At 72.4% G+C, this 57,671-nt stretch carries 47 protein-coding genes, 1 pseudogene and 1 riboswitch (1 of these 49 running past the window's edge); of the genes and pseudogenes, 31 read left to right on the top strand and 17 right to left on the bottom strand.

Going from position 1 to position 57,671, the window contains the following annotated elements; translation table 11 throughout:
* The 3 genes from M4J07_RS04485 to M4J07_RS04475 form a co-directional block, all read left to right on the top strand.
* Positions 1-1,194, top strand: partial view of an aspartate aminotransferase family protein gene (locus M4J07_RS04485; RefSeq protein WP_255967406.1) — the 3' portion only. It extends 192 nt beyond the left edge of the window; only the last 1,194 of its 1,386 coding nucleotides appear in the window; its start codon lies off the left edge, out of view; it ends in the stop codon at positions 1,192-1,194.
* 95 nt (positions 1,195-1,289) lie between these two features.
* Positions 1,290-1,916: a helix-turn-helix domain-containing protein gene (locus M4J07_RS04480; protein WP_255967404.1), complete on the top strand. Its 627-nt coding sequence runs from the start codon at positions 1,290-1,292 to the stop codon at positions 1,914-1,916.
* A 1-nt stretch (position 1,917) separates the two neighbouring features.
* Positions 1,918-2,103 (top strand): DUF6126 family protein, encoded by a 186-nt coding sequence (locus tag M4J07_RS04475; protein WP_255967402.1) that lies wholly within the window; start codon positions 1,918-1,920, stop codon positions 2,101-2,103.
* Positions 2,104-2,116: 13 nt separating this feature from the next.
* On the opposite strand, the gene M4J07_RS04470 is transcribed toward M4J07_RS04475, so the two are convergent.
* Positions 2,117-2,917, bottom strand: coding sequence for a tyrosine-protein phosphatase (locus M4J07_RS04470; protein WP_255967400.1), 801 nt, complete (start codon positions 2,915-2,917; stop codon positions 2,117-2,119).
* 382 nt (positions 2,918-3,299) lie between these two features.
* A riboswitch (cyclic di-AMP (ydaO/yuaA leader) is annotated at positions 3,300-3,471 on the top strand.
* A gap of 3 nt (positions 3,472-3,474) precedes the next feature.
* On the opposite strand from M4J07_RS04470, the gene M4J07_RS04465 reads away from it, so the two are divergent.
* The 3 genes from M4J07_RS04465 to M4J07_RS04455 all read left to right on the top strand — a co-directional run bounded on the left by M4J07_RS04465 (position 3,475) and on the right by M4J07_RS04455 (position 6,078).
* Positions 3,475-4,227, top strand: coding sequence for a M23 family metallopeptidase (locus tag M4J07_RS04465; RefSeq protein WP_255967399.1), 753 nt, complete (start codon positions 3,475-3,477; stop codon positions 4,225-4,227).
* Between the two features lie 128 nt (positions 4,228-4,355).
* A complete protein-coding gene (locus M4J07_RS04460; protein ID WP_255967398.1) occupies positions 4,356-5,189 on the top strand; it encodes an SGNH/GDSL hydrolase family protein in 834 nt (277 codons plus the stop codon).
* A 133-nt stretch (positions 5,190-5,322) separates the two neighbouring features.
* Complete coding sequence (locus M4J07_RS04455; RefSeq protein ID WP_255967397.1) at positions 5,323-6,078, top strand: SIMPL domain-containing protein; 756 nt, start codon at positions 5,323-5,325, stop codon at positions 6,076-6,078.
* Between the two features lie 97 nt (positions 6,079-6,175).
* Here the strand turns inward: M4J07_RS04455 and M4J07_RS04450 are convergent, their stop codons facing one another.
* Positions 6,176-6,796 (bottom strand): TetR/AcrR family transcriptional regulator, encoded by a 621-nt coding sequence (locus tag M4J07_RS04450; RefSeq protein WP_255967396.1) that lies wholly within the window; start codon positions 6,794-6,796, stop codon positions 6,176-6,178.
* A gap of 254 nt (positions 6,797-7,050) precedes the next feature.
* Here M4J07_RS04450 and M4J07_RS04445 point away from each other — a divergent pair, with 254 nt between their 5' ends.
* A complete protein-coding gene (locus tag M4J07_RS04445) occupies positions 7,051-8,640 on the top strand; it encodes an APC family permease (protein ID WP_255967395.1) in 1,590 nt (529 codons plus the stop codon).
* On the opposite strand, the gene M4J07_RS04440 is transcribed toward M4J07_RS04445, so the two are convergent.
* Positions 8,609-9,034 (bottom strand): hypothetical protein, encoded by a 426-nt coding sequence (locus M4J07_RS04440; protein ID WP_255967394.1) that lies wholly within the window; start codon positions 9,032-9,034, stop codon positions 8,609-8,611. The genes M4J07_RS04445 and M4J07_RS04440 overlap by 32 nt on opposite strands.
* Before the next feature lie 131 nt (positions 9,035-9,165).
* Between M4J07_RS04440 and M4J07_RS04435 the strand changes: the two genes are divergently transcribed.
* Positions 9,166-10,008: a helix-turn-helix domain-containing protein gene (locus M4J07_RS04435; RefSeq protein WP_255967393.1), complete on the top strand. Its 843-nt coding sequence runs from the start codon at positions 9,166-9,168 to the stop codon at positions 10,006-10,008.
* Here the strand turns inward: M4J07_RS04435 and M4J07_RS04430 are convergent.
* The 4 genes from M4J07_RS04430 to M4J07_RS04415 are packed head-to-tail and all read right to left on the bottom strand — an operon-like array spanning position 9,941 to position 16,054.
* Positions 9,941-12,055: an acetate--CoA ligase family protein gene (locus tag M4J07_RS04430; protein WP_255967392.1), complete on the bottom strand. Its 2,115-nt coding sequence runs from the start codon at positions 12,053-12,055 to the stop codon at positions 9,941-9,943. The genes M4J07_RS04435 and M4J07_RS04430 overlap by 68 nt on opposite strands.
* Entirely contained in the window at positions 12,052-13,239 is a 1,188-nt protein-coding gene (locus M4J07_RS04425; RefSeq protein WP_255967391.1) for a glutamate dehydrogenase, read from the bottom strand. The genes M4J07_RS04430 and M4J07_RS04425 overlap by 4 nt, the downstream gene beginning before the upstream one ends.
* Entirely contained in the window at positions 13,236-14,900 is a 1,665-nt protein-coding gene (locus M4J07_RS04420) for a thiamine pyrophosphate-dependent enzyme (RefSeq protein ID WP_255967390.1), read from the bottom strand. Before M4J07_RS04420 ends, M4J07_RS04425 begins: the two co-directional genes overlap by 4 nt.
* A complete protein-coding gene (locus M4J07_RS04415; RefSeq protein ID WP_255967388.1) occupies positions 14,897-16,054 on the bottom strand; it encodes an acyl-CoA dehydrogenase family protein in 1,158 nt (385 codons plus the stop codon). Before M4J07_RS04415 ends, M4J07_RS04420 begins: the two co-directional genes overlap by 4 nt.
* A gap of 180 nt (positions 16,055-16,234) precedes the next feature.
* On the opposite strand from M4J07_RS04415, the gene M4J07_RS04410 reads away from it, so the two are divergent.
* Positions 16,235-17,407, top strand: a complete 1,173-nt coding sequence (locus M4J07_RS04410; protein ID WP_255967386.1) for an MBL fold metallo-hydrolase — start codon at positions 16,235-16,237, stop codon at positions 17,405-17,407.
* A gap of 129 nt (positions 17,408-17,536) precedes the next feature.
* On the opposite strand, the gene M4J07_RS04405 is transcribed toward M4J07_RS04410, so the two are convergent.
* Positions 17,537-18,553 (bottom strand): AraC family transcriptional regulator, encoded by a 1,017-nt coding sequence (locus M4J07_RS04405; RefSeq protein ID WP_255967384.1) that lies wholly within the window; start codon positions 18,551-18,553, stop codon positions 17,537-17,539.
* 89 nt (positions 18,554-18,642) lie between these two features.
* On the opposite strand from M4J07_RS04405, the gene M4J07_RS04400 reads away from it, so the two are divergent.
* Positions 18,643-21,141 carry an alpha/beta fold hydrolase gene (locus M4J07_RS04400; protein WP_255967382.1) on the top strand — a complete coding sequence of 833 codons (2,499 nt, stop codon included), beginning with the start codon at positions 18,643-18,645 and terminating at the stop codon, positions 21,139-21,141.
* A gap of 25 nt (positions 21,142-21,166) precedes the next feature.
* Here the strand turns inward: M4J07_RS04400 and M4J07_RS04395 are convergent, their stop codons facing one another.
* Positions 21,167-21,619 (bottom strand): VOC family protein, encoded by a 453-nt coding sequence (locus M4J07_RS04395; RefSeq protein WP_255967380.1) that lies wholly within the window; start codon positions 21,617-21,619, stop codon positions 21,167-21,169.
* A gap of 248 nt (positions 21,620-21,867) precedes the next feature.
* Between M4J07_RS04395 and M4J07_RS04390 the strand changes: the two are divergent.
* The 5 genes and pseudogenes from M4J07_RS04390 to M4J07_RS04370 all read left to right on the top strand — a co-directional run bounded on the left by M4J07_RS04390 (position 21,868) and on the right by M4J07_RS04370 (position 25,527).
* A pseudogene (locus M4J07_RS04390) lies at positions 21,868-23,443 on the top strand (ATP-binding protein).
* A gap of 120 nt (positions 23,444-23,563) precedes the next feature.
* A complete protein-coding gene (locus tag M4J07_RS04385; protein ID WP_255967378.1) occupies positions 23,564-23,998 on the top strand; it encodes a roadblock/LC7 domain-containing protein in 435 nt (144 codons plus the stop codon).
* A 2-nt stretch (positions 23,999-24,000) separates the two neighbouring features.
* Complete coding sequence (locus M4J07_RS04380) at positions 24,001-24,372, top strand: DUF742 domain-containing protein (RefSeq protein ID WP_255967376.1); 372 nt, start codon at positions 24,001-24,003, stop codon at positions 24,370-24,372.
* Complete coding sequence (locus M4J07_RS04375) at positions 24,350-24,949, top strand: GTP-binding protein (protein ID WP_255967374.1); 600 nt, start codon at positions 24,350-24,352, stop codon at positions 24,947-24,949. The genes M4J07_RS04380 and M4J07_RS04375 overlap by 23 nt, the downstream gene beginning before the upstream one ends.
* Positions 24,946-25,527 carry a GAF domain-containing protein gene (locus M4J07_RS04370; RefSeq protein WP_255967372.1) on the top strand — a complete coding sequence of 194 codons (582 nt, stop codon included), beginning with the start codon at positions 24,946-24,948 and terminating at the stop codon, positions 25,525-25,527. The genes M4J07_RS04375 and M4J07_RS04370 overlap by 4 nt, the downstream gene beginning before the upstream one ends.
* A 13-nt stretch (positions 25,528-25,540) precedes the next feature.
* On the opposite strand, the gene M4J07_RS04365 is transcribed toward M4J07_RS04370, so the two are convergent.
* The 5 genes from M4J07_RS04365 to M4J07_RS04345 form a co-directional block, all read right to left on the bottom strand.
* Entirely contained in the window at positions 25,541-27,454 is a 1,914-nt protein-coding gene (locus M4J07_RS04365) for a DUF2264 domain-containing protein (RefSeq protein WP_255967370.1), read from the bottom strand.
* Between the two features lie 32 nt (positions 27,455-27,486).
* Positions 27,487-29,901 (bottom strand): polysaccharide lyase 8 family protein, encoded by a 2,415-nt coding sequence (locus M4J07_RS04360; protein ID WP_255967368.1) that lies wholly within the window; start codon positions 29,899-29,901, stop codon positions 27,487-27,489.
* Between the two features lie 21 nt (positions 29,902-29,922).
* Positions 29,923-31,365 carry a M60 family metallopeptidase gene (locus tag M4J07_RS04355; RefSeq protein ID WP_255967367.1) on the bottom strand — a complete coding sequence of 481 codons (1,443 nt, stop codon included), beginning with the start codon at positions 31,363-31,365 and terminating at the stop codon, positions 29,923-29,925.
* A gap of 111 nt (positions 31,366-31,476) precedes the next feature.
* Positions 31,477-32,601, bottom strand: a complete 1,125-nt coding sequence (locus tag M4J07_RS04350) for a LacI family DNA-binding transcriptional regulator (protein ID WP_255967365.1) — start codon at positions 32,599-32,601, stop codon at positions 31,477-31,479.
* 95 nt (positions 32,602-32,696) lie between these two features.
* Positions 32,697-33,767: a hydroxyacid dehydrogenase gene (locus tag M4J07_RS04345; protein ID WP_374214989.1), complete on the bottom strand. Its 1,071-nt coding sequence runs from the start codon at positions 33,765-33,767 to the stop codon at positions 32,697-32,699.
* Positions 33,768-34,024: 257 nt separating this feature from the next.
* Here M4J07_RS04345 and M4J07_RS04340 point away from each other — a divergent pair, with 257 nt between their 5' ends.
* The 9 genes from M4J07_RS04340 to M4J07_RS04300 all read left to right on the top strand — a co-directional run bounded on the left by M4J07_RS04340 (position 34,025) and on the right by M4J07_RS04300 (position 46,058).
* Positions 34,025-34,972, top strand: a complete 948-nt coding sequence (locus M4J07_RS04340) for an ABC transporter permease (RefSeq protein WP_255967354.1) — start codon at positions 34,025-34,027, stop codon at positions 34,970-34,972.
* A gap of 85 nt (positions 34,973-35,057) precedes the next feature.
* Entirely contained in the window at positions 35,058-35,918 is an 861-nt protein-coding gene (locus tag M4J07_RS04335; protein ID WP_255967452.1) for a carbohydrate ABC transporter permease, read from the top strand.
* A gap of 55 nt (positions 35,919-35,973) precedes the next feature.
* Complete coding sequence (locus M4J07_RS04330; protein WP_255967353.1) at positions 35,974-37,662, top strand: extracellular solute-binding protein; 1,689 nt, start codon at positions 35,974-35,976, stop codon at positions 37,660-37,662.
* A complete protein-coding gene (locus M4J07_RS04325) occupies positions 37,659-39,110 on the top strand; it encodes a M1 family metallopeptidase (protein ID WP_255967351.1) in 1,452 nt (483 codons plus the stop codon). The genes M4J07_RS04330 and M4J07_RS04325 overlap by 4 nt, the downstream gene beginning before the upstream one ends.
* Positions 39,110-41,335, top strand: a complete 2,226-nt coding sequence (locus M4J07_RS04320) for a galactose-binding domain-containing protein (RefSeq protein ID WP_255967349.1) — start codon at positions 39,110-39,112, stop codon at positions 41,333-41,335. The genes M4J07_RS04325 and M4J07_RS04320 overlap by 1 nt, the downstream gene beginning before the upstream one ends.
* A gap of 70 nt (positions 41,336-41,405) precedes the next feature.
* The gene (locus M4J07_RS04315) at positions 41,406-42,704 is read left to right on the top strand and encodes a Gfo/Idh/MocA family protein (RefSeq protein WP_255967347.1); all 1,299 of its coding nucleotides are present in this window, start codon (positions 41,406-41,408) and stop codon (positions 42,702-42,704) included.
* 166 nt (positions 42,705-42,870) lie between these two features.
* Positions 42,871-43,899, top strand: coding sequence for an L-threonine 3-dehydrogenase (gene tdh / locus M4J07_RS04310; protein ID WP_255967344.1), 1,029 nt, complete (start codon positions 42,871-42,873; stop codon positions 43,897-43,899).
* Positions 43,900-43,936: 37 nt separating this feature from the next.
* Entirely contained in the window at positions 43,937-45,133 is a 1,197-nt protein-coding gene (locus M4J07_RS04305; protein ID WP_255967342.1) for a glycine C-acetyltransferase, read from the top strand.
* A gap of 22 nt (positions 45,134-45,155) precedes the next feature.
* Positions 45,156-46,058 (top strand): LysR family transcriptional regulator, encoded by a 903-nt coding sequence (locus M4J07_RS04300; protein ID WP_255967340.1) that lies wholly within the window; start codon positions 45,156-45,158, stop codon positions 46,056-46,058.
* Positions 46,059-46,259: 201 nt separating this feature from the next.
* Here the strand turns inward: M4J07_RS04300 and M4J07_RS04295 are convergent, their stop codons facing one another.
* The gene (locus tag M4J07_RS04295; RefSeq protein WP_308284729.1) at positions 46,260-47,276 is read right to left on the bottom strand and encodes a LacI family DNA-binding transcriptional regulator; all 1,017 of its coding nucleotides are present in this window, start codon (positions 47,274-47,276) and stop codon (positions 46,260-46,262) included.
* Positions 47,277-47,555: 279 nt separating this feature from the next.
* Between M4J07_RS04295 and M4J07_RS04290 the strand changes: the two genes are divergently transcribed.
* The 5 genes from M4J07_RS04290 (at position 47,556) to M4J07_RS04270 (ending at position 51,610) form a co-directional block, all read left to right on the top strand.
* Positions 47,556-48,419, top strand: a complete 864-nt coding sequence (locus M4J07_RS04290) for an ABC transporter permease (RefSeq protein ID WP_255967336.1) — start codon at positions 47,556-47,558, stop codon at positions 48,417-48,419.
* Between the two features lie 59 nt (positions 48,420-48,478).
* Complete coding sequence (locus M4J07_RS04285; protein WP_255967334.1) at positions 48,479-49,507, top strand: ABC transporter substrate-binding protein; 1,029 nt, start codon at positions 48,479-48,481, stop codon at positions 49,505-49,507.
* 19 nt (positions 49,508-49,526) lie between these two features.
* Positions 49,527-50,345, top strand: a complete 819-nt coding sequence (locus M4J07_RS04280; RefSeq protein ID WP_255967332.1) for an ABC transporter ATP-binding protein — start codon at positions 49,527-49,529, stop codon at positions 50,343-50,345.
* A 108-nt stretch (positions 50,346-50,453) separates the two neighbouring features.
* Positions 50,454-51,071 (top strand): helix-turn-helix domain-containing protein, encoded by a 618-nt coding sequence (locus tag M4J07_RS04275; RefSeq protein WP_255967330.1) that lies wholly within the window; start codon positions 50,454-50,456, stop codon positions 51,069-51,071.
* Positions 51,068-51,610, top strand: coding sequence for a GNAT family N-acetyltransferase (locus M4J07_RS04270; RefSeq protein WP_255967328.1), 543 nt, complete (start codon positions 51,068-51,070; stop codon positions 51,608-51,610). Before M4J07_RS04275 ends, M4J07_RS04270 begins: the two co-directional genes overlap by 4 nt.
* 7 nt (positions 51,611-51,617) lie before the next feature.
* Here the strand turns inward: M4J07_RS04270 and M4J07_RS04265 are convergent, their stop codons facing one another.
* Positions 51,618-52,472: a sugar phosphate isomerase/epimerase family protein gene (locus M4J07_RS04265; RefSeq protein WP_255967326.1), complete on the bottom strand. Its 855-nt coding sequence runs from the start codon at positions 52,470-52,472 to the stop codon at positions 51,618-51,620.
* A gap of 23 nt (positions 52,473-52,495) precedes the next feature.
* Complete coding sequence (locus M4J07_RS04260) at positions 52,496-56,023, bottom strand: ThuA domain-containing protein (RefSeq protein ID WP_255967324.1); 3,528 nt, start codon at positions 56,021-56,023, stop codon at positions 52,496-52,498.
* A gap of 310 nt (positions 56,024-56,333) precedes the next feature.
* On the opposite strand from M4J07_RS04260, the gene M4J07_RS04255 reads away from it, so the two are divergent.
* Both M4J07_RS04255 and M4J07_RS04250 read left to right on the top strand, forming a co-directional pair.
* Positions 56,334-57,284, top strand: a complete 951-nt coding sequence (locus M4J07_RS04255) for an alpha/beta fold hydrolase (protein ID WP_255967322.1) — start codon at positions 56,334-56,336, stop codon at positions 57,282-57,284.
* Positions 57,285-57,334: 50 nt separating this feature from the next.
* Positions 57,335-57,671 (top strand): MmcQ/YjbR family DNA-binding protein (locus M4J07_RS04250; RefSeq protein ID WP_255967320.1); only part of this gene is annotated, 337 nt, incomplete at its 3' end.

The following is a 57,671-nucleotide window of genomic DNA, read 5'->3' as shown; positions in this document are numbered from 1 at the left end:
GGTTTCGGCGTCATGGGCCTGGGCCGTCACCACCCGGTCGTGCGCAAGGCGCTGCACGACGTCCTCGACGCCTCGCTCGCCGACCTGACCCGGTTCGACTGCCAGCCGCTGCCGGGCCTGCTCGCCGAGAAGCTGATCGCGCACAGCCCGCACCTGGACCGGGTGTTCTTCGGCAACAGCGGGACGGAGGCCGTGGAGACGGCGCTGAAGTTCGCGCGGTACGCGACCGGGAAGCCGCGGGTCCTGTACTGCGTGCACGCCTTCCACGGCCTGACCACCGGATCACTGTCGGTCAACGGCGAGGACGGGTTCCGCGACGGCTTCGCCCCGCTGCTGCCCGACACCGCCGTCCCGCTCGGCGATCTCGACGCCCTGGCAAGGGAGTTGAAGAAGGGCGACGTCGCCGGTCTGATCGTCGAGCCGATCCAGGGCAAGGGCGTGCACGAGGCGCCGCCCGGCTACCTGCGGGCCGCGCAGGAACTCCTGCACAAGCACAAGGCGCTGCTCATCGCCGACGAGGTGCAGACCGGGCTCGGCCGCACCGGCGACTTCTACGCGTACCAGCACGAGGACGGCGTCGAACCGGACCTCGTGTGCGTGGCGAAGGCGCTGTCGGGCGGCTACGTACCGGTGGGCGCCACGCTCGGCAAGGACTGGATCTTCAAGAAGGTCTACTCGTCCATGGACCGGGTCCTCGTGCACTCGGCGAGCTTCGGGTCCAACGCGCAGGCCATGGCCGCCGGGCTCGCCGTCCTGTCGGTCATGGAGGACGAGCAGACCGTCGCGAACGCCCGCGCCATGGGCGGCCTCCTGCGGTCCCGGCTCGCCGCGCTCGTCGACCGCTACGAGCTGCTCAGCGACGTGCGCGGCCGCGGCCTGATGATCGGCATCGAGTTCGGCAGGCCCAGGTCCCTGAAGCTGCGCAGCCGTTGGACGATGCTGCAGGCCGCGCGCAAGGGCCTGTTCGCGCAGATGGTCGTCGTGCCGCTGCTGCAGAAGCACCGGATCCTCACGCAGGTCTCCGGCGATCACCTCGAAGTGATCAAGCTGATCCCGCCGCTGGTCGTGGACGAGGCCGATGTGGAACGATTCGTGGAGGCGTTCACCGCCGTCATGGACGACGCGCACAGCGGTGGCGGGCTCATGTGGGACTTCAGCAAGACGCTGATCAAGCAGGCGGTGGCCAACCGCTGAGCGACGAAGAGGCGCCGAAGAGGCGACGATGAGGGCGGTTTGCCTCTGAGGCAAAGAATTTGCCGCTGGGGCAGGGTTCTGGCTGAATCGAGAGCATGAGCCCTGCCCTCCCGGAGGAGGTTCCGGAACCCCCGGAGCTGCCCGCCGTAGCGCCCCAGCTGCGCGCCCTGCGCCGCCGTGCCTCCCTCACCCTGGAGGCCGCGGCCCGCTCCGCCGGTCTCTCCCCGGCGCACCTGTCCCGCCTGGAGACCGGCCAGCGTCAGCCTTCGCTGCCGATGCTGCTCGCCCTCGCCCGTATCTACGGTACGACGGTCTCGGAACTGCTCGGCGAGACCCCGGCCGACCGCGAGTCCGTGGTCAGGGCGCGGGCCATGGAAGCCACCGAGGCGGGCGGCTGGACGTACTTCCAGGCCGGGTCACCCGGCCGCGGCATGCAGGCGCTGCGGGTCCACGTGCCGTACGGCTCCCAGGGCGACATGGTGCGCGTGCATCCCGGCGAGGAGTGGCTGTACGTCCTCGAAGGACGGCTCAGACTGCGCCTCGGCGACACGTCCTACCGGCTCGACCCGGGGGACAGCGCCCACTTCGACTCGCTCACCCCGCACCGGATCGCCGCCGCGGACGAGAGCGGGGCCGAGCTCCTCTTCGTACACACCCTGCTGCAGAGCCCGACCGCGGCGCTCTGCCTCGGCCCGGCCGCGGGCCCGATCCGGGAGGCCTGACATGAGCGAGATGAGCGACATGAGTGACACGACCGGGGACGTCGAGCCGGCCGGGCGGTCCGCCCGGCGCGACATCGAGGACAAGCTGCCGCGCGGCATCTGGGTCCGCGTCCTCGTCTACGTCTTCGCGGGACACGCCCTCGCGGCCTTCATCTACATGCTGTTCACGCTGGGCGGGGGCCAGTAGCGCAGGCCGGCGGTCAGCCGAGGAGGCGCTCGGTCAGCCGGTCCCGGGTGGCGGCGCTGAGCTTCAGGCCGTCCGCGAGGTAGCGGTCGGTGCTGCCCCAGGTCTGCTCGATGGTCTCGAAGGCCGCGTGCAGGTATTCGGCGCGGGCGTCGAAGAGCGGGCTGAGCAGCTCCATGACCTCGGGGGAGTAGGCGTCGGACGCCGTGTTGTTGTTGCGGTGCACCCGGTAGCGGCGGTGCTTCGCGTTCGACTCCAGGTAGTCCGCCTCGATGGCGTCGCGCTCCACGCCGACCGCGAGCAGCGTCACCGCGATCGACAGGCCCGCACGGTCCTTGCCCGCCGCGCAGTGCATGAGCGCGGGCACGCTGTCCTCGGCGATCGCGTGCAGGACCCGGCTGTGCTCACCGGTGCGCCGGCTGATGATCGTGCGGTACGAGGTGATCATGCGGTCCGCCGCGCGGCCCTCGGAGAGCAGGGAGCGCAGCTGCACTATGTCGCCGTCGCGGACCATCTCCCAGAACTCGGCGCCGTCGGCCGGGTCGGTCAGCGGCAGGTTCACGTTCCGCACGCCGGGCAGCGCCACGTCGGCGCCCTCCAGCCTCTGGTCGGCCGCGTTGCGGAAGTCGAAGATCGTGTGCAGTCCGAGCCCGGTGAGGAACGCCGCGTCCGCGTCCGTGGCGTGGGCGAGGTGCCCGCTGCGGAAGAGCACTCCCTGGCGCACGCGCCGACCGTCCACGGTCGGGAGGCCGCCCACGTCGCGGAAGTTGCGCACTCCGGTGAGTTCGGGCTCGGTGGACGGGGCGTGCTGCGTCACGGGGGGCTCCTCCCGGTCGGTTCGCCCGCGTTGCTCGCGGGCGGTCGCGCTCCCGACGATACGACATGGGTTTCCGAGGCAACCATCTGTCCGATTTGGGGTGTTCGGCGTCAACTGTCCGCAGTTCAAGGGTGTTTGCCGGTACGTGCGTGAGCAGGCTCATAACGGTGACCGTCCGTGGCGGTCGCCGGGCATTCCTCTCCGGGGAATTCCCGAAGGTATGGCGCCGGTAAAGCGGCGCCGTCGACGCAGGGTGACACAGCGAACTCCCAGACGATCAAGAAAGCGCCACCACAAGCGAATTCGGCGCTTGTCGCCGCGTTTCCTCCTGCTTTACGGTCACCAATCAATCCGGACGGAACGCCTAGTCCTGCCGCCGCCCGGACTCCGAACGACGACCCGTGACGGCAGGAGCGGGGGACCCACAGGCACCATGCCGCCGAGGGAATTCCCCAGTGCGGCTCGGGGTGGAGCCGAGCCCGTGCACCGGGCCCGGCCGGACATCTCCAGTCCGAACCCGACAGCTCACCTCGCAGGCGACGGAGAGGAAATCCGCCATGCCCGCCAAGGGAAAGCACCGCCGTCCGAAGTCCCAGCGCGCCACCCGGGCCGCCGCCGTCGCCACGGTCGGCGGGGCCGCACTCGCCCTGCCCCTCATCGGCGCCACCGGCGCCCAGGCCGCCACGGCCGGCGCGACGACGTACACCGTCAAGGCCGGTGACACGCTCTCGAAGATCGCCGACGCGCAGCACGTCGAGGGCGGCTGGAAGCAGCTGTACCAGGCCAACAAGGGCGTCATCGGCTCTGACGCCGGCTACATCAAGCCGGGCGCGAAGCTCACGCTCAAGGCCGGGGCGGGCACGTCCACCGCGACGGCCACCCAGGCGAGCACCACGACGGCCACCGGTTCCTACGTGAAGCCCGTCGACGCCTCCGTCGGCACGCCGTACCACCAGAACGGCTCCATGTGGTCCAGCGGTTACCACACCGGCACCGACTTCACCGTCGCCACCGGCACCGCCATCAAGTCGATCGCCGCGGGCACCGTCGTCTCGGCCGGCTGGGACGGCAGCTACGGCAACGAGGTCGTCATCAAGCACGCCGACGGCAAGTACTCGCAGTACGCCCACCTCTCCTCGGTCGGCGTCTCCGCCGGGCAGAGCGTCGGCGCGGGCAGCCAGATCGGCCTGTCCGGCGCCACCGGCAACGTCACGGGCCCGCACTTGCACTTCGAGATCCGCACCTCGCCCACCTACGGCTCCGACCTGGACCCGCTGGCCTACCTGCGCGAGCACGGCGTCACCGTCTGACCTCGCCCGAACTGCTGTGATCGCTCGGCACCCGGTTATTCCCCGGGTGCCGAGTGGGCTTTGTCACCACTCGTCAACCCCTGGTTACGGTCGCGTAGGTCACATCCCAGGGTGAAAGATGTGTGGTCGTGGCAAACGAATCGAGATCACTCAGCGGCGGCACGATTCGGTCCTACGCGGCGGTGGGGGACAGCTTCACCGAAGGCGTCGGGGACCCCGGACCCGACGGCAGCTTCGTGGGGTGGGCCGACCGGCTCGCCGTCCTCCTGGACGACCGCGTGCCCGAGGACACCTTCCAGTACGCGAACCTCGCCGTGCGCGGCAAGCTCATCGACCAGATCGTCGAGGACCAGCTCCCGCGCGCGATCGAACTCGCCCCGGACCTGGTGACCCTCGTGGCCGGCGGCAACGACATCATCCGCCCCGGCACCGACCCGGACGACGTGGCCGAGCGCTTCGAGAAGGCCGTGGTCCGGCTCTCCGAGGCCGCCGGGACCGTCATGGTCGCCACCGGCTTCGACACCCGCGACGTGGCCGTCCTCAAGCACCTGCGCGGCAAGATCGCCACGTACAACATGCACGTGCGCGCGATCGCCGACCGGCACGGGTGCGCGATGCTCGACCTGTGGTCCCTCAAGTCCATCCAGGACCGCAGGGCCTGGGACGACGACCGGCTCCACCTCTCGGCCGAGGGGCACACCCGCGTCGCGCTCCGCGCCGGCCAGGCACTCGGCATCGACGTGCCCGCCGACCCGGAGCAGGCCTGGCCCCCGCTGCCGCCGCGCGGCACCTTCGAAGTGCGGCGCGACGACATCCACTGGGCCCGGGAGTTCCTGGTGCCGTGGATCGGACGGCGGCTGCGCGGTGAGTCCTCCGGGGACCGGGTCGAGGCCAAGGGCTTCGTGGACCCGCACCTCATCAAGGCGCATCTCGTCAAGGCGCATCTGGAGTCCGCCTCCTGAACGGCGCGTCCGGGCCGTCCGTGCGCCGGTGAGGTGACCGGCCGGAGTGGCGTGGGCGGCGGCGCGCCGTCCGGGTGCTGGGATGTCGGCTGCCCGCCGTCCGGCGGGGCCGACCGGGAAGGACCCCGATCCCATGCCTGTACGCATCCGCCACCGCGCCGCGCTCGCCGCGGCCCTGCTCGCCGTCGGACTGCCCGCGGTACCCGCCGTCGCCGCGCAGGGCGCCCCTCCCGCGACCGCGGCCGTGGCGCCCCGGCCCGCGACCGTCACCGTCACCGGCGAGGGCCGGGCGAGCGCCGCACCCGACACGGCCGTCGTCACGGCGGGCGTCGAGGTGACCGGGGCCACCTCGAAGGCGGCGCTCGCCGCCCAGAACACCGCGGCGAACGCGCTGCTCGCCGCCGTGCGCGCGGCCGGGGTCGCCGACCGGGACGTGCGCACCGAGAGCCTCTCCCTGTCCCCGGTGTACACGACCGGGTCCGAGCCGGACGCCGCGCCGAAGGTCACCGGCTACCAGGCCGGGCAGACGTTCTCCGTGAAGGTCCGTGACCTGGGGCGGACCGGTGCCGTCATCCAGGCCGTGGTCGACGCGACCGGTGACGCGGGCCGGATCCACGGGATCGTCTTCGACGTCGCCGACCCGGCCGCCCTGCGCGCCGACGCCCGCGCGGCGGCACACGCCGACGCCCACGACAAGGCCGTCCAGTACGCCCGGCTGAGCGGTCACCGGCTCGGCCGGCTGGTCTCGCTCGACGAGAGCGCCGGCGGCCGGCCGCGCCCGGTGCCGGTCCCGGCCGTCGCCTTCGACGAGTCGGCGGGGAAGGTCCCGGTGGCGCCGGGCGAGATCGAGGACGAGGTGAGCGTCACGGCGGTGTACGAGCTGAACTGACGCCACGGCGGTCTGCGAGCTGAGGTGACCGTCACGGCGGTGTACGAGCCGAACTGACCGGCGCCGCGGGGGCGGGCCCGTGGCGCCGCGTGTCCGGCTACTTGCCCGTCCCCGTCAACTCCGCCCGCTCCAGGCCCAGTTCACGGGCGAGAGCCTCGTCCACCCACTCCTGGGTGCGGGCCCGTGACACCGCGCCGTCGTACGTCGTCATCTGCACCGCGAGGCCGTCGAGCAGCGCGGTGAGGCGCAGCGCCGCCGCCGTCGGGTCGGGACAGCTGAACTCGCCCGCCGCCACCCCCTCCGCGACGACCTCGGCGAGCGCGGCCTTCCACCGCTTGTCGAGGTCGCACGTCACCTCCCGCAGCGCGGGCTCGCGCAGCGACGCGGCCCAGCCCTCGATCCACAGCCGCCACCCCTTGGCCTGACCCGTCGGGGCGTACCAGCGCACCGCCGCCCGCAGCCGCTTCAGGGCCGTCGTGCGGCGGCCGAGCAGCTTGCGCAGATGGGCCAGGTCGTCCTCGGCCGCGTACGTGAACGCCGCGGCGACGAGCTTCTCCTTCGTCGAGAAGTGGTACAGCACCAGCGCGTTGCTCACCCCGAGCGCCGATGCGACGTCGGAGATGCGCACGGCGGCGACACCGCGCGCCTCGATCTGCTCGATGGCGGCCCGCAGCAGCTCCTCGCGCCGCTCGGCCACGCTCAACCGGACTCTGGTCACGCCGCAACCCTAGTTGTTCCCGTCCGCACCCGGCAGCCTGGCCGCCGCCCGGTGCCGCGCCGTGCCGCGTCGTGCTGCTCGGCGGGCCGGCCGAGTCTGCTTCGTGCACGCCCCTTGACACCTTCTCGACGCACGCGCCACAGTCCCTTCCATTCCTCTCTACTGACTGGCCGTTCAGTCAATAACCTCGGTCCGGCGACTCGGTGGAGGGGTCGTCCCCGCCGGAGCAGTCCTGTCGCCGCCAGGAGCACGCCGTGACCCAAGCGCCGCCCGTACCCCCGACCCCGCCCGCCGCGGGCGCCCCCGACCTCTCGGAAGGATGGGGCGAGCAGCGCTCCCGGCTGCGCAAGGACCTGCACCGCCTCGACGTGCTGTTCTTCCTCATCTGCACCCTCGTCGGCCTCGACACCATCGGCTCCGTCGCCGCGCAGGGCCCCGAGGGCCTGACGTGGATGGCGATCCTTGCCCTCGTCTTCTTCCTGCCCTACGGGCTGCTCGTCGCCGAACTCGGCTCCGCCTTCCCCGTGCAGGGCGGCCCCTACGTGTGGACCCGGCTCGCCTTCGGACGGCTCGTCGCAGGCGTCAACCAGCTCCTCTACTGGATCTCCAACCCGGTCTGGGTGGGTGGCAGCCTCTGCATCATCGCCCTCACCACCTGGGAGGAGTTCTTCACGCCGCTGCCCGGCGCGTGGAAGTACCTCGCCGGACTCGTCTTCATCTGGGGCGGCGCGCTCGCCGTCGTGCAGTCCGTGCGCATCGGCAAGTGGGTGCCCATCGCGGGCGCCGTCGCCCGCATCGTGCTGCTCGGCTTCTTCCTCGTGTCCGTCGTCGTCTTCGCCGCCGAGCACGGCGTGCACGCCCTGCCCGCGGGCGAGTTCGCGCCCACGTACGCGGGCTTCGTCGCCCTGGTCCCCGTCCTGATCTTCAACTACGTGGGCTTCGAACTGCCCAGCTCCGCCGCCGAGGAGATGAAGAACCCGCGCCGCGACATCCCGCTGTCCATCCTGCGCTCGGGCGTCGCGGCCGTGCTCCTGTACGGCGGCCCGATCCTCGGCATCCTCTTCGTGCTGCCCAGCCAGGAGATCGGCAGCCTCGGCGGCTTCATCGACGCCTGCAAGGCCGTGTTCACCGTCTACGGAGGGTCCGTCGCGGCGGACGGCACGGTCACCCTCACCGGCCTCGGCTCCGTGTTCGGCGGCGTCGCCGCGGCAGGGCTGATCATCGGCCTGCTCACCTCCGGCGTCACCTGGGCGATGGGCGCCCACCGCGCCCAGGCCGTGGCCTGCGCGGACGGGGCGGGCCCGGCGTGGCTCGGACGCATCTCGGAGAAGCACGGCACCCCGGTGCGGGTGAACCTGCTGTCCGCGGTGCTCGCCTCGATCCTCTTCGTCGTCGCCCTCAACCTCACCGGCGGCAACGGCGAGAAGTACTTCGCGGCCGGCCTCGGCCTGACGATCTGCACCACCTTCATCTCGTACGTCATCACGTTCCCGAGCCTCGCCGTGCTGCGCCGCACGTACCCGGACCAGCCGCGCCCCTACGCCGTCCCCGGCGGCCTGACCGGCGCCCGGATCGTCAGCCTGCTGGCCACCGGGTTCGTGGCGTTCACCGTGATCGTGCTGATCTGGCCCGGCTTCGGCGTCGGCTGGTTCGGCACGGCGGGCAGCGCGGCGGACTCGCTGCCCGCCTCGTTCGCGGGCGAGCGGCTCCAGTACACCCTCAGCCAGGTGCTGCCGCTCGCCCTGTTCATCGGCATCGGGCTGGTCTTCTACGCGTGCGGGGCGGGGGCGCGGCGCCGCTCGCGCGCCGACGTCACAGCGCCGGGAACTGGTAGTCGCGGATGATCCGGCCGTCCTCGCCCACGGTCACGAACTCGAGGCCGCCGCCGGCGGCCTCACCGGACTCCACGGCGACCGCCTCCCAGCGGAACGTGACGACGTCCTCCAGCGCCGCCGAGGAGTCCCCTGCGGCCCGGAACGTGAACTCTCCCGTCGCCACGAACTCCTCGTAGGAGCGTGCCACCCGGGCCTCCAGCTCGTCGTGGCCGCGCGCCACGAGGGCCGCGTCCGCGAAGCCGAGCCGCAGCGCCTCCGCGCGCATCTCCTGCGGCGGCTGGAGCACATGGACCCCGTCCGGCGCCCACAGGTCCTGCACGGCCTTGCGGCGCAGGTCGGGGTCGGCCTCGTTCCAGACGGCGGCGTAGCGGTCGGCCAGGTCCCGCGCGTCGATGTGCGTCATGGTTCTCCTTGGTCGGGCTCGGTCGGGCTCGGTCGGGTGGGTACGGCAGGACTGTGCCGCCCGGCCCGGCATGGCCTCAATTCCCCCTGGGGAATGGCCGATCGGGAGCCCGGGGGTGTAGACACGGGCCGGTGACCACGGACACGACGCGACGGGCGGAACTCGGCGGAGCCGTACGCGCATGGCGGGCGCGGCGACGGTACAGCCAGCTGGAGCTGGCCACGCGCGCGGGCACCACGCAACGTCATCTGAGCTTCATCGAGAGCGGCCGCTCGGCGCCCGGACGCGGGATGGTCGTCCGCCTCGCCGAGGCGCTGGACGTCCCCCTCAGGGAGCGCAACGCCCTTCTTCTTGCGGCCGGTTACGCGCCCGCCTACAAGGAGACGCGTTTCGAGGACCCGCATCTGGCGCCGGTCCGCACGGCTCTGGAACGCGTCATGAAGGCGCACCATCCGTATCCGGCCGTCATCATCGACCGGGGCGCCGACCTCGTCGCCGCCAACGACGCCTTCCACGCGCTGATCGCCGGGGCCGACGCGCGGCTGCTGGCGGAGCCGCTGAACGTCGCGCGCGTGCTGCTGCATCCCCGCGGGCTCGCGCCGCGCATCGGGAACCTGGAGGAGTGGGGCTGGCACGTCGTCGACTCGCTGCGCGACCAGGCCGCCCGCAATCCGCATCCGCGCACGGCCCAACTCCTCGCGGAGCTGCAGAAGTTGGTGCCGGGCCGGCCGCTGCGGGCCGGACCGGACTACCTCGGCTTCGCGGTGCCGCTGCGGCTGCGGTCGCAGGTCGGCGAACTGCGCCTGCTGAGCACGCTCACGCACTTCGGCACCGCGGTGGACGTGACTCTCGCCGAACTGCGCCTGGAGGCCTTCCTGCCGCTCGACGAGGAGACCGCGGAACGCCTCACCGCACTGGCACCGCGTGCGCGTCCAGGGCGATCGCCCCGCCCGGATGCACCAGCAGCGGATTGACCTCGAGCTCGGCCAGTTCGGGATGGTCCGCGGCCGCCCTGGCCACCGCGCACACCGCGGCGGCGGCCGCCTCCAGGTGCACCGCGGGAGCGCCGCGCCATCCGGTGAGCAGCGGCGCGTGCCGCAGCTCCAACAGCAGCGCACGCGCGCGTGCCGGGGAGAGCGGGGCGAGCGCGAGCGTCGTGTCGGCGTGCAGCTCGGCGGTGACCCCGCCCGCGCCGACCAGCACGACCGGCCCGAACGAGGCGTCCCGCCGCACACCGACGATGAGCTCACGCGCGTACGGGGGCGTGACCATCGCCTCGACCGCGTAACGGGTCGCGCCCGTGGCCGCGCGCATCCGGGCGAACGCGGCGCGCAGGGCCCCCGCGTCGCCGAGCCCGAGCGCCACGCCGCCGGCCTCCGTCTTGTGGGCGAGCCCCATCGCCTTGAGCGCCAAGGGGTAGCCCGTGCGGTGCGCCGCGTCGACGGCCGCGTCCGCGTCCGTCACGAACTCGGCCGCGGGGAAGGCCAGTCCGTAGGAGGCGAGCAGCTCGCGGACGCTCTCGTAGCCGCCGTCGCCGAGCGTGTACGCCGCCGGGGGCGCGGTGTGCCGGTCCGGCGGCCGGGGGGCGGCGGCGGCCGTCTGGGCCGCGGCCGCGAGGGCCGACACCGCCTGCTCGATGCGCTCGTAGACCGGGATGCCGCGCTCGCGCAGGACGGCCAGGGCCGGGGTGTCCCGGGCCATCGTGTGGACGACCAGGGTGCGGCCGGCGGTGAGGGAGGCGTCCGCGAGGTCGTGCGCGACCCGGCACTCGGCCTCGCCCTGGGCCGGGTTGGCGCTCGCGTAGTCACCGAAGTAGCCGGTGAGGACGACCGCGTCCACGTCGCCGCTGTGCAGCAGACCGCCCGCCACGCGCGCGTAGGTGGCGAGGTCCGCCTCGCCCGCCCCGGCCAGGTCGACCGGGTTGGCCGTGCCCGCCCCGGCAGGCAGCCGCTCCCGCAGGGTCGCGACCGTGTCCGGTGAGAGCGGCGGCACGTCGAGTCCGCGCGCGGCGAACGCGTCGGCGGCCAGGGCGCCCTGGCCGCCGCTGTCGCCGATGACGGCCGTCCGGCGCGGGGCCGGGACGGCCGGACGGGTCCGCAGCGCCATCAAGTGCACGGCGACGTCGACGAGTTCGCCCGCCGATCCGAGGAGCAGCGCCCCCGCGTCCCGGCACACCGCGGCGACCGTGGCGTGCGGGCTGACGAGCGCGCCGGTGTGGGAGGCGGCCGCGCGGCCCGCGGCCGCGCTGCGCCCCACGGTCAGCAGCAGGACCGGCTTGCCCGCGGCGTGAGCGGCCGCCAGGACGCCCGCGAGGCGCCGGCCGTCCCGGAAGTCCTCCACGTACGCCGCGATCGCTCTCGTCGGCTCGTGCGCGATCAACGACTCCAGGGCGTCCGCGGCGTCGATGTCCCGCTGGTTGCCCAGCGAGACGAACCGGGAGAAGCCCTGGCCCGCGCGGGCGAGCTGCCGGCCGATCTCCAGCGCCAGGTTCCCGCTCTGCGAGACGAGGCCGAGCCCGCCCGCCGGGAAGTCGCCCCAGCTGAGCCGCAGTTGACTCGTCGTGTCGACGACGCCCATGCAGTTCGGGCCGAGCAGCCGCGCGCCGTTCGAGGTGACCAGCTCGGCGAGGGCCCGCTCCTCCGTGACGCCCGCCCCGCCGGACGTGATGACGGTGAAGCAGCGCGCCCCCGCGGCCAGCCCCTCGGCGACCACCGGCCGCACGTGGCGGGGCGGCACCGCGACGACCACGTGCTCGGGCGGGGCCGACAGCGCGGCAAGGTCGGGCAGGAACGGCTCGCCCGCCAGCCGGCCCCCTTTGTGGTTGACCAGGTGGACGGCGCGCCGCGCACGACCGCTCAGCGCGCCGGTGGCCAGCCAGTAGCCCCACTTCTCCGGGTTGTCGGAGGCGCCCACGACCGCGACGGACGCCGGGTCGTAGAGCACGGCCAGGCCGTCGTCCGCCGGGGGTGCGGCAGGCGTGGCGGGGCCGTCGTCCGCCGGGGGTGCGGCGGGCGCGGTCACCGGTACCACCCGAACCGCTCCGCGAGCACGGGCAGCCGGTCGGCGACGATCGCGTGGGCGGCGGCCCGCGGGGTCGTCCCGTCGGACTCGGCGCGCGCCAGCATCTGGTCGATGAGCGCACGCATCGAGCGCCGCGTGTACGCGAACGCCTCGTCCGCGTCGGCGCCGATGTCGCCGAACAGGGTCCACCACCACCAGGCGTTCGTCCCGGAGTTGACGACCACGTCCGGCAGGACCGTGATGCCGCGCGCCGCGAGGAGTTCCTCCGCGTCGGAGAGGACCGGCATGTTGGCCGCCTCGACGATCCAGCGGGCGGTGATCCGGCCCTGGTTCGCCGCGTCGATCGCGTACGACACCGCGGCCGGCACCAGCACGTCCGCGTCGGCCGACAGCCAGGCGTCGGACGGGAGTTCACGGTCCTGCGGGCGCAGCGCCGTGCGGTCCACGGTCCCGTAGGCGTCGCGGGCCGCGAGGAGGGCCTCCACGTCGAGGCCCGCGTCGTTGGCGACGGTCCCCTTCAGGTCCGCGACCGCGACCACCCGCAGGCCCGCCCGCGCCAGGAACCGGGCCGTCGCGCCGCCCATCGTGCCGAGCCCCTGGAGCGCGACCCGGGTGCCCTCGTACGGGACGCCGGCCCGGTCGAGGGCGACGAGCACGGACTCGGCGACACCGCAGCCGCCCACGAGTTCGTCCAGGCCGATCCCGTCGACGTCGACCGCGAAGGCGGCGGCGAGCCGCTCGCGCGCGGCCGCCTCGTCGTCGAGCAGCGGATACACGGCCTGGATGGACGACACGAGGCCCGCCTCCGCCGCCGCCCTGTCGACCAGGTCCTGCGTCAGCCCCAGGTCCTCGCCGGTCGTCCAGAAGGACTCGATGTGCGGGCGCATGGCCCGGAGGTAGCGCACCAGGACGCCGTACGCCTCCGGGTCCCGCGGGTCGCAGTCGATGCCGCCCTTGGCCCCGCCGAGCGGGATGTACCGGCCCTGCGGGTCGTAGTGCAGCGCCTCCTTCATGGTCATGCCGCGCGCCAGCCCCGCCACCTCGTCGAGGGTGCAGCCGGGCCGCATCCGCAGGCCCCCGCTGGAGACCCCCCTGATCAGGCGGTCGACGACCAGGTAGCCGTTGCGGCCCGTCACGTGGTCGGTCCAGGTCAGCTGGATCAGCGGTGTCGTGGGGGTGGTCATGCGGTCTCCTCGTGGACGGTGATCAGGGTGGGGCCCGGTGTGGTGAGGGCGGTGGCCAGGAGCGCGGCCAGTTCGCCGGGGGAGCGGGCGGTGGCGCCGTGCCCTCCGTAGGCGCGGGCGAGCGCTGCGAGGTCCACGCGCGCGTGGTTCACCGCGAGAGGCGTGTCGCCGCGCGCGGTCATCTCGTCGCGGATCTCGCCGTAGCCCGCGTTGTCGAACACGACGACCGGGAGCGGCAGTCGGAGCTCGGCGGCCGTGGCCAGCTCCTGCACGGTGAACTGGAGGCCGCCGTCGCCGCTGAGCGCCACGACGTGCCGGTCGGGGCGGGCGGCCTTCGCGCCGATCGCGGCGGGGAGGGCGTAGCCGAGCGTGCCGAAGCCGGTCGGGTGGAGGTAGCGGGCCGCCGGGCCCAGGGTGAGGTGGGGCAGCGCGCCGTAGTAGCAGCACTGGGCGCTGTCCGAGGTGACGACGGCGTCCGGGGCGAGGGTCTCCCGGACTGCGGCGAGGTACGGGAGCCAGCGGGCGTCCCGCGTGCGGGTCTCGTCGTCGCGGGTCGCCCGTAGGGTTGCGGCCTCGGTGCGGGCGCCTGCGGGGGTGGGGGATCGGGGTGCGGGGGCGGGGGCCGGTTCGCTGTGGTGGCCCGCGCCGTTCCCCGCGCCTCTGCCGGGACGCATCAGCTCCGCCAGGGCCGTGAGTGTCACCGAAGCATCGCCGACCAGAGGTACATCCGCGGCGTAGTTCGCGTACATCTGCGCCGGATCCACGTCGACGCGGATCAACGTGCCCTCCAGGGGCGGCGGATCGGACCACAGGTCCGACTCGGCCAGCTCCGTGCCCACCGCCAGGACGACGTCGCGGCCCGCGAGCCATTTCTGGACCGCCGGGCTGTGCAGGGACACCCCGAGGGAGAGCGGGTGGTGCTCGTCCACGACCGCCTTGCCGTTGGCCGTGGTGACGACCGGTGCCGACAGCCGCTCGGCGAGGGCGAGACAGTGCGCCGCCGCGCCGCGGGCGCCGCCGCCCAGGACCATGGCCGGGCGCTCGGCGCCCGCCAGGAGCGTGGCGGCCCGTTCGAGGTGCTCCGGGGCCGGGGTGCTCGGCCGGGCGGGCGGGGCGAGGAGGACCGGGCCCGCCGGTTCCGTCGCCGCCAGGAGGTCGAGCGGCACCTCGATGTGCGCGGGACGCGGCCGCTGCGAACGGAACAGGGTGAACGCGCGGGCCACCGCCGCGCCGATCTCCGCCACCGACGACACCCGGTGGCTGAACGCGGCGACGCCCCGCAGCGCCTCGCTCTGGCTGCGCATCTCGTGCAGCAGTCCCGTCGACTGGCGGGGGTGGCGCAGCGGCATGCCGGGGGAGACCACGAGCAGCGGGACGCTGTCCGAGTAGGCCTGGCCGACGGCCGCCGCGATGTTCAGCAGGGCGGGGCCCGTCGTGGTGATCGCGACGCCCGGGGCGCCCGTCACGCGCGCGTGGGCGTCGGCCGCGTACCCGGCGCCCTGCTCGTGCCGCGGCGCCACGTGCTCGACGCCGTACGCCGGCAGGTGCCGGTAGATCTCCAGGTTGTGGGTGCCCGGGATGCCGAAGGCGCGGACGACGCCGTGCGCGGCGAGGGCGCGTACGACGGCCTCTCCACCGGTCAGGTGCACCGCCGTCGTCACAGCGACCTCGAGATGATCAGGCGCATGATGTCGGACGTGCCCTCCTCGATCTCCTCCAGCTTGGCGTCCCGCATCCACTGTTCGACCGGGAACTCCCGCGAGTAGCCCCAGCCGCCGAGCGTCTGGACGGCCGCCCAGGTGCAGTACGCGGCGGTCTCCGATGCGGTGAGCTTCGCCATGGCCGCCTCCGCGGTGGCGTCCAGGCCCGCGTCCAGGCGCCGGGCCGCGCGCCACGTCATCAGGCGGGCCTGCTCGATCCGGGTGCGCATGTCCGCGAGCCGGAACGCGACGGCCTGGTGCTCGATGATCGGCTTGCCGAACTGCACGCGCGTGCGCGCGTAGTCGCGTGCGTACACGTAGGCGGCGCGGGCCACGCCCGTGGCCGCCGCGCCGAGCACCGCGCGCGAGACGTCGAAGGTGCGCATCAGGCCGACGAAGCCCTGACCTTCGTCACCGAGCCGGTTCTCCTCCGGCACGAACGCGTCGGAGAAGAAGATCTCGCGGCACACGATGGCGCGCTGGCCCATCTTGCGCATCGGCTCGCCGAAGGTGACGCCGGGGGTGTCCTTGCGCAGCAGGAAGGCGCTCACGCCGCGCGAGCGCATCGTGGGTTCGGTCTTGGCGAACACGACGTACTGCTCGGCCTCGCCCGCGTTCGAGATCCACGCCTTCTGGCCGTTGAGCAGGTAGCCGCCCGCGGTGCGGACCGCCGCCGTGGTGATGGACGCGGCGTCGGAACCCGAGCCGGGTTCGGTGGTGGCCAGGGAGGTCATCGGGGTGTCGGGGCCGGTGAGCGGCGTCAGCCAGGCGCGCTTCTGCTCCTCGGTGCCCAGCGCGAGCACGGGGTCGGCGAAGAACCCGTTCGAGCAGAGCAGGTTGCCGATGCCCAGGTCGCCCACGCAGAGCTCCTCCTGGACGAGGCACTGGGTGAACACGTCCGTGCAGCCGCCGCCCCCGTACTCCTCGGGAAGCATGAATCCGGTGATGCCGACCTCGGCCGCCCTGCGCCACAGGTCCCAGGGCGTCTCCACGTCCGCCTCGTCGACGGCCCGCGCGCGCGGGCGGATCTCGTCGGCCGCGAACGACCGCGCGAGGTCCACGACGGCGTGCTGCTCGGGGGTGAGCGGGACCAGTTCGGTGGGGAGTTCCGACACGGTTCCTCCAAGGAGATTTACTGAATCGTCGGTCAGTATCCGAAGCCTTCGAGAACCCTGTCAATGGAGCGGTTACTGAATGATGGATCAGTTCGGGCCGCGGGTGCGTGACCGGGGTCGCGGCGCGCTGTCGGTGGCGGCGCACATAATGGAATCCCTGATCGATCAACGGGAGGCGCCGTGTCACGTTCCCTGAGTTCCGGACTGCGATCGCTGCAGCCCGCCGCCTTCGGCGCCGAGCCGACGGGGGCCCGCCTGGCGCGGATCCGCTCGTCGCCGAACTTCGCGGACGGCTCCTTCCAGAACCCGGAGGGCGCCCGCACCCGGCCCGACGGCTCGATGGTCGAGTTCGCGAAGGTCTACTTCCGCAAGGAGGAGCGCGCCCGCCGCGCCCCCACCGGCACCGTCCCGGTGCACGCCACGACCCTCGCCGACCTGGCGAAGCCGCCGGTGAGCGGGCTGCGCGTCACCTGGATGGGGCACTCCAGCGTCCTCGCGGAGATCGACGGCGTCCGCGTGCTCTTCGACCCGGTGTGGGGGGACCGCTGCTCCCCGTTCGCCTTCGCGGGCCCCAAGCGGCTGCACCCGGTGCCGCTGCCGCTCGCCGCGCTCGGCCCGGTCGACGTGGTCGTGATCTCGCACGACCACTACGACCACCTGGACATGTCCACGATCAAGGCGCTGGCCGACACGGACACCGTCTTCGCGGTGCCGCTCGGCGTCGGCGCTCACCTGGAGCACTGGGGCGTCCCGGCGGACCGGCTGCGCGAGCTGGACTGGCACGAGTCGACGACGGTCTCCGGGGTGACCCTCACGGCCACGCCCGCCCGTCACTTCTGCGGCCGCGGCCTGCGCAACCAGCAGCACACCCTGTGGGCGTCCTGGGTCGCCGCCGGGTCCGAGCACCGCGTCTTCCACAGCGGTGACACCGGGTACTTCCAGGGTTTCAAGGACATCGGCGCCGAGTTCGGCCCGTTCGACGCGACGATGATCCAGATCGGTGCCTACTCCGACTTCTGGCCCGACATCCACATGACCCCCGAGCAGGGCGTGCGCGCCCATCTCGACCTCCAGGGCGGTCCCGTCTCCGGGCCGATGCTGCCGATCCACTGGGCCACGTTCAATCTGGCGCCGCACGCCTGGACGGAGCCGGGCGAGGGCACCGTCACCGCCGCCCGCAGGACCGCCGCGCGCATCGCCCTGCCGCGCCCGGGCGAGCCCTTCGAACCGGCCGCCGAGACCCTGCCCACGGAGCAGTGGTGGCGCCCGGTCGCCGCGCTTCCGCAGGGCGGGTGGCCGGCGGCCGGGCCGCTGGCGGACTCGGGGGAGCCGGAGGTCGCGGTCGCTCCGTAGGTCCGTACTTCCGGACTTCCGTACGGGGGCGGATGATCAGCGGCGCGACTCCCGTACGGGGGCGGATGATCAGCGGCGGGGCGGGGCGGAGTGCCGCGGGGCCGGGTCGAGCCGGGTCCGTGCCCGGCCTCAGTGGCCGCCCGTGGGTCCCGCCGCCCGTACCGCGCGCGGCGACGCGTCCCACCAGCGGCGTGCGGCCCGGGACAGGGCCGACTGCTCGGCGAAGCCGAGGAGCGCCGCGATCTGGCCGATGGGCAGGTCCGTGGTGGTGAGCAGGCGGCGGGCCGTGTGCCGGCGCACCTCGTCGACGACGGCGCCGAAGGACGTGCCCTCCGCCGCCAGCCGCCGCTGCAGGGTCCGCGGGTGCAGCGACAGCAGGGTCGCCACGGTGTGCGTGGCGACCGGTCGGGTGCCCAGCGACTCCTGGACGGCCGCCCGCACCTGGGGCGTGACGGTCGAGACCCGGCCCGGCGCCTGCTCGGCGAGGAACGCCAGGGCGAGGCGGCGCAGGTTCTCGTTGACGTCGCCCATCGCGTGGTGCAGCAGCCGCGTCGGGACCCGCAGCGCGGCCGCCCGGGTGAGCCGGCCGATGCGGACCGGCGCGCCGAAGAACTCCTCGTGGCGGCCGGGCGGCGCGGCCGGCCGGTAGGGCAGTTCGACGCCGCGCAGTCCGTACCCGCCGCCCACGAGGAAGCGGATCGCCCGGTGCACGAACCCCAGCCCGCAGTCGGTGCCCTGCACCGGCCCCGAGGAGGACGCGGGACCGTACAGGAGGGCGGCCGTGCCCGGCTCGCCGGCCGGGTCGGCACCCAGCGTCAGCGACAGGGAACGGCTGTGCACGAACAGATAGCGGGACGTGCACTCCAGCGCGTCCCCCAGCGTCGGCGAGTGCTGCACCGCCACCGCCAGCGAACCGAGCATCGCGATGTCCTGGCGGGCCGCCATCCGCAACCCCAGGTCGGGGCAGGCCAGTTCATGAGCGGCGATCTCCAGCGCCGTGGCCGTCGCCTGCTCGGAGATCAGCTCGTCGTCGGTGTCCAGGGCGCTCGCACCCAGACCGGCCGCCCGCACGAACCGCTCGGCGTCCCCGCCCAGTTCGGCGACCGTCGAGCGGAAACCGCGCAGCGCCGCGGACCGGATGTACACCCTGAACCCCCTCGCCTCTGTCGCGCTGGGCCAAATCTATGTCGCACTCGGGCAAGAAAGGGAGGGCCCGACACCGGACACTGAGTGCCATGGCCCTCACCTCGCTCCCCGCCGCCGGCACGTCCGCCCCCGCCGCGTCCGCCACCGAGCACCTGGACGTGCTGATCGTCGGAGCCGGCCTGTCCGGGATCGGCGCCGCGTACCGGCTGCAGGAGGCGCGCCCCGGCGCCACGTACACGATCCTGGAGGCGCGCGAGGACCTGGGCGGGACCTGGGACCTGTTCCGCTACCCCGGAGTGCGCTCGGACTCCGACATGTACACCCTGGGCTACCCCTTCCGCCCCTGGACCGGCGGGAAGACGCTGGCGGACGGCCCGTCGATCCTGGACTACGTCCGGGACACCGCCCGGGAGTTCGGCATCGACCGGCGCATCCGGTACTCCAGCAGGGTCGTGGCGGCCGACTTCGACAGCGCCGCGAGCCGCTGGACGGTGACCGTCGAGGACCCCCGCAGCCAGGAGCGGCGCACCCTGACGTGCGGCTTCCTGTACGCGTGCGCGGGCTACTACGACTACGAGCGGCCGCACGCCCCCGAGTTCACCGGAGCGGACACCTTCGAGGGCCGCGTCGTGCACCCGCAGTTCTGGCCCGACGATCTGGACCACACGGGCAAGCGCGTCGTCGTGATCGGCTCGGGCGCCACCGCCGTCACCCTCGTACCGTCGCTGCTCCAGGGCGAGGACGCCGCCGCGCACGTCACGATGCTGCAGCGCAGCCCCACCTGGATCAGCCCCGTGCCGCAGAAGGACGCGGCCGCCGAGAAGATCAGGGCCGTCCTTCCCGACCGGTGGGCCCACCGCGCCGTCCGCGCCAAGAACATCGCGGTCAGCACCGCCGTGTACCAGTACTGCCGCCGTCGCCCGCAGTCCGCCCGCAAGGTCCTGAACCGGCTGTCCACCAAGATCGTCGGTGACGCGGGACTCGTGGCCGAGCACTTCACCCCGACGTACGACCCGTGGGACCAGCGGCTGTGCGCCGTCCCCGACGGCGACCTCTTCAAGGCGGTCCGGGCCGGCACCGCACGGGTCGTCACCGACCACATCGACCGCTTCGTCCCCGAAGGCGTCCTGCTGCGCTCCGGCGAGGTCCTCGAAGCGGACGTCGTCGTCACCGCCACCGGCCTCCGGCTCCTGCCCTTCGGCGGTATCCGGCCCCGCGTGGACGGCCGCGAGGTCGACCTCTCCGAGCGGTACATCTGGCAGGGCGCGATGATCAGCGGCGTACCGAACTTCGCCGTCTGCGTGGGGTACACCAACGCGTCCTGGACCCTGCGCGCCGACCTGACCCACCGCCTGGTCTGCAAGGTGCTCACCTGGATGGACCGCGAGCGGCACACCGCCGTCGCCCCGCAGCCGGACCGCGAGCTGACCCCGCGCCCGCTGCTCGACCTGGCGTCCGGCTACGTCCGCCGCGCCGCGGACAGCTTCCCCCGGCAGGGCGACCGCAGCCCCTGGCTGATGCGCCAGAACTACGCCCTGGACGCGCTCACCACGCTCCGCACCGACCTGGCCCGCAGCCTGCGCCCCCTCGCGCCCGCCACCGAAGCGTCGGACTGGCAGCCCGACGTCCTCGGCGACGGCTACGAGCGGCGCACCCTCGAACTCGGCCCCGACCCCGAGGGGGAGGGACAGGTCGCGGCGGTCGTCGTGCGCCGTGCCGTCCGGCCCGAGGAGCGGACCGACGGAGCCGTCCTGTACGTGCACGGCTTCTCCGACTACTTCTTCCAGACCGAACTCGCCGACTTCTTCGCCGCGCGCGGACTCGCCTTCTACGGCCTCGACCTGCGCAAATGCGGCCGCGCCCGCCGCCCGGGACAGACCGCCCACTACGCGTCGGACCTCGCCCGCTACGACGCCGACCTCGACCGTGCCCTCGACGTCGTCGCCGAGGACCACCCCGGACGGCCGGTCCTCGTCGTCGCCCACTCCACCGGCGGCCTCATCACCCCGCTCTACCTGGACCGGCGGCGCCGCGCCGGACGCCCCGCACCGGTGAGCGGCCTCGTCCTCAACAGCCCCTGGCTCGACCTGCAGGGCAAGCCCGTGATGCGCGGCCCCGTCACCTGGGCCCTGCGCGCCCTCGCGCGCCTGCGCCCCTTCCGCGCCCTCGACCTGCCCAGCAGCGTCTACGGCGACACCCTGCACACCAGCGGCACCGGCGAATGGGACTTCGACCTCGAACTCAAGCCCCTGCACGGCTTCCCCGTGACGGTCGGCTGGCTCAACGCCGTGCGACGCGGCCACGCCGCCCTGCACCGCGGCCTCGACGTGGGCGTCCCCACCCTGGTGCTGCGCTCGGACAAGACGCACTACTCGGCCGCGTACAGCGAGGCCAGCGACCGCGCCGACACCGTTCTCGACGTCCGGCAGATCGCCCAGTGGGCCGGCAGTCTCGGCGGCGACACCACCGACACCCCGATCCCCGACGCCCGCCACGACGTCTTCCTCTCACTGCCCGCCGTTCGCGAGCACGCCTACGACCGCCTGGACGCGTGGTTGCGCCGTCACCGTCTGACCGGCGGCAGCTGACCGGCCCGGCCCGGCGGCGACCGGCTCAGCCGGTCGCCGCCGCGACACAGAACTCGTTCCCCTCCGGATCGGCCATCAGGATGTGGTGGCCGTCGAACTCGTCCAGGATCGTGCCGCCCGCTCGCACCAGCCGGTCCGCCTCCGACTCGATGCGGGCCCAGCGCTCCTGCGGCGCACCGTGCCCCGGCACCCGCACGTCGATGTGCAGCCGGTTCTTCGCCGTCTTCGGCTCCGGCACCTTCAGGATGCTCAGCCGCGGCCCCACCCCCGCCGGATCGCACAGCCACGCCCCGTCGTCCGCGGCGTCGCCCGCCTTGTCGCCGTCGCCCGGCAGCGGGCCGAACGACGCGAGCCACTCCTCGCGCGTCGCGAACGGCGCGGGCGGGGGCGCGTCCACGTAACCGAGCGCCGTCTTCCAGAAGTCGGCGAGCAGCGGCGCGTCCGCGCAGTCGAGCGTGAGGTCGAATCTCGTTGCCATGGGAGCAGACCGTACGGGAGGGCACTGACACTCCGGCCTGGGCGAACGGGTGTCCGACCGGACAATCGGACTGCCGTGCGAGGACTCATACCAGAGCGGGACGTCGGCCGCCGGAGTTTGGCAACTGCCCACCGCACATGAGGCGTTGACGACTACCGTGAGTGCCCGCCGCGCGACGCCGGGTCGCCCTGGCTGACGTCGCGACCGCTGCCACAGACCCCCCACAGAACCAAGGACGAGGACGCCGTATGTCTCAGCTTCGCCAGCCGGCCGCCCGCGCAGACCGCCGCGAAGGCGGTCGGCACGGCAGGCCGGCCGGGCGGGCCGCCGCACCGCATCCGTCCGAGACCCACATACGGCCCCACCTGCTGCGCATCGCCGTCCTGCCACCCCTCGCGGTGGCCCTCAGCGCGAGCGCGGCCGTCCTGTTCGCCGTACGGTCCACGGGCGTCCGGCCGAGCGCCACCCTCTGGGCCGTCCTCGCCGCCGCCTGCCTCGTCACCGTGGCCGGCATCGTGATCGCCGCCGTCGCCGCCGACCGGGCCGCCACCGCCGTCCGTGACCGGGTCGTCGGGCTGCGCCGCACCAGCGCCCGCGGCCAGGCCGAACTGCGCGGACTCGTCGAGCGGTTGCGCAAGGGTGAGGCCCCGCCGCCGCGCCGCGCCCCGGCGGCACCCGCCCCCGGCGCCGACGACTTCGACCGCCTCGCCGCCGACCTCGCCCGCGCCCAGGACGTCGCCGTCACCACCGTCGTCCAGGCCACCCAGCTCTCCAGCCAGGCGGGCAGCCAGCAGAAGGTCGAGGTCTTCGTGAACCTCGCGCGGCGCCTGCAGTCCCTGGTGCACCGTGAGATCTCCATCCTCGACGACCTCGAGAACGACGTGGAGGACCCCGACCTGCTCAAGGGGCTCTTCCACGTCGACCACCTGGCGACGCGCATCCGCCGGCACGCGGAGAACCTCGCCGTCCTGGGCGGCGCCGTGTCGCGCCGCCAGTGGAGCCACCCCGTCTCCATGACCGAGGTGATGCGGTCCGCGATCGCCGAGGTCGAGCAGTACTCCCGCGTCAAACTCGTCCCGCCGATCGACGGCACCCTGCGCGGCCACGCCGTCGCCGACTGCATCCACCTCCTCGCCGAACTCGTCGAGAACGCCACGGTGTTCTCCGCCCCCCACACCCAGGTCCTGCTCCGCGCCAACCTGGTGACCTCCGGGCTCGCCGTCGAGGTCGAGGACCGCGGCCTCGGCATGCCCGTCACCGAGCAGAACAAGATGAACGCCCTGCTCGCCGACCCCGACCAGGTCAACGTGGCGAGCCTCCTCCAGGACGGCCGCATCGGTCTGTTCGTGGTGTCGCAGCTCGCCCGGCGGCACGGCATCACCGTACGGCTGCAGACCAACATCTACGGGGGAGTCCAGGCCGTCCTCGTCCTGCCGCAGGGACTGCTCGGCACGGACCGCGACGAGGGCGCCGAGCGCACCCCCCACGTGCGCAGGGCCGCCGCCGCGGCGACCGCCGACAGCGTGCTCGGACCGCAGGCCGCCGCGGCGAACGGACACAGCGCCGTCGTCCGCCCCGCCGACACCGCTCAACGGCGCGGTGCGCGGCACCATGGGCCGCCCCCAACTGCCCCGGCGCAGAGCGCAGGAACACCTCGCACCGCAACTGCGCGGCGGCCCCACCCAGCGCCAGGACGACGAGCCGCCGGTGGGCCACGACCCCGGCCTGATGGCTGCCTTCCAGCGCGGCATCACGCTCGCCGAGGCGGCCGACCCGCGCGAACCCCCCACCCGGCCCCGGGACACGGGCGGGAGCGCCGAGTGACCCCCGAGGGCACGGGCACGGCTCCGCCGTGCGAGGAGATACCCGGCGGGCCGCGCCCCGCCTCCGTCCTTCCCCCCGACCAGCACCACACCGAGCAGTCCACCAAGGAGTCGATCCCCCATGGCGAGCGATGTGCCGACGGGTCATGTGTCCGATCTCGACTGGCTGATGAGCGGCCTCGTCCAGCGCGTTCCCCACACCAACAGCGCCGTGCTCCTCTCCTCCGACGGCCTCGTCAAGTCCGTGCACGGACTCGACGCCGACAGCGCCGACCACATGGCGGCCCTCGCCTCGGGCCTCTACTCGCTCGGCCGCAGCGCCGGGGTCCGGTTCGGTGACGGCGGTGACGTCCGGCAGGTGGTGGTGGAGCTCGACTCCACCCTGCTGTTCGTGTCGACCGCGGGCTCCGGGACCTGCCTGGCGGTGCTGGCCGGGCGGGAGGCCGACGCCGCGGTCCTCGGCTACGAGATGGCCATGCTCGTCAAGAGCGTCCGGCCGTACCTGGTGACCGCGCCCCGGCAGCCCTCGGCCGAACCCACGGCGATGAGGAATTGAGGGTGGCGGCCCCGCAGGACGGGCCGTGGCTCGACGGCGCCGCAGGCCGGCTCGTGCGCCCGTACACGATCAGCAACGGACGCACCCGGCCGAGCACGTCGATGGACCTGCTGTCCCTGGTCATGGCCACCGGGGCGACCCCCCTCGGCTATCTGGGACCCGAGCACGGCCAGGCGCTCGAACTCTGTGCGCAGCCCACGTCGGTCGCGGAGATCGCCGGCCACCTCAAGCTCCCCGCGGCCGTCACCAAGGTCCTGCTGTCCGACCTCGTCGACTGCGGGGCGATCACCACCAAGCCCCCCACGTTCCACGACAACCCCACTGACCGGTCCCTACTGGAGGCAGTGCTCGATGGACTACGACGACAGCTCTGATCCCTTCCCCACCGCACTGAAGATCTTGGTCGCGGGTGGGTTCGGGGTCGGCAAGACGACCTTCGTCGGGGCGGTCAGCGAGATCGCTCCGCTCAGCACGGAAGAGCTGCTCACCACGGTCAGCGCTGACACGGACGACCTCGACGGCATCGAGAACAAGGTCGAGACGACCGTCGCGATGGACTTCGGGCGGATCACCCTCGACCCCGCGCACGTGCTCTACCTGTTCGGCACCCCGGGACAGGAGCGCTTCTGGTTCATGTGGGACGAACTCTCCGAGGGCGCCCTCGGAGCGGTGATCCTCGCCGACACCCGTCGCCTGGAGGACTGCTTCGCCGCCGTCGACTTCTTCGAGGAGCGCGGCATGGGCTTCATCGTGGCGGTCAACGAGTTCGACGGCGCGTACCGCTACGAACCCGAGGAGGTGCGCGCCGCCATCGACCTCGACCCCGAGGTGCCCGTGGTGCGCTGCGACGCGCGCATCTCCAGCTCCGGCATCCAGACGCTGCTCACCCTGGTCCGGCACCTGCTGGCGCACTCCGCGCCGGCGGCCACCGGCTTCGGAGCCCACACATGACGTACGACGCGGCCGGGCGTCTGCTGCTCACCCCGGTCGACAAGGAGGGCCCCGACCGGGCGCGGCGGCTGCGCCGGCTCGACCTCGGACAGCGTCCCGAACCGGTCTTCGACCTGTTCGCCGACCGGCTCGCGGACGTCACCGGAGCTCCGTACGCCATGGTCAACTTCATCGACGACAACCGGCAGTTCTTCGCCGGACTGCACACCCCGGACGGCGACCACCGCGGTGGTGAACTGAGCGCGGTGGCCGCCGAGTCCGCCGGCGGCTCGGCGAGCCGCTACATGGCACGCGACCACGGGTACTGCCCCCACGTGGTCGTGCGGCGCAAGGCGCTCGTCCTCGAAGACGTCTGCGACTACCCGCGCTTCGCGGGCAACCCCGTGGTCGACGAGATCGGCATCCGCTCCTACCTGGGCGCACCCCTGATCGACGACCGTACGGGGCTCGCGCTCGGCACCGTGTGCGTCGTGGCCACCGAACCCCGCCCGTGGGGGCGTGCCGGGCTCGCGGTCATCAAGGCGATGGCCGCGGAGCTGATGGACACGGTCCGGGGGCGGAGCGACCTGCTGGGGTGAGGCCGCGGCCGGGCTACACGGTGACGGTCTCCCCGTCGGGGAACGTGATCCGCACCTGCCCGTCGTCGTCCACCGCGCAGGCGATCGACTCGCGGAGCGCCTCGGGATGCACCACGTCGCGGGTCAGCGCCACGAGCGCGACGTGGACGCTCGCGCCGCCGGGATGGTGCCGCGCACGCAGGTACGGGGTCGCGGAGTGCGGCCCGTGGGCGTTGGCCTCGACCTCGCGGGCGACACCCGTGTCCGCGTCCCAGCCGTACAGGGCGACCACCGCGCTCGTCAGCCCCGACTCCGTGCGGGTCAGCGCCCACCCGGGCCCCTGCGCGGCGTGCGGTCGGGTGCTGTCGGCGACGGCGTGACCGCCCTCGCGCACCGTGACGCCCGCCGGCGCCTGCACCCGGTGCACGCGCAGCTCCCAGGGGCCGTGCAGCACGCTCGTCGACTCGATCGGAAAGTCTTCGTCGCTGTCCGGGAGCCGGGCGTCGTGGCGGGACGAGGCGCGTTGTCCCTCGCATGTGAGCGGATGGATGCGGCGGCGGCGCGACGGGGTGCCGTCGGCGGCGAGCAGGGCGATGTGGTTGTCGACGGTCCTGGCCCAGGCGTGCGGCGCGGACTCCGGTGCGGTCGCCGTGGAGTAGGCGAGCTTGGCGTAGTGCGGATCGTCGGTGGCCGGGCCCTCCAGGGCGTTGTGGTCGCTGCCGTGGTTGATCAGGCGGACGATGCCGTCGTGCGGGGTGCCGTGCAGCAGCCAGCCGGGTGCGGGCAGCGCCGTGTACTGGCCCGCCTGGTCCGACTCCTCGACCGGCAGGGGGAGTTCACGAGCGGTCCACACCGGGTGGTCGGCGGGCAGCAGCAGCCCGAGGAAGCCCTTGCTCGCCCAGTACGGTGAGGCGGGCCCCGAGTACGGCTGGGTCGCGGGCAGGAACGTGTCGTACCAGCCCAGCGGCAGCAGCCCCCGCTCGTCCGGCACGCCCCGCTCCACGAAGTGCCGGGCCGCGCCGGACGCCAGCCGCCGGGTCAGTCCGGGGTCGAGCGGCGTGCAGTCGGCCAGCGCGCCCATCCACACCGGCGCGGTCGCGGCGAACCGGTAGGTGAGCGACCGGCCCTGGTGCACGGGCGCGCCGTCGCCGCCGAAGAACCTCGGGTAGGTGTCCAGGAACCGGCCCAGCCGCTCGCGGTAGACCTTCGCGCGCCCGCCGTCGCCGTCCGGACCGGTCATGCGGGCCCACAGCAGCGGGTACAGGTGCAGGGCCCAGCCGATGTAGTAGTCGAAGTTGCGGCCGTCGCCGTCGGTGTACCAGCCGTCGCCGACGTACCAGTCGTCGATCCGGTCGAGGCCGCCGTCGATGTCGCTCTGGCTGTACGGCGCGCCGACCGAGGCCAGGAACTGCTCGGAGACGACCTGGAAGAGACGCCAGTTGTTGTCCCAGGTCCGGCCGCCGACGAAGCCGGAGAACCAGTCGACGACCCGCTCCTGGACCCGGGCGTCCAGCCGGTCCCAGATCCAGGGGCGGGTCTCGTGCAGACCGATCGCGACGGAGGCCGCCTCCACCATCTGCTGGGAGCAGTCGGTGAGTTCGGGCCAGGCCTCGCCGCTGTCACGGTCCGTGCCCGTTGTCAGACCCTGCGTATACCTTTCGATCAGGTGGGAGATCACGGACGAGCCCGGCTCGTCCCGGCCGCCCGCACCCGCGATTCGGAAGGAGGCCAGCAGAAATGTCCGAGCGAACCCTTCGAGCCCGTCCGAGACGACCCCGGACCAGCTGGCCCGCCCCGGCAGCCGGTACTGGGCGAATCCCGGTGTCGCGTACGGCAGCAGCGCGTCCAGCTGCCGGTCGGCCAGGGCCTCCCAGTGCGCCCGGGTCCATCCCGTCAGCGGGGAGCGGACACGGTCGGTGGGCGGCTGGGGGAAGTACGGGGCGGGCATGGTGGTTCGCTGGCTCCTCGGTCGGGGCGGGATCAGATCAGGTCGGCGGTGTGGGTGTGGCCGCGCGAGCCGCCCACGTGGACGGTGAGCACGGGGCGTCGGCCCGGGGTGACCGTGACCGTGTCGTCGGCCCTGACCACCCGCCGTACGGGGAAGGGCAGTTCGACGGTGAGGGTGGTGGCGGTACGGCCGGGGTCCGCGACGGCGACGGAGACGCCGTCGTCGCGGCGGCGCACCAGCACGGTGCCCGGGCCGTCGCAGCCCAGGCCCTCGACCGTGCCGGCCGCCCAGAAGTGCGCGGCGAGCAGCCCGAGCCGGGGCGAGGCGACGGCCTGGACGCCGGCGTCGTTGCCGAGCACCCGCACCGGCCGGGACCGGGACCAGGCGGCGGTGGCCGCGGCCGTCGCCCCCGGCAGGAGCACGTAGGCGTAGGAGGCGGCCGCGGGGGAGGTGCCGTGGTCGAACCAGAGGGTGGCGTAGCGGCGGGTGACCGGTGCCGTGCTGCCGCCCGTGTCCGCGCCGGTGTTGAGGTCGCGCCAGGTGCCCGTGCGTTCCTCGCGCAGCGCGCACAGGGGACCGCCGGACGGGAAGACGTATCCGCCGCTGCCCTCCAGGTGGGCCCAGCGCGCGTCGGTGAGCCGCGCCGACCAGCCCTGGTCGCCGGGCTGCCGGTGTCCGTCGACGGTGAGCCGCTGCGTTCCGCCGGCGTGCAGGTTGCGGTTCTCCACGACCGTCTCGATCGTGCGGCCGTCGCTCGCCGTGATGCCGCTGCCCAGGGCGACGACCGCGTTGTCCACGAAGAACCACGCCTTCTTGGCGCGCAGGGTCGACCCGTCGGCGATCAGTTCCATCGCGGCGGCGCCGTACCGGCCGTCGAGGACGGCGCCGCCCGCGACCGCGTTCGTCGGCCGGAAGGTGCCGGTCCCGCCGCCCGTGCCGAGGTCCGTGCGGGGGCGGGTGTCCACGGTCGTGCCCGGCAGCCGGTGGGGATCGACGGTCGGCCAGAAGCCGTCGCCGAACGCGTCGAGGTCGTCGCCGTCGTACAGGTAGGTCATGCCGTCGCCGGTGTACCAGCCGTGCAGGTTCTCGCCGTTGCCCGCCTCGTAGGCGGCGATCCGCTTCGACGACAGCGACAGGGCGCACGCCCAGCCGGGCCGCCGGTGCACCACCCGGTCCATGTCGGCGAAGACGAAGTGACCGGTGAGCCGCTCGGCGGGACTCACCGCCGGGTCGTCGAGCAGCGCCTTGGCGCGGGCCAGGGCGGGGATGCCGACCAGCGAGGCGTACGGCGTCTCGGTGTTCCGCAGGATCCAGCCCTTCGCCGCCGCCCGCCAGCGGTCCGCGTACGACTGCGGTGCGCCGTCGGCGAGTTGGAGGACGTAGGAGACGGCGACGGCGCCGTCGGTGTGGTCGCGGGCCCGCTCCCGGGATATCGCGCGTCCGCGCACCGCGTCCATCATCAGTCCGTCGAAGAGAACCGGTGCGAAGGTCCGGTCCACCGCGTCGTGCAGGACGCCGACAGCCGGATCGGTCACGGCCCACGCGGACCCGGCGAGCAGCGCGATCAGCTGCCCCGCGCCACCGAGCAGCACACTGCCGTACGTGCCGGTGTACGCGACGACGTCGTGCTGGACGAAGGAGCCGTCGGGGTAGAAGCCGTCGCCCGAAGTGACGTACCGGAAGAGGCTGTTCCTGCTGCTGTCGCGGACGTCCGACAGTCCGTCGCGGGCCAGCGCGAGCGCCGCCGGATCGCGGCCGAGCAGCCCGCGCAGGGCGACGATGACGGCCTTGTCGGCCCGGTTGGCGCCGGTCTCGGCGAGGGAGGGGGAGTTGGTCCGCCGGTCGGGGTTCGGCACGAACCGGGCGACGGTCTTCACATAGGCGTCCAGGTCGGCCGCCGGCAACCGGTCGCGCAGCAGCACGCACGTGTCCATGAGGGCGCGCGGCGAGCCGATCTCCCAGAACCACCAGTTGCCCGACTCGGACCGGGCCGGGGCGTAGCCGACGGCGTTCAGGAAGCGGAGCGCGTCGAGCAGTCCGGCGAGCACCTCGGCGTCGCCGGTGAGGGAGGTGCCGGGCGTGGCCCAGGCCGTGGCGATGGTCCGCAGCCGCTGATAGCTCTGGCCGAACATGCCGGGGTCGGAGGCCGGCGAGAGGTCGGCCCACAGCGCCGTGCGGCCCGCCGACGCGTCGAGCCGGCCCCACCAGTCGGCGGCCTGCGCGTCGAGGGCGTCGAGCGCGCCCGCGAAGTCGGGGTCGGCCGGGTCGAAGGCGCCGCCGGTGAGCTGCTGTTCGGCGCGCGCCAGCAGCGCCTCGTACGGATCGTCGGCCGCGGCGGAGGTCGTCGCAGCGGCGGCGCCCGGTGCGAGCGGAAGGGCGAGCGGGACGGTCAGCGCGGTGGCGGCGGCCCCGGCGAGCGTCAGGGTCCTGCGTCTGCTCAGGTCCATGATCGGTGGTCTCCCTCCGGGTCAGTCGGCGAGCGTGGCCGGGTCGACGGACGGCTGCGGCAGGTTCAGGGCGGCCAGCTCGGCGCGGCCCTGCGCGTCGATGGGGAAGGCCCACGTGGTGAGGAAGAACTCCGTCAGGTCGCGTCCTGCCGTGCGGCTCGCGTAGGTGGCCAGGGCCCGGTAGCGCTTCGCGGTCTCCGTGTAGTCGGACTGCGGGTTCTCCTCGCGCACCAGCTTGTGCAGCCGGGGCCAGAAGTCGTCGCCGAACGCGAGCTCCAGCTGCCGCAGCGGGACGAGCTTCTCGTACGCCGAGAAGGACTTCTCGTAGGCGAGACCGGCCGTGCCGAACTTGGCGCGGGCCGACTGGAAGTAGGTCAGGCCCGTCTTCGGGTCGACGGTCAGCAGGTTCGACGGCTGGCCGAGGGCGCGCTGCACGGCCAGCGAGTAGATGTTCACCGTGACCTCGGTCAGACCGCCCGGCTTGTAGGCCATCTGCTGATGGAGGTGGCCGAGTTCGTGGTAGAGCCCCCAGCCTCGGGTGGTGAGGCCCTGCACCGTGGTGGCGCGGTCCAGATAGGCGCGCGGGAAGCCGTTGTAGCCGTGTGTGGCGTAGGCGCCGACGCCGGACGGCACCACCGACACCTCGGTGAAGTGGTAGCCGCCCGCCTTCGGCCGGTGCACAGGACGGGACGAGTCGAGGCCGCTGATGTCCGACTCCGCGTCGATGATCCGCTCCAGCAACCGGAGCAGTGCCGCGTGGTCCTCGTCCCGGTACAGCAGTGCGCCGTCGCGGGTGAGGGTCACGATGGAGCGCGGGCCGTGCAGCTCGACGACCGGGACATCGGTGTAGGTGTCCAACTGCCGCTGGTAGTCGGCCTCTTCGGTGCAGCCGAGAGTGAAGACGGGCATCGGCACGGAGCCGCCCTTGAGCTTCACCCCGGCCCGCTCGCCCGCTCCTTCGAGGGAGAAGTACACGGGGCCGCCGTGCGGGTCGGTCACCGTGTTGGCGCCCGGCTTCAGGGGGTAGCTGCGCGGCTCGGTGACCGTGCCGTAGTAGTCCCACCGGCCGATCCACAGGGTGGGCAGCACGTCGTCGTACGGCAGGACGTCGAGGCGGAGGGGGGTGTCCGCCGCCACGTGGTGGCCCGTCGGCTGGAACTCGGAGCCGCGCAGTGCCTGTCCGAGCCGCAGGCGCTCGGACTCGCCGGAGGGGCGGGCCGTCAGCTGCACGGTCGCGGAGGCCCGGGCATCGGCGCTCCGGGTGTCGGCGGCGCGGGCCGCGGGGGCGCCGAGGGCGACGACGGCGCCGGCTCCCGCGAGCCCGGCGAGCAGCGAACGACGGCCGGGGCCGGGGGAGTTGGTGGTACCGGGGCGAGGCGTGTGAGCAGGGCGCATCCAGGACTCCCAGGGGACGAAGAACGTCGGAGTGAGGGGCGGGGTGAGCGTGAGGCTGCGCGCCAGCATGTAAGCGTTTGCTATCCGCCCGCAAGAGGGTTCGGCGAGTTTCTGTCCGTTACTACGCGGAGAGGCCTCGAAACGAGCAGAATCGAGCACGCGGGGCCTTGGGGCGACGGCTCAGGACCGGTCCTGGAGCCCCCGCCCGCCGCGCGGCGGCGCCACCGAGTCGCGGACGACGATGTGCGTGCCGAGCCGCAGCGTGCCCGTCGTCGGGGCGCGCCAGTCGTCCTCGTCGCCGCCGTTGAGCGCCACCCGCACCGCCTGCCGGCCCATCTCCTCCAGCGGGATGCGGACGGTCGTCAGGCGCGGCCGCAGCTCCTGGGCCACCGGGATGTCGTCGTAGCCGACCAGCGACATGTCCTGCGGGACGCGCACGCCCGCCTCCTCCAGCGCCTGCGCCGCGCCCGCCGCCACGATGTCGTTGGCCGCGAAGACGGCGGTGAACTCCGGCCCGTCCCGCAGCAGTTCGGCCATCCGCCGGTAGCCGAAGGCCCGGCCGAACGCGCCGGGCTGCTCCAGCGCGGGGTCCCGCTCGATGCCCCGCAGCTCCAGGGCCCGCCGGTGCCCGGCCAGCCGGTCCCGGGCCGTCGACAGCGCGGGCGGCCCGCCCAGGTACAGGATCCGCCGGTGGCCCTGGGTGATCAGGTGGTCGGTGATCGCGAAGGCGCCGCCCTCGTTGTCGTACTCGACGCCGACCGTGGGCACGCCGTCGCCGAGCGAGGGGCGCCCGCACAGCACCAGCTTGGAGCCGCCCGCGGCCAACTCGTGGGCACGGCGGGCCAGTTCGGCCTTGTAGGCACGGTCCTCGACGCTGCCGCCGACGAGCACCACGGCGTCCGCGCGCCGCTCGTGCATCAGCTCGATGAAGGCCAGCTCGCGCTGCGGATCGCCCTGGGTGCAGCAGACCAGGCAGAGCCGGTCGCCGTCGGTCGCCTCGCGCTCGACGCCGCGCGCGATGTACGCGTAGAACGGGTCGATCAGCTCGCTGACGATGATGCCGACGGTGCGGCCGGAGACGCCGGCGAGGGCGCGGGCGTGGGCGTTGACCACGTACCCGAGGGCGCGCATCGCCTCCTCGACGCGTTCGCGCGTGGCGGCGGCGACCGGATAGTTGCGGTTCATCACGCGGGACACGGTCGCCGTGGAGACCCCGGCGTGCCGGGCCACGTCCACGACGGTCGCGCGGCGCTGTCCGCCGCCCGGCGCGTTCGTGCCGGGTCCCGTGGAACTCTGCCGGGACATCCGGTCCACCCCCTGATCGTCGTCCTGATGGTCGTGTCGTGCGGCCGGTGGTCGTCCGCCGTGCCCAGAGCCTATGGCGTGCGGCGCGGGCCCGGTCACGCGATCCGCTCCAGGTCCGCCAGGAGCACCGGATGGTTGAGCGGCACCCCGCGCGCGTACCGGGCCAGCTCGTCGACGGCGAGGGCGCCGAGCCGGCCCACCTCGTTGCCCTGGGCGCCCGCCATGTGCGGCGTGATGAACACGTTGGGCAGGTCCCACAGCGGGTGTCCGGCGGGCAGCGGCTCCGGGTCGGTCACGTCGAGCACGGCGTCGAGCCGCCCGCTGACCAGGTGCTCCGTGAGCGCGGCGGTGTCGACGAGCGGGCCGCGCGCGGTGTTCACCAGGAGCGCGCCCGGCCGCATCAGACCGAGGCGCCGCGCGTCCAGCTGGTGCCGGGTCTCGGCGGTGTCGGGCGCGTGCAGGGTCACCACGTCGCTGGTGGCGACCAGGGTGTCGAGGTCGGTGCGGACGACGCCGAGCAGCTCCGCCTCGGCGTCGCCGACGTACGGGTCGTAGAGCAGCACCTCGGCGTCGATCGAGCGCAGCAGCTGGATCACGCGGCGGCCGGTCCGGGAGGCGCCGACGACGCCGACGGTGAGGCCGCGGGTGCCGAGCCAGTGCTGCCGGTCCAGGTCGGCGTCGGTGCGGTGGGTGCGCCGGGTGCGGAAGAGATGGGCGAGCGGGAAGGCCCGCTTGGCGCCCAGGATGATCGCGGCGAGGGTGAACTCGGCGACCGGGACGGCGTTGGCCGCCGCGGCCGACGAGACGGTGATGCCGCGCTCGTACGCTGCCCTGCTCAGGAACGTCTTCACGGTGCCGGCGGCGTGGATCACGGCGCGCAGCCGCGGCGCCCGGTCGAGGACCGCGGTGTCCAGGGGCGGGCACCCCCACCCGGTGAGCAGCACCTCGGCCTCGGCGAGTGCGGCGCGCGCCGCGGGGCTGCCGAACTCCCGCACCACGCCGGGCGGCCGGATGTCCGCGGTCTCCTCCAGGCGGGCCCGTACCGCCGGCGGGAAGACGTCGTCGACGACCGCGGAGTCCATCGCGAGAACCGTACGGGGCCGCCGCGGGGGCGGTGTGGCGTCGGCGGCCATGGCCTCGACCGGCGCCTCGTCAGTGGTACGCACCCTGCCTCCGGACAGTAAACGTGTTCTATGGCGTTACCGAAAACTAGGGAGCCCGATGCGTGACCGTCAAGGTCACGCAGCTCATCGAGGGGGAGAGTTGCCGGGAATCGCCATGAATAGCCCATTGAATGCTCCCACTTGAGAGCGGTAGTTAACGCAGGTGTTGCCCCGATCTATTGACGACGGGGTTAAACGCTTACTAACTTGCCGCCGCAGCAGCGCAGTTATTGCGTCACCCGGCCGAACAGGACCGCTCCATGACTGCTCCCGCTCCACCCCTCGCCATCCGCAAGACCCTCCGGCAGCGCCTCCAACGCGACAAGGTGATGCTGCTGCTCTGCCTGCCCGGCTTCCTGTACTTCGTGGTCTTCCACTACGTACCGCTGCTCGGCTACATGGTCGCCTTCCAGGACTACCAGCCCTACCTGGGCTATCTGCACAGCGCCTGGAACGGCTTCACCAACTTCAGCAACGCCTTCGCCGACCCCGACTTCTGGTCGGCGACCGGCAACACGCTCACCATCGCCCTCGTCCAGCTGGTGCTGTTCTTCCCGGTCCCGATCGGGCTCGCGCTGCTGCTCAACAGCATCGTCAGCGACAAGGTGCGCCGCTTCGTGCAGAGCGTCGTCTATCTCCCGCACTTCATCGGCTGGGTCATCATCGTCTCGATCTTCCAGCAGATCCTGGGCGGCGCCGGCGTCGTCCCCGACCTGCTGGAATCGCTCGGCCTGCCGCGCTACGACATGATGACCGACCCCGACGCGTTCCCGCTGCTGCTCGCGCTGCAGGTGATGTGGAAGGACGCCGGCTGGGGCACCATCATCGTCCTGGCCGCGCTGCTCTCCATCGACCGCGGCCTGTACGAGGCGGCGGCCATGGACGGCGCGGCCCGCTGGCGCCGCTTCTGGCACGTCACCCTGCCCGGCCTGTCACCGGTCCTGGTGCTGCTGCTCATCCTGAACCTCGGCAACATCCTCACCGTCGGCTTCGAGCAGATCCTGCTCCAGCGCGACGCGGTCGGCCCCGGCAGCGGCGAGGTCCTGGACACCTACGTCTACTTCCACGGCATCCGGGACAACCAGTGGGGCACCGCGGCCGCCGTCGGCCTGGTCAAGGCCGTCATCGGCACCGTCCTCGTCATCGGCGCCAACAAGTTCGCCCACCGGCTCGGTCATGAAGGGGTGTACCGCGGTGCTGACCGTTGAGACGACCGCTGTGAAGACGCGCCGCCGCACACCCGCGGCCCCCGCGGCCGGGGAACTGCGCCCGTCCGGCGCCCGGCCCCCCTGGATGGAGAAGCCCACCCGCCTCGGCCTCTTCCTGAAGGGCCTCGCCCTCGTCCTGGTCGTCGGCCTGGTCGCGTACCCGCTGCTCGGCGTGATCGGCACGAGCTTCGCCTCGCAGAGCGACATCATCAGGTCCAACGGCCTCGTCCTGTGGCCCGACCACCCGAACCTCGACGCCTACCGCACCGCGTTCACCGGCGGCCGCGTCACCCGCGCCCTGTTCGTGAGCGTCGGCGTCACCGTCGCCGGCACCGTGTGCAGCCTTCTCGCCACCATCGGCATGGCGTACGGGCTGTCCCGGCGCGGTGTCGTCGGCGGCCGCTTCATCCTCATGACGGCGCTGTTCACGATGCTGTTCAACGCGGGCGTCATCCCCAACTTCCTGCTGGTGAAGGAGCTCGGGCTCTACAACACCTTCGCCGCGCTCGTCCTGCCCACCATGGTCAGCGCCTTCAACCTCGTCGTCATGCGGGCCTTCTTCATGAACCTGCCCGAGGAGCTGTACGACGCCGCGAAGGTGGACGGCGCGGGCGACTTCCGCACCCTGATCCAGGTGGTGCTGCCGCTGTCGAAGGCGGTCGTCGCCGTCGTCGGGCTCTTCTCCGCCGTCGCGTACTGGAACGCCTACTTCAACGCCCTGCTGTACCTCGGCGACAACGACAAGTGGCCGCTGCCGATGGTGCTGCGCACGTTCATCCTCCAGGGGCAGGCCCTCGACTCCGGTGCGGCCGGGGAGGCGGTCGCTCCGCAGCAGGCCGTGCAGATGGCGGTCCTGGTGATCGCGGTGGTCCCGATCCTGCTCGTCTACCCCTTCCTCCAGCGGTACTTCACCAAGGGCGTGCTCACCGGAGCCGTCAAGGGCTGATGCCGCCCCACCCCCCCAACTTCCTGTCTGTTCCACCGTGTTGAGGAGCTCTGCTATGTCCGGCACCACGTACATCAACCGCCGCACCCTGCTCCGCCGGGGTGCGGGCGTCGGCCTCGGCGTCGTCGCGGCACCCCTGCTCGCGTCGTGCGGCGACGGGGGCACCGCCGCGAAGGCCGAGGCGAAGAGCGCCAAGCTGCTGCCGACCACGACCGTGCGCAACATCGGCATCAAGGCCGATCTGCCCGGTACGGCGGCCGGTGTCCCCAGCGCGTTCCTGAAGTACCCGGCGAACCCCGTCCGCGCCACCAAGGGCACCCCGCTCAAGGGCGCCAAGAAGATCACCGCCGTCACCGAGACCTTCGCGCCGCTGCCGCCCGAGCGCGGCAAGAACGCGGCGTTGCGGGAGATCGAGAAGCTGCTCGGCACCCAGGTCGACTTCACGGCCGTGCCCGCCGACGACTACCCGGCGAAGTTCTCCACGATGGTCGCGGGCGACCAGCTGCCCGACGTCTTCATGTACCCGGAGACCGGCGGCGTCGACAACAAGGCGGGCTTCCTGCAGGCCACGTGCGTGGACCTCGGCCCGTACCTGTCCGGCGGCAAGGTCAAGGACTACCCGAACCTGGCGGCCATTCCGCAGTACGCCTGGCAGGGTGCCATCTTCGGCGGGAAGCTGTACGGGATTCCGCTGGCCCGCAACGGCAGCGCGGGGGCCGGCTTCTACCGGGCCGACCTCTTCGAGCGGGCGGGCGTGTCCAGCCTCGACCAGATCGACAGCACCGACCGCCTCGTCGAGCTCGCGAAGGAACTGACGAACCCGAAGAAGAAGCAGTACTTCTTCATCAGCGGAGCCACCACGCTCCTCGCCCAGTCGACGGGCGCACAGTCCTCCTGGAAGCACGACGCCGGGACCGGCAAGTGGACCTACCAGCTGGAGGACGACAAGTACCGTCACGCGGTCGAGATCGCGGCGAAGCTCTACAAGGCAGGCTGCTACTACCCGGGCACGGTCCAGATGTCCGGCGCCCAGAAGGCCCAGTACACCGACCTGTTCAAGAACGGCAAGGGCGCCTACGTCTACGACGGCATGCCCGCCTACCTGGCCCCCGCCACCGGATACGTCGACGCGATGGCCGCCATCGACAAGTCCTTCGACGTGCGCCCCATGGTGCCGGTCGGCACGGACGCGGTCGCCTGGACCAACAACACGGCGCTCTCCAACTGCTTCGTCAAGAAGGCGAGCGACGACCGGGTGAAGGAGATCCTGCGGCTCGCCGACTTCGCCGCGTCGCCCTTCGGATCGGTGGAGTACACCCTCATCAAGTACGGGGTCGAGGGCGTCGACCACGAGCGCGACAAGGACGGCACGCCCGTCCTCACCAAGCAGGGCACGCAGGACACCACCGTGCCGTGGTCGTTCCTGGGCTCCGCGACCCCGGCCTTCTTCAGCGCCACCAGCGCTGACGCGACGCGCTACGTGCACGAGGCGTACACCACGCTCATCCCCCTGCTGATCGACGAGCCCACGCTGACGTACTCCTCGCCGACCTGGGACTCCAAGGGGGCCGGCAGCCTCAACACCATCCACAGCGACGGAATCAAGGACATCGTCACCGGCCGCAAGCCGATGTCCTCCTACGACGCCCTGGTCAAGAAGTGGCGCAACGCCGGCGGCGACAAGTGCCGGTCCGAGTTCGAGCAGGCCTCCCAGCAGCAGGCCGCCGAGAAGGGGAAGAAGTGACCACCAGCAGACGCACGATCCTGCGGGGCGCGGGAGTCGCCGCGCTCACCGTTCCGACGCTCGCCATCCCGGCGTATGCCCACGGCTTCGACCCGAAACCCGGCTCCGACGGTGTCGGCGACCCGCTGTTCCCGACGCTCGGCAACGGCGGCTACCAGGTCGTCCACTACGACCTCACCTTCGACTTCACGCCCGTCACCTACGACTTCACGGCCCGGGTCGTCCTCTCCGCCAAGGCCACCCAGGACCTGTCGTCGTTCAACCTGGACACCGACGGCCACACCATCGACACGGTCACGGTGAACGGCCGAGCCGCCGCGTTCGCCCTGTCCGTCGGCAAGTCGGGGCAGGAGCTGACCGTCACCCCGGCCGCACCGCTGCACAAGGGCGCCCCGTTCCAGGTCGCCGTCGCCTACCGCGGCAACGGCAAGGCGCCCCGCGTCGGACTGACCGGCTGGAAGTTCGGCAGTGACGGCGGCTTCGTGTCGGCCGTGCAGTCCTCGCGCGCCGACACCTTCCTGCCCTGCAACGACACCCCGTCCGACAAGGCCACCTGGACGTTCCACATCTCCGCGCCCGAGGGCTATGTCGCCGCCGCGAACGGCGAGTTGACCGGCAAGGACAAGCGCGCCGACGGCTCGGCCGTCTGGCACTTCGCGCTGCGCGAGCGGATGCCCACCGAACTGCTCGGCATCGCCGTCGTCAAGGGCACTTACCTGTACGGCACTTCGCACAAGGGACTGCCGCTGCGGCACGTCGTCCCGCAGGGCCAGGAGGACAAGTACGGGCCGATCGTCGCCCGCACCCCGGACCATCTCGCCTGGCTGGAGGCGAAGTTCGGCGCGTACCCGTTCTCCGTGTACGGCCTGCACATCTACGACGGGTACACCGACGCCCTGGAGAACTCGACGCTCACCCTGATGGGCACCAACTGGTTCAAGCCCAACGCCGACGGCAACCCGACGTACGAGAACACGATGGTGCACGAGCTCACCCACCAGTGGTTCGGCGACTCCGTCACCCCGCACGACTGGCAGCAGGCGTGGCTGAACGAGGGGCCGGCCGTGTACTACGCCGCCCTCTACAGCGAGGAACGCGGCTGGTCGAAGATGGTCGACAAGATGCGGACGACGTACGGGAAGCTGGACGCGATCCGCGCCGCCGACGGGCCGCCGGGACTCCCCAAGGCGCTCGGCGGCACCAACATCTACGACGGTGGCGCGCTCGTCCTGTACGCACTGCAACTCCAGTTCGGACAACAGAAGTTCGACCACCTCATGCGGCAGTGGACCCGCCGGTTCAAGGACCGTACCGTCACCAGCGAGGACTTCATCCGGCACGCCGTGGACATGACGGGCGACCGGTCGGTCGACGCGTTCCTGCGGGACTGGCTCTTCGGGGCCACGAACCCCCCGATGCCCGGACACCCCGACTGGACGGTGGCGTGATGAGGAAGTCCCTGCGCGTCGTCACGACCGGCATCGCGGCCGTGGCCGCCGCCGCGACGGTCGCCCTCGCCCCGCTGCCCGCCGCCCAGGCGGCCCCCGCACCCAAGGTGCTGCGCGCGGCCCCCCACGGCTCCGGAACCGACTGCACCGTGGGGCACCCGTGCTCCGTGGAAGGCGCCCGCGACGCCGCCCGCCGCGCCACCGGTGACCGGGCCGTCCGCGTCGAACTCGCCGACGGCACCTACGCGTTGACCCGACCGCTGAAGCTCGGGCCGGACGACTCCGGCGTCACCTGGGCCGCCGCGCCCGGCGCCGAACCCGTCCTGTCCGGCGGCCGCGCCATCACCGGCTGGACCGCGAACACCGACGGCACCTGGACGGCGAAGGCCCCCGAGGGCGTCACCCCGCGCCAGCTGTTCGTCGACGGCAGGCGCGCGGTCCGCGCCCGCGGCGCGTCCTGCGCCGCCGCCGTCTGCGACGCCACGAAGACCGGCATGACCGGCGCCGAGAGGACCGGCATCGCCCAATGGGCCCGGCCCACCGACGCCGAGGCCGTCATCAGCGTCCGCTGGCGCAACTACCACTGCCGGATCGCGTCCGTCACCGGCGACGTCATGACGTTCGCCCAGCCCTGCTGGACCAACTCCGCCTCCGGCACGAACCGCACCGGACCCGCCTGGGACTCGACCACCGTCGACTCGACCCGCTACGCCAAGGTCGCCTTCTTCGAGAACGCGCCCGAACTCCTCGACCAGCCGGGCGAGTTCGTCTGGAACTCCACCGCGCGCACCGTCACCTACCTGCCGCGCAAGGGCGAGGACCCGCGCCGCTTCCGCGCCGTCACGCCCGTCACCGAGAACCTCCTCGTCGTCGACGGCGCCCACGACGTCCGGATCACCGGCCTCCGCTTCGCCTACGCCGCCTACCGCCAGCCGTCCACCGACGAGGGCTACGCCGGCATGCAGGCCGGACTCACCCTGACCGGAGCCACCGGCCCCGTGGACCACGCGGGCCGCTACTACACCAAGCCCGCCGCCGCCCTCACCGTCCGCGGCGGCCGCCACGTGGTCGTCGACCAGGCCGCGTTCACCCATCTCGGCGGCGCGGGCGCCGTGTTCGAGCAGGGCACCCAGGACTCCACCCTGACCCGCTCCCGGTTCACCGACCTGTCGTCCGGCGCCGCCTACATCGGCGACACCGAACCCCTGCCGGCCGCCGAACTCGTGGGGGCCCGCAACACGGTGTCGTACAACACCGTCCGCGGCACCGGAGTGGAGTACACGGACGCCGTCGGCATCTGGGCCGGCTACGAGGCCGGGACCGTCATCGACCACAACACGCTCCAGGACCTGCCCTACTCCGCGATCTCCGTCGGCTGGGGCTGGAACCAGCCCGAGGCCCAGAAGTCCGTGCTGCGCGACAACCGCATCACGAACAACCGGATCACCGACGTCATGCGCGTCGAGCACGAGCAGCACGACGGCGGCGCCATCTACACCCAGGGCGCCCAGCCCGGCACCGTCGTCTCCGGCAACTACATCAACCGCAGCGCGTACGGCAACACCGAGCGCGACGGCAACGGCATCTACCTCGACGAACAGTCCAGCCACATCGCCGTCACCGGGAACGTGATCACCCGCATCGGCTACAAGTGGGTCTCCAACTGGGCGGACTACGGCATCGACAACCACGCCACCGGCAACTGGGTCGACACCGACGCCCCCGCCCTCGCCGGCACCGGCTCCACCATGAGCGACAACCACACCGGGCTCGACCGGCTGCCCGCCGAGGCGGTCGCGGTCGCCGAGCGGGCCGGCGCGCAGGGCCGCGGCCGGGTCGAACAGCTCCGTCCCGACCTGGCCCGCACCGGCACCGCCACCCAGTCGTCGACCGACGGCGCCGCGACCGCGGCCCGCGTCGTCGACGGCGACACCTCCACCGACAGCCGCACCCTCGCCGAGGCCGGCGCCTGGTGGCAGGTCGACCTCGGCACCGCGCGGCACGTCGGCCAGGTCGAGATCTGGAACGACGCCGCCATGACGACCGGCGCCTTCGACGTGCAGTTCGCCGAGGACGCCGCCTTCACCGACGCCACCACCGTCCATGTCGACGGCAAGGCGCTGCGCCCCACCGTCCTCGACACCGACACGCAGGCGCGCTACGTGCGCGTACGGCTGACCGGCACCGGGCGCGTCGGACTCTCGCAGGTCCTCGTGCACCCGTAGCCGGAGCATCGGAGAACGGCGCCGCGGGCCGGTCGGCGGGCCCGCGGCGTCCCCGTGCTTCCATGCATGCGTGCGCCGCACCAACACCACGTACAGGAAAGGCGGTTACGCCATGACCGACGCCCCGTCCGGCCCCACCGGTCCCACTGGTTCCCCGGATTCCTCCGGTCCCTCGGGTGGGCCCGACCTCCGTCTCGGCGTCCTCGGCTACGGACTGCGCGGCTCGATCGCCCGCACCGCCCACCGGCCGGGCGCCGGATCCCGGGTCACCGCCCTCGCCGACCACGACGCGGCGGCCCGCACGGAAGCGGCCCTGGCGTTCCCCGGCGCGCTGATATCCAGCGACCACAAGAAGGTCGTCGGCGACCCGGACGTCGACGCGATCGTCGTGCTCACCCCCGACCACACGCACGCCGACGTCGCCTGCGAGGCGCTCAAGGCGGGCAAGCCGGTCTTCGTCGAGAAGCCCCTCGACGTGTCGATCGACCGCTGCGACGCCCTCCTGCGCACCGCGTACGAGACCGGCACCCGGCTGTACGTCGGCCACAACATGCGGCACATGCCGGTCGTCCGGCTGATGCGCGACATCATCGCGCGCGGTGAGATCGGCGAGGTCAAGACGGTCTGGGTCCGGCACTTCGTGGGCTACGGCGGCGACTGGTACTTCAAGGACTGGCATGCCGAACGGCAGTACACCACCGGCCTGTTGCTGCAGAAGGCCGCCCACGACATCGACGTCCTGCACTGGCTGGCGAACGGCTACACCCGGCAGGTGCAGGCCCTCGGCGACCTGATGGTCTACGGCGACAACCCGCACCGCCGCGCACCCGGCGAACCCAAGACCGACGACTGGTACACCCGGGACGGCCACTGGCCGCCGCACACCCAGCGCGGACTCAACCCCGTCATCGACGTCGAGGACGTCTCCCTGGTCAACATGCGCCTGGACAACGGAGTGCTGGCCGCCTACCAGCAGTGCCACTTCACCCCCGACTACTGGCGCAACTACACCGTCATCGGCGACGCGGGCCGCCTGGAGAACTTCGGCGACGGGCCCGGGGGAGTGGTCAAGGTGTGGAACTCCCGGCGGTCCACCTACCGGGGCGAGGCCGACGCCGAGTACCCGGTGCCGGACGTCGAGGACAACGCCGGGCACGGCGGGGCCGACCCCCTCCTCGTCGACGAGTTCATCCGGTTCGCCCGCGAGGGCGGCACCACCGACACCTCGCCGGTCGCCGCGCGGATGGCCGTCGCGGCGGGCGTGCGCGCCACCGAGTCCCTGCGCGACGGCGGCACGCCGCGAGAGGTCCCCGACCTCGATCCGGAGCTGATCGCCTACTTCGAGCGCGGGCAGACCCGCCTGGCATAGGCGTGCAGAAAAGCTGCGGCGGCGCTTAAGAAATCCTCGATGGACCAGGGGCGCCGTCGTACGGAAGAGTCCGGGGTGGCGGCCTCCTGACCGCCGCCCCACCCACTCTTCCCCGTATGCGGGCCGCTGCGTGCTGCCCGCGTGCGCGACGACAGGAGCCGATCCGTTGAAGGCGCTGGTCAAGGAGAAGGCCGAACCGGGACTCTGGCTGACGGACGTCCCCGAGCCGGCCGTCGGCCCCGGTGACGTACTGATCAAGGTGCTGCGGACCGGTATCTGCGGCACCGATCTGCACATCCGCAGCTGGGACGGCTGGGCGCAGTCCACGATCGCCGCGCCGCTCGTCGTCGGCCACGAGTTCGTCGGCGAGGTCGTCGGCACCGGCCGCGACGTGCAGGACATCGCGGTGGGCGACACCGTCAGCGGCGAGGGCCACCTGGTGTGCGGCAAGTGCCGCAACTGTCTCGCCGGGCGCCGCCACCTGTGCCGGGCGACGGTCGGCCTCGGCGTCGGCCGCGACGGCGCGTTCGCCGAGTACGTGGCCCTGCCCGCGTCCAACGTGTGGGTGCACCGGGTCGCCGTCGACCTCGACGTCGCCGCGATCTTCGACCCGTTCGGCAACGCCGTGCACACGGCCCTGTCGTTCCCGCTCGTCGGCGAGGACGTGCTGATCACCGGGGCCGGGCCGATCGGCCTGATGGCCGCCGCCGTCGCGCAGCACGCCGGCGCCCGCAATGTCGTGGTCACCGACGTCAGCGAGGAGCGCCTGGAGCTCGCCCGCAAGATCGGCGTGAGCCTCGCCCTGAACGTGGCGGAGTCCACCATCGCCGACGGCCAGCGCGAGCTCGGCCTGCGCGAGGGCTTCGACATCGGCCTGGAGATGTCCGGCAACCCCGTCGCGATGCGCGACATGCTCGCCAACATGACCCACGGCGGCAAGATCGCCATGCTCGGCCTGCCGGCGCAGGAGTTCGCCGTCGACTGGGCCCGCATCGTCACCTCGATGATCACCATCAAGGGCATCTACGGCCGCGAGATGTTCGAGACCTGGTACGCGATGTCCGTCCTCCTGGAGGGCGGTCTCGACCTCGCCCCGGTGATCACCGGCCGCTACTCCCACACGGACTTCGAGGCGGCCTTCGACGACGCGGCGAGCGGCCGCGGCGGCAAGGTCATCCTGGACTGGACCTCCTGAACTCCCCCCGCGCACACAGGATTTGAGGACTCACGGCATGTTCGACAGCGTACGCGAAGACCTTCAGGCCACCCTCGACGAGATCGTCGCCGCGGGCCTGCACAAGCCCGAGCGGGTCATCGGCACCCCGCAGTCCGCCACCGTCGGCGTGACCGCGGGCGGCCGCCCCGGCGAGGTGCTGAACTTCTGCGCCAACAACTACCTCGGCCTCGCCGACCACCCCGAGGTGATCGCCGCGGGCCACGCCGCCCTGGACCGCTGGGGCTACGGCATGGCCTCGGTCCGCTTCATCTGCGGCACGCAGGAGGTCCACAAGGAGCTGGAGGCGCGGCTGTCCGCCTTCCTCGGCCAGGAGGACACGATCCTCTACTCCTCCTGCTTCGACGCCAACGGCGGCGTCTTCGAGACCCTCCTCGGCGCTGAGGACGCGGTGATCTCCGACGCCCTGAACCACGCCTCGATCATCGACGGCATCCGGCTCAGCAAGGCCAAGCGCTTCCGCTACGCGAACCGTGACATGGCCGACCTGGAGACCCAGCTCAAGGCCGCGGCCGAAGCGGGCGCCCGGCGCAAGCTGATCGTCACCGACGGCGTCTTCTCCATGGACGGCTACGTCGCCCCGCTCGCCGACATCTGCGACCTCGCCGAGCGCTACGACGCCATGGTCATGGTCGACGACTCGCACGCGGTCGGCTTCGTCGGTCCCGGCGGCCGCGGCACGCCCGAGCTGCACGGCGTCATGGACCGCGTCGACATCATCACCGGCACCCTCGGCAAGGCCCTCGGCGGCGCCTCCGGCGGCTATGTCGCCGCCCGCGCGGAGATCGTCGCCCTGCTGCGCCAGCGCTCCCGCCCGTACCTCTTCTCCAACAGCCTCGCCCCGGTCATCGCGGCGGCCTCGCTGAAGGTCCTCGACCTGCTGGAGTCGGCCGGTGACCTGCGCGAACAGCTCGCGGCGAACACCAAGCTGTTCCGCACCCGGATGACGGAGGAGGGCTTCGACGTCCTGCCCGGCGACCACGCCATCGCGCCCGTCATGATCGGCGACGCGGCCGTCGCCGGCCGGATGGCCGAGCTGCTCCTGGAGCGTGGCGTGTACGTGATCGGCTTCTCGTACCCGGTCGTGCCGCAGGGCCAGGCCCGGATCCGCGTCCAGCTGTCCGCCGCGCACTCCACGGAGGACGTGAACCGCGCCGTGGACGCCTTCGTCGAGGCCCGCGCGCAGCTCGGCTGACCGGTTTGGGACAATCGGGGACATGATCGAAGCGCGGCGACTGCACATCCTCCGGGCGGTGGCCGACCACCGTACGGTCACGGCGGCTGCCGCCGCGCTGTACCTGACCCCCTCCGCCGTCTCCCAGCAGCTCACGGCGCTTGAGCAGGAGACCGGGCACAAGCTGGTCGAGCGGGGCGCGCGCGGCGTACGGCTCACGCCCGCCGGCGAGATCCTGCTCACGCACACGAACGCCGTCCTGGCCCAGCTGGAGAAGGCCGAGGCGGAGCTCGCCGCGTACAGCACGGGCGAGGCGGGCACCGTGACGCTCGCCTCGTTCGCCACCGGCATCGGCCTGGTCGTCGGCCCCGCCCTCGCCCGGCTCGCCGGGACCGCGCCCGGCATCCGGGTCCGGGTCAGGGACGCCGAGGGCGACGCCAGCCTGCCGATGCTGCTCGACCGGCAGATCGACGTGGCGGTCGCCGTCGAGTACCGGGGCGCGATCGGGGCCGACGACGACCGGATCACCCTGGTGCCGCTGTACGCGGAGCCGTTCGACGCGGTGCTGCCCGGCGCGCACCGGCTCGCGGACGCCGAGCGGGTGCCGCTCGCCGACCTGGCGAAGGACACCTGGATCGGCCCGTACCCCGGCAACCCCTGCCACGACGTCGTCGTCCTGGCCTGCGAGCACGCCGGGTTCTCCCCGCAGTTCGAGCACTCCTCGGACGACTTCCGCGCGGTCGTCGCGCTCGCCTCGGCGGGCGCGGGCGTGGCCCTCGTCCCGCGCTCGGCGCTGCACGGCATGGACCTCACCGACGCGGTCGTCCGCCCCATCGACGGCGTGGCCCCCACCCGCAAGGTCTTCGCGGCGGTCCGCCACGGCGCGGAGTCCCACCCCCTGATCCGCCCGGTCCTCGCGGCACTGGGCGAGGCGGCCAGGGACTGAGCCGGCCCCCGGTACCGCACCCGGCCCGTAGGGCCTGTCGTCACACTCCCGTCTGCCCCGCGGTGTCTGGCACGCACGCTCGCGGCGTTGCCGAAAGGCCCGAGTAGCTCCGCTACCAGGACTTTCCGGCGCCTTGCGATCGCACGCACCAGACACCGCGGGGCCGCCCTCCGGGCGACGACGGGAGTGTGACGACAGGCCCTACGGCACCACCCGCGTGCTGCCCCGCACCACCACCTCCCCGGCGAACCGCTCCACCCGCACCCGCTCGCCCCGCGGCTCCCGCAGCGCCAGGTCCAGGGCGGCGCGGCCCATCTCGGGAAGGGGGAGCGCCACCGTCGTCAGGGCCGGGGTCAGCTCGCGCACCAGGGGCACGTCGTCGAAGCCCGCGAGGGACACGTCCTCCGGTATCCGCAGGCCCCGCTCCCGCAGCGCGGCGAGTGCGCCCACCGCCATCACGTCCGTCACCGCGAACACGCACGTGGGCAACGGGCCGCCGCCGTCGAGGAGTTCGCACGCCGCGGCGTGCCCGCCGTCCCGGGTGAACGCGCCGCGCACCACCCGCGACGCGGGCAGTTCCACGCCCGCCTCGGCGAGTCCCGCGCGAAACCCCGCCACCCGGTCGGCCACGGTCGTCAGCGCCGAGGGGCCCGCCAGCACCGCGAACTCCCGGTGCCCCAGGCCGACCAGGGCCCGGGCGAGCGCCGCCGCGCCCGTCCTGTTGCCGGGCAGCACCGCGTCGACGCGCAGGCTGCGGTGCCGGCTGACCACGGCCACCCGGCCGCCCTCGCGCAGGTACGGGGCGAGCTCCGTGTCCAGGGCCCGCTCCCACGCCCGGTCCTGGATGCCGGAGCCGATCAGCAGGATCGCCCGCGCCCGCTGCGCCCGCAGCATCGACAGATAGGCGATCTCCCGGCCCGGCTCCCGGAAGGTGCTGGAGAGCAGCACCAGCAGGTTCCGCTCGGCCGCCGCCGCCATCACCCCGCTGGCGATCGCCGCGAAGTACGGGTCCCCGACGTCGTGGCAGATGACCCCGACCGTGCTGCTCGCGGACCCCGCGAGGGCCTGGGCATGGGCGTTCGGGATGTAGCCGAGCGCCTCGGCGGCGGCCCGCACCCGGGCCCGTAACTCCTCGCGGACCCGTGCCGTGCCGTTGAGCGCGCGGGACGCGGTGGCCGGGGAGACCCCGGCCAGGCGGGCCACCGCGTCGAGGGTCACCGGCTGCCGTTCCGGGGGGCGTCCGTCGCGCCGCCCGGCCTGATGCCCGTTCCTTGGTGCGTCCAGTTCGTCCACCGCGCCCCCTCGGTCCCGGTTCGATACCGGTCACAGGAAACTTCCGCACGATCTCTTGACCGTGCAGACATCGGGTCATTAGCGTGGCGGACACCGTATCAGAAAGCGCTTTCTGAAAGCGATTTCGCGGATCACGGTTCCGGCGCGCTCCACCGCACACTCATCGCTCCACCCGAAGTCGACCTGATATCAGGGGAGTTGCCAGTGAGCCAGAGTGCCCTCAAGCCATCACCGGTGCCGGTGAAGGGGGTTCAGGAACGGGAGCGTCCGTCGGCGGGCCGGCGGATGGCCGAGGCGGCCGAGAAGAGCTGGCGGCCGCTCGCGCTGCTCCTCGTCTGTTTCGGCGCGTGGTGGGTGATCGCCGCCGCCGAACTCGTCGAGCCCTACCTCGTCCCCTCGCCGGGCCGCACCCTGGACGTCGTCCTCGACAAGCCGGACTACCTGTGGCACCACAGCTGGGTCACCACGTACGAGACGCTGATCGGTTTCGTCATCGCCGTGGGGGTCGGGATCCTGTCGGCCGTCGTCATGGTCTACTCGTCCACCGTCGAGAAGACCCTCTATCCGGTCCTGCTCTTCGCGCAGGTCGTCCCGAAGATCGCCATCGCCCCGCTGTTCGTGGTGTGGCTCGGCTTCGGGATCGCGCCGAAGATCCTCATCGCCGTCCTCATCGCCTTCTTCCCCGTTGTCATCTCCATGGTCACCGGCCTCAAGGCGGTCGACCCGGAGATGCTGGAGCTGTCCGCGACGATGGGCGCGAGCCCCTGGCAGACATTCCGCAAGATCCGCTTCCCGGCGTCACTGCCGCACCTCTTCTCCGGTCTGAAGGTCGCCGTGACGCTCGCCGTCACGGGCGCCGTCGTCGGTGAATTCGTGGGCGCCAACGAGGGGTTGGGCTACGTCATCCTCCAGGCCAACGGAAATCTGGACACCCCGATGCTGTTCGCCGGGCTGCTCGTCATGTCGCTGATCGGCGTCGTCCTGTTCGTGGCGGTCGAGGTGGCCGAGAAGCTGCTGCTGCCCTGGCACGCGAGCCGCCGCGACGGCACCGCGGTGACGACGTACTGACAGCGGAGAACGGCTCCGCCCCGACGCATCCCACGCCCCCCTTGCAGAAAGGCATCGCCATGCCCCCGCGCAGACTGCTGACCGCCACCGTGCCGTTCGCCCTGCTCGCGCTCGCCGCGACGGCCTGCGGCGGCGACTCCGACAAGACGTCGACGTCCGACTCCGGCAAGAAGCTCGACAAGGTCACCCTGACTCTCAACTGGTACCCGTACGGCGAGCACGCCCCCTTCTACTACGGCCGGCAGCAGAAGATCTTCGAGAAGCACGGCATCGACCTGGAGATCCGGGCGGGACAGGGCTCGCAGAAGACCGTCCAGGCCACCGGCGCGGGCCAGACCGACTTCGGCTGGGCCGACACCCCAGCCGTCCTCGCGGGCGTCGACCAGGGCGTGAACGTCAAGAGCCTCGGCGTCTTCCTCCAGACGACCCCTGCCTCCGTGCAGTCCTTCGCCGCCCAGGACATCAAGTCCCCGGCCGATCTGAAGGGTAAGACCATCGCGGGCACGGCGGGCGACGCCCTGTCCAAGACGTTCCCGATCTTCCTGAAGAAGAACGACCTGGCCGAGTCCGACGTCAAGATCCAGAACACCGACCCGGCGGGCAAGATCGCCGCGGTCATCTCCGGCAAGACCGACGCCCTGCTCGGCTACGCCAGCGACCAGGGCCCGACCATGGCGGACAAGGCGAAGAAGGACGTCTCGTACCTGCGCTTCTCCGAGAACGGCCTCAACTTCTACTCCAACGGCCTGATCGCCGGACAGAAGACCCTCACCGGCCGCGGCGACCTCGCGCAGCGCATGGTCAAGGCCGTCAGCGAGGCCTGGGCCGCGGCGGAGAAGAACCCCGAGCCCGCCGTCGCCGCGATGGACGGCGCGTCCGAGCAACTGCCGTCCGACGGCGTGCTGTCGGAGCAGTTCAAGACGACCCTGACGCTGCTGCACACCGACGCGACCGAGGGCAAGGCGCCCGGCGTGAACACCGAGGCCGACTGGCAGCAGACCATCGACGTCTTCGCGCAGGCGGGCATGGTCAAGAGCGGCAAGCCGGTGGCGGACTACTGGGACGCGAAGAACGGCCTGAAGGGCTGAGGGGGCAAGGGAGATGAGGATGGCCAAGGACGCCCCGGCGGACGTGGGCCGCGCGCCGGACGGGGCCGTTCCCGCCGTGCGCATCGACGACGTCGCCGTCCGGTTCCGCACGAAGAAGAAGGACGTCACCGCGCTGCACGACGTCCGGGTCGACGTCCGCGACGGCGAGTTCGTGGCGATCGTCGGTCCGTCGGGCTGTGGCAAGTCCACGCTCCTCAAGCTCGTCGCGGGTCTGCTCGCGCCGTCGTCGGGCGAGGTCCTGCTGCACGGCGAGCGGGTCGGCGGACCGCGTCACGACATCGGTTACGTGTTCCAGCGCGCGGCCCTCCTGGAGTGGCGCTCGGCCCGGCGCAACATCCTGCTCCAGGCGGAGATGCGGGGCATGCCGGCGGCTCGAGCCCGGTCGCGCACGGACGAGTTGATGGACATGGCAGGCCTCGCGGGATTCGAGGACGCCTATCCGCACGAGCTGTCCGGCGGGATGCAGCAGCGGGTCGCGCTGTGCCGGGCGCTGCTGCACGAGCCGCCGGTCCTCCTCATGGACGAGCCCTTCGGCGCCCTCGACGCGCTCACCCGCGAGCAGCTGAACATCGAGCTGAACCGGATCTGGCGGCGCACCTCCACCACGGTCCTGCTGGTCACCCACTCGATCGCCGAGGCGGTCTACCTCGCCGACCGGGTGCTGGTGATGAGCCCGCGCCCCGGCACGGTCACGGAGGTCATCGAGGTGGGGCTGCCGCCGGAGCGGGACTACGCGCAGACGCTGGCGACCCCGGAGTTCCGCGCGGCGACCGGCCGGATCAGGGAGCTCCTCGGGGCGGTGGCCGCGCACGACTGACCCGCGGGACACGTGGGACCCGCGGGACCCGTGGGATCCGCGGGAAGATCTGCGGGAGAGAGGGGCCGCACTACCTGCTCGTTTCATATGTGGGATATCGTGCCGAATATGAGACGAGAGAGTGAAGCGGTCACGAGAACCGGAGCCAGAGCCGGCGGCGACGTCGAGGCGGACCCCGTCGACGCCCGGCTCGGCGCCCGGCTCGCCGAGCTGCGGGCCGAGCACGGCTGGTCCCTGGGCGAGCTGGCCGAACGCAGCGGCGTCAGCCGGTCCACCCTGTCGCGGGCCGAGCGCGCCGAGATCAGCCCGACCGCCGCCCTCCTGAACCGCCTGTGCGTGGTCTACGGACGCACCATGTCCCAGCTCCTGAGCGAGGTCGAATCGGCCCCCGCCCAGGTGGTCCCGGCCGCCGACCAGCCCGTGTGGCGCGACGACTCCAGCGGCTTCGTGCGCCGCTCCGTGTCGCCGCCGCTCGCCGGGCTGCGCGCCGAGGTGGTCGAGGGGCGCCTGGAGCCGTACGCCGACATTGCCTACGACCGGCCGCCCGTGCCCGGCCTTGAGCAGCACATCTGGGTCCTCGACGGCCTGCTCGACCTCACCGTGCAGGGCGTCGTGCACCGCCTCGCGGCCGGCGACTGCCTGCGCTTCCGGCTCTGGGGCCCGACGCACTTCCACTGCCCGGGGCCCGAACCCGTACGGTACGCGCTGGTGGTGGTGCTGCCGTGACCGCGCCCGTCCGGCTGACGCCCGATCAATTCCCCTCCCACGTCGAGGGGTTGGGGAAGCTGCTCGCCCACATCGTCGAAGGTGGCGGATCGCTCGGCTTCCTGAGCGGACTGACCGCGGCCGGCGCCGCCGACTGGTGGCGGGCGCGCACCCCCGCCGTCGAGAGCGGCGACCTCGTCGTCTGGGTGGCCCTCGACGAGGCGGGCCGCTGCGTCGGCACGGTCTCGCTCGGCCTCAACCACTGGCCGAACGGCAGACACCGCGCCGAGGTCCTCAAGCTGATGGTGCACGGATCGGCACGCGGCCAGGGCGTCGCACGCACGCTCCTGGCGACCCTTGAGCGCGCCGCCGCCGAAGCGGGCGTCTCCCTGCTCGTCCTCGACACGGAGACCGGGTGCCCCGCCGAGACCCTGTACCGCAAGACGGGCTGGGAGGAGGCCGGCGTCATCCCGGATTACGCGAGCGACCCGGCGGGCGTCCTGCGCCCCACGACGCTCTTCTACAAGCGTCCCGGGGCGCAGGCGCCCTCAGCTCACTGACACCAGGTCAGTACCTCAGCGCGGCGAGGTAGTTGTAGCTGTTCCTGGCCGATGCGAACGGATCGGCCGGGGAGTCGTGCTCGACCAGCCACTGCCGGACACCGCCCTCGCGCGCATGGTCGAACATCGCCGCGAAGTCGAGCGTCCCCGAGCCCACGTCGGCGAAGTCGCCGTTCGGGGCCATGTCCTTGACGTGCAGTGCGGGGAACCGGTGCGGATGCCGCACGAAGTACGTCGCCGGCCCCGCGGCGCCGCCCTTCGCCGCCCAGTACACGTCCAGCTCGAAGGCGACCAGATGCGGATCGGTCTCCTTCAGGAGGATGTCGTACAGGTTCTCGCCGTCCACCACCACATGGTCCGAGCCGTGGTTGTGGAACAGCACGGGACCGAGACCGGCCGCCCGCGAGGCGGCGCCGATCCGGTTGAACTCCCGAGCCGCTTCCCGGAATCCGGCCACCGAGTGCATCGAACCCGGCAGGCTCGGCACCACCGGCCACTTCGCACCGAGCGTGTGCAGGTCCTCCAGGGCCTGACCGAGCCCGCTGCCGGTGAGCGTCGGATAGGCGATGTGCTCCAGGACCGAGCGCAGGCCGACCGCGTCGAGCATGCCTCGGATCGCGGCCGCCGAGTACCCGTGCCGGCCGCTCACCCCGACCGTCGCGTAACCGATCTCCGCCAGCTGTCCGACCGTGCCCGCGAAGTCCTGCGCCAGCACGTTCCGCATCGTGTAGAGGTGCATGCCGATGCTGCCGCGCGGGATCCGGCGCCGGTTCGCCGCGACCGCGGGCGCGGCCAGCGGAACGGCCGCTGCCGCGGCAAGTGCCGTACCGAGAAAGGCTCTTCGCGTAGTGACGCCGCTCATTGTCTCGTCCTCCCTCACTCGTCTCACTTCACCGTGACGCGGACCGCGCCGGTCGTCGTGTCGCCCTTGTCGTCCGTGACGGTCAGGTGCGCGGTGTACGCACCGGCACGCGCGTACGTGTGCTCGGCCGTCGCGCCCTCCGTGCCGCTCGGCTTGCCGTTGTCACCGAAGTCCCAGTGGTACGAGGCCGCGGTACGGCCCTCCGGGAGCTTGACCGTGCCCTTGAGCGCGACCGCGAGCGGCGCCGTGCCGTCCACCGGTGTCGCGCCCACCGTCACCTTCGCGCCGGACCGCTTCTCCACGCCCGGGCCGTTGAAGTGCAGCCAGTCGAGGGCGAGCAGATCGGGCCCCTCGGCCGTCCAGTCCGCGTTCCTGAAGACGGCGTACAGCTTGAACGTGCCCTTGTGGTCCGCCAGTTGGGTGGTCGGCGAGACCACGTTCCCGTAGCCGCCCGTGTTCGGCACGGACACCTTCCCGAGCAGCGGGCCCGTCGGGGAACCGGCCCGGAACTCCACGTCGCCACCGATCCCGCCGGACGCCGCGCCCACGGTCACCGACTCCACGCCCTTCAGGTGCACGGGGTCGAACGACACCCAGTCGCCGTCCTCGATCTCGCCGAGCCGCTTGCCGCCCGAGGAGTCGTCCCGGCTCACGGCCTCGGCACCGCCGTGCGCGCCACCGGTCGCCGTGAAGTGCTCGGCCTCCCGGAACGACGTGCGCAGCGTCAGCGAGTCCGACCCGGTGAGCGCCGGCACGCCTGCGGCGCCGCCCTTGTCCTCGTACTGCGCGCTGATGCCGTAGTAGAGGTTCTGCCCCGGCCCGTGGCTGTCCCCGGCGTCCGTGACGATCTCGCCCGTGCAGCCCGTGTAGTTGTCGAGCGGGTGGAGGTGGGTGTCATGGCCGAGCTGCGACTGCACGACGACCCGGGAGCAGTCGATCCGCGGACCCGTCCCGTCCTCCGCGTCCTTCACCTTCACCGTGAACGGGATCGTGTCGCCGAAGCTGAACGTCCCGCCACCGGGCGGCTGTTGGACCGTCACCACCGGCCGGGTGTTGCCCACCGTGACGTCCGTGACCGCGCGGCTGCTCAGCCCGCCGGGCCCGGTCACCGTCAGGCGCGCCGTGTACTGGCCGTTCTTCGTGTACGTGTGGGTGGGCTTCGGCTCCGTCGAGTCCGTGCTGCCGTCACCGTCGAAGTCCCAGGCGTACGAGACCTCTTGACCACCCGTCACGCCGGACCCCGCGCTGTCGAAGGTGACCTTCAGCGGCGCCTGCCCGCTGTCCGGCGCCGCGGCGGCCCGGGCCTCGGGCAGCCGGCCGTCGGCGACGTAGTCGATGCGGTAGATCCCCGCCCCCTCGTTGCTGCCGCCGCGGCCGGTGCCGCTGCCCAGCCCGAAGTCGATGACGTACAGCGCGCCGTCGGGACCGAAGTCGGCGTCGAAGGGCTGGTTCCACTTCAGGTCGCCGAAGACGGAGTTGATGGAGTTCAGATCACCGGCCCTGGCGGGCGCGAACCGCGGATCGGTGAACGTCTGGTCCTTCTCCTGCATCGAGAAGACCTTGAACCACTGCCGCGTCAGCTCGTAGGTGAACCACTTCCCGTCGAAGTACTCGGGGAACTTGGTGCGGTACTCGTTGTCCGGGTCGTAGGCGTAGACGGGCCCGCTCATCGGACCGCCGCCCCCGGTGCCCAGCTCGGGGAACTGGGTGGACGCCGAGTACGCGTACCAGACCGTCGCCGCCTGCGCGGGCGGCAGGTCCCGGAGCCCGGTGTTGTTCGGCGAGTCGTTCACGAGCTTCCCGCAGTCGAACTTCGCACCCGACGTCTTCGTAGCGAAGTCGTAGTCGTTGAACGGGGTGTTGTCGCCGATGCAGTACGGCCAGCCGTAGTTCCCGGCCTTCGTGATGCGGTCGAACTCGACGGTCCCCTCGGGCCCGCGATCGGCGACGGCCTGCCGGGCGTCCGGCCCGTAGTCCGCGATCAGCAGCGCGCCGCTGCGCGGATCGGTGGTGATCCGGAACGGATTGCGCAGCCCCATCGCGTACACCTCGGGCCGCGTCCTCTCCGTCCCCGGGGCGAACAGGTTCCCCTCCGGGATCCCGTACGTCCCGTCGTCCTTCGGCGAGATCCGCAGCACCTTGCCGCGCAGGTCGTTCGTGTTGCCCGCGGTGCCCTGGGCGTCCCAGGCACGCCGCCCCTCGCGCTCGTCGATCGGGGCGAACCCGTCGGAGGCGAAGGGATCGGTGTTGTCACCGGTGGCGATGTACAGATCGCCCTTCTTGTCGAAGGCGATCGAACCGGCCATGTGCGAGTTGGCGCGGCCCTCGCCCCGCCACGTCGGGATGGCCAGCAGCCGCTTCTCGCTCGCCGGATCGATCGTCCCGCCGGACTCCGTGAACCGTGACAGGTTGATCCGCTTCTCGGTCTTGTCGGAGTTGAGGAGGTACACCCAGTGGTTGTCGGCGAACTTCGGATCGAGCGCCAGCCCGAGCAGCCCGTCCGACTGGCTCGTCATCTCCGGCGTGTACGCGAGGTCGAGCGCCGTCGTCACCTTCATCGACTCCTGGTCGATGATCTTCAGTTTGCCGGTGCGCTGGATGAAGAACACCCGCCGGTCCGGCGCCACGGCCAGCTCGAACGGGTCCGCCAGATCGGCGGTCGCCAGCGGCGTCCGCTGGAAGGCGCCGGTCTTCGTCGCCGAGCAGTCGCCCTCCTTGTTCCCCGCGGCCCACTGGATCCCGCCCAGCAGGTGCTGCAGGAACCCGGCCTCCTGGAAGGCCGACTTGGCGTGCCCGCCCGCCGTGTACCAGGAGCGGCCGCCGTCGTAGTTCTGGCACCAGGACCACGGGTGGTCCACGCCCTCGTCGAGCCCGGTCACGCCGTCCCGCACCTTGATCTGCGCGAGCGTGTGCACCTTGCCGGTCGGATTGACGCGCCAGTTGTACCACTCCTCCGAGCGCTCCCAGAGCTCCGGAAGGCCCTTCGTGGAGGGGTGGGCGTGGTCGAGGACCTTCACCCGGCCCGTCTGCACGGCGGGGTGCTGGTCGAAGATGGCCCCCACGAGGCCCTCGTACCAGTCCCAGTCGCGCTCGCTCGCCGACGCGGCGTGCAGCCCGACCCAGCCACCGCCGCCGCGCACGAACTTCTGCAGCGCGGCCCGCTGGTCGGCGTCGAGCAGATCGCCCTTCTCGGGCGTCGAGTTGGTGTTGTTGAAGACGATCGCCTGGAAGCGGGCGAGGTTGGCGTCCGTGAACGCGCCGGCGTCGTCGGTCGCCTCGACCTCGAAGCCGTTCTCCGCGCCCAGCTTCTGCACGGCCTCGATCCCGGCCGGGATCGAGTCGTGCGCGAAGTTGGTGACCTTGGAGAAGACGAGCACCCGGAAGGCCGGTGCGGCCTCGGCCGGCTGCTGGACGGCCCGGGCCTGCGTACTCAGCCCGATGCTCGCGACCAGGATCGCCAGGAGGGCGAGGAGCAGCGGCAGCCGACGGTTCGGTCTGCCTCTTCGGTGGTGCTGCACGGGCGGTGGTGCGGCTGTACTCGACGTACTCATGGCGCTCCCTCGGCTGTCGGCCCCGGATTGGTGCCGGGGCTGCGTGATGCTGCGGGTGTGCGGTGAGTGCTGGTGGAGTGCAGCCGGGAACGCCGGAGTGCGCCTCGCCGGTCCTCGCGGGACTAGAAAGCGCTTTCCCGAATGCGTCGTTCAGCGTAGGTACGACGGGCCTGAGGGGTCAATGGGTCGGAAGCGACGTATGCCCCGCACCGGTCCGGCACCGGTCCCGCACGTGCCCCGCCACGCATGACGGCCGACAGGACGGGGAGGTGGAAGAAGTCGCCCGCCCACACGGAACCGGAGCCGCCCGATGACCGACCCCGCCCACACCACCAGCGTCCTCAGCGCCGGCGACGGCGCCGCCGTGGCCACCTACACCTGGCAGCCCGACGGCGGCAGGCCCCGCGCCTTCGTCCAGATCGCCCACGGCGCCGCCGAGCACGGCCTGCGCTACGACCGGTTCGCCCGCCACCTCACCGCCCACGGCTACGCCGTCATCGCCTCCGACCACCGCGGCCACGGCGCCACCGCCCAGTCCACCGGCGGCTACGGCGTCACCGACGACGCCGAACCCGGCACCGTCGACGCCTGGGTGTCGATCGTCGAGGACCTCAAGGCCATCGGCGACCAGGCCAGGGCCCTGAACCCGGACGTCCCCTTCGTCCTCCTCGGCCACAGCCTCGGCTCACTCCTGGCGCGCGACTACGCGCAGCGGTACGCGGACGACCTGGTCGGCCTGATCCTCTCCGGCACCTTCCGCTCCCTGCCCGGAGCCGACAACGAAGGCTCGATCGCCCAGCTGGAGGCGGCCTGCGCCTCGGACGGCCGCGCGGCACTCTCCTCCTACGTCCCCGACCTCTTCACCTCCTTCAACGACCCCTACGAACACCGCACCGGCTTCGAATGGCTCTCCCGCGACGAAGCGGAGGTCGACGCGTACGTCGCCGACGAACGCTGCGGCTTCCCCTTCTCCACCGGCCTCTCCCTCGACTGGGTCCGCGCGGTGCGCCGCATCAACGACCCGGCGAACCTCGCCCGCATCCCCGCGGACCTGCCGATCCACGTCGCCGTCGGCACCGAGGACCCCTGCAACCAGCGCATGACCCTCGTCCACGAACTCCTGGAGGACTTCCGTTACGCGGGCGTGGCGGACCTGACCTGGAAGGGCTACGAGGGCGCCCGCCACGAGATCCTCAACGAGACCAACCGGGACGAGGTCCAGGCCGACCTCACGGCGTGGCTGGACAAGCGCGTGCCGTGATGGGCCGTGATGGGCCGTGATTGTCAGTGGCCTTGGCTACGGTTCCTCCCATGCCGGACGCCGAGGATGTACGCACCGTCGCCCTGTCCCTGCCGGACACGACGGAGAAGATCGCCTGGAGCATGCCCACGTTCCGGGTCGCGGGAAAGATGTTCGCCACGCTGCCCGAGGAGGAGACGTCGATCGCCGTGCGCTGCCCCAAGGAGGAGCGTGACGAACTGGTCCTCGCCGAGCCCAAGAAGTTCTGGATCGCCGACCACGAGGCGTCCTTCGCCTGGGTCCGCGTCCGCCTGGCCGCGCTGGACGACGTGGCCGAACTGCGCGACATCCTCGCCGACTCATGGCGCCAGGCGGCCCCCACCCGACTCCTCGACGCGCACCCGGAGT

Origin of the sequence: Streptomyces longispororuber (assembly GCF_024448165.1) — a bacterium.
Lineage (GTDB): Bacteria > Actinomycetota > Actinomycetes > Streptomycetales > Streptomycetaceae > Streptomyces > Streptomyces longispororuber_A.
This window is presented reverse-complemented; position numbering and strand designations above follow the sequence as displayed.

Coding starts and splice junctions, on each gene's coding strand:
- M4J07_RS04480 (WP_255967404.1), top strand. CDS start 1,290: ATGAGCCCTGCCCTCCCGGAGGAGGTTCCGGAACCCCCGGAGCTGCCC.
- M4J07_RS04475 (WP_255967402.1), top strand. CDS start 1,918: ATGAGCGAGATGAGCGACATGAGTGACACGACCGGGGACGTCGAGCCG.
- M4J07_RS04465 (WP_255967399.1), top strand. CDS start 3,475: ATGCCCGCCAAGGGAAAGCACCGCCGTCCGAAGTCCCAGCGCGCCACC.
- M4J07_RS04455 (WP_255967397.1), top strand. CDS start 5,323: ATGCCTGTACGCATCCGCCACCGCGCCGCGCTCGCCGCGGCCCTGCTC.
- M4J07_RS04440 (WP_255967394.1), bottom strand. CDS start 9,034: ATGACGCACATCGACGCGCGGGACCTGGCCGACCGCTACGCCGCCGTC.
- M4J07_RS04425 (WP_255967391.1), bottom strand. CDS start 13,239: ATGACCACCCCCACGACACCGCTGATCCAGCTGACCTGGACCGACCAC.
- M4J07_RS04400 (WP_255967382.1), top strand. CDS start 18,643: ATGGCCCTCACCTCGCTCCCCGCCGCCGGCACGTCCGCCCCCGCCGCG.
- M4J07_RS04395 (WP_255967380.1), bottom strand. CDS start 21,619: ATGGCAACGAGATTCGACCTCACGCTCGACTGCGCGGACGCGCCGCTG.
- M4J07_RS04385 (WP_255967378.1), top strand. CDS start 23,564: ATGGCGAGCGATGTGCCGACGGGTCATGTGTCCGATCTCGACTGGCTG.
- M4J07_RS04375 (WP_255967374.1), top strand. CDS start 24,350: ATGGACTACGACGACAGCTCTGATCCCTTCCCCACCGCACTGAAGATC.
- M4J07_RS04370 (WP_255967372.1), top strand. CDS start 24,946: ATGACGTACGACGCGGCCGGGCGTCTGCTGCTCACCCCGGTCGACAAG.
- M4J07_RS04365 (WP_255967370.1), bottom strand. CDS start 27,454: ATGCCCGCCCCGTACTTCCCCCAGCCGCCCACCGACCGTGTCCGCTCC.
- M4J07_RS04360 (WP_255967368.1), bottom strand. CDS start 29,901: ATGGACCTGAGCAGACGCAGGACCCTGACGCTCGCCGGGGCCGCCGCC.
- M4J07_RS04355 (WP_255967367.1), bottom strand. CDS start 31,365: ATGCTGGCGCGCAGCCTCACGCTCACCCCGCCCCTCACTCCGACGTTC.
- M4J07_RS04350 (WP_255967365.1), bottom strand. CDS start 32,601: ATGTCCCGGCAGAGTTCCACGGGACCCGGCACGAACGCGCCGGGCGGC.
- M4J07_RS04340 (WP_255967354.1), top strand. CDS start 34,025: ATGACTGCTCCCGCTCCACCCCTCGCCATCCGCAAGACCCTCCGGCAG.
- M4J07_RS04335 (WP_255967452.1), top strand. CDS start 35,058: ATGGAGAAGCCCACCCGCCTCGGCCTCTTCCTGAAGGGCCTCGCCCTC.
- M4J07_RS04330 (WP_255967353.1), top strand. CDS start 35,974: ATGTCCGGCACCACGTACATCAACCGCCGCACCCTGCTCCGCCGGGGT.
- M4J07_RS04320 (WP_255967349.1), top strand. CDS start 39,110: ATGAGGAAGTCCCTGCGCGTCGTCACGACCGGCATCGCGGCCGTGGCC.
- M4J07_RS04305 (WP_255967342.1), top strand. CDS start 43,937: ATGTTCGACAGCGTACGCGAAGACCTTCAGGCCACCCTCGACGAGATC.
- M4J07_RS04300 (WP_255967340.1), top strand. CDS start 45,156: ATGATCGAAGCGCGGCGACTGCACATCCTCCGGGCGGTGGCCGACCAC.
- M4J07_RS04285 (WP_255967334.1), top strand. CDS start 48,479: ATGCCCCCGCGCAGACTGCTGACCGCCACCGTGCCGTTCGCCCTGCTC.
- M4J07_RS04280 (WP_255967332.1), top strand. CDS start 49,527: ATGGCCAAGGACGCCCCGGCGGACGTGGGCCGCGCGCCGGACGGGGCC.
- M4J07_RS04275 (WP_255967330.1), top strand. CDS start 50,454: ATGAGACGAGAGAGTGAAGCGGTCACGAGAACCGGAGCCAGAGCCGGC.
- M4J07_RS04265 (WP_255967326.1), bottom strand. CDS start 52,472: ATGAGCGGCGTCACTACGCGAAGAGCCTTTCTCGGTACGGCACTTGCC.
- M4J07_RS04260 (WP_255967324.1), bottom strand. CDS start 56,023: ATGAGTACGTCGAGTACAGCCGCACCACCGCCCGTGCAGCACCACCGA.
- M4J07_RS04255 (WP_255967322.1), top strand. CDS start 56,334: ATGACCGACCCCGCCCACACCACCAGCGTCCTCAGCGCCGGCGACGGC.